Genomic DNA, 55,628 nt, shown 5'->3' on the forward strand with positions numbered 1-55,628 from the left:
TCGCCCGCGAGACGTGCCCGGCGTAGTCGCGCTTGACCAGCGCCGGGACCAGCACGTTGCCGACCGCGATCGCGCACCCGAGCACCGCGGTGCCGATCCACAGGCCCGCCCCGCCCACGAACGAGCGCATGGCGATGCCGCCGGCCAGGACCGCGAGCGCGACGAGGACGGTGGGCTCCATTCCCCAGCGCCGCGCGGGGAGGTGGACCAGGGGAGAGACTGCCGCGAACGCCAGCAGCGGCAGCGCGGTCAGCAGGCCCTGCGCTCCCTCGCCCAGCCCCAGGTCGTCGCCCAGCTGCGGCAGCAGCGGGCCCACGGACGTGAGCGCGGGGCGCAGGTTGAGCGCCACCAGGAAGATCAGCGCCGTCATGACCGATGCCGTCGTGAGGCCCGCACGGGGCGCTCGGCGAGCGGGGGCATCGGGCATGGGTGGTCCTTCCGTCAGGGGGTGGGGCACGCGCGAGGCGAGCTCCTCACCGTACCGCCGCGCGATAGGTTGACCGACGTGCCCGCCGAACCCGCCATCGTCCTCGCGCTCGCGGACGTCACGTACCGACGCGGCGCCACCGAGATCCTGCACGGCGTCGACCTCACGGTGCGCGCGGGCGAGCACTGGGCGCTGCTAGGCCCCAACGGCGCCGGTAAGTCGACCATCCTCGGCTTCTGCGGCGCCGAGACCCACCCGACCAGCGGTACCGTCGAGGTCCTCGGCAAGCGCCTGGGCCGCGTCGAACTGCAGGCGCTGCGCAGGCGCATCGGCCACGTGGACCCGCGCCATCGGCTCACCTCGGCACTGACGGTGACGGACGTGGTCCTCACCGGGCTGACGGGGACCATCGAGCGGCCGATGCGGTGGTCACCCTCGCCGGCACAGGTCGCCAGGGCGCGGGAGCTGGTGGAGTTGCTGGGCCTGGCAGGGCACGAGGACTCCCGCTGGCCCACGCTGTCGCAGGGCGAGCGGGGGAGGGCACTCATCGCCCGCGCCCTCATCTCCGAGCCCGACCTCCTGCTGCTCGACGAGCCCACGACGGGGCTCGATGTCGCGGCGCGCGAGCAGCTGCTCGACACGCTCGACCTGCTGTCGGAGACGCATCCGGGCCTCGCCAGCGTCCTCGTCACCCACCACCTCGAGGAGCTGCCCGCCAGCACCAGTCACGCACTGCTGCTGCGCGACGGCGCCGTCGTGGCCGCCGGAGACGTGGGGCGGGTCCTCACGACCGACCGTGTCAGCGCGTGCTTCGCGCACCCCATCGAGGTGGGCCACGCGGACGGACGCTGGTCCGCCAGGACCCACCGCGTGAGCCCCACGTCCCGGGTGGGCGAGCCCGGGCGCCCGTAGGCTCGAACCTCAGCGCTCGACACGTCCCCTTCGCCCACGAGCCCAGGAGGACTCATGCCCGCCCACCCCGCCTCAGCTTCCGCGCCGCGCCGCCGCGCCCCCATCCTGATCGCGCTCGGAGCGATCGTCGCCGTCATCCTCGGCGTCGGCATCTACGCGTTCGCGTCCACCGCCGACAGCGCCGTGCCCGAGGCCCAGGCGAGCACCCTTCCCGAGGGCGTCGACGCCGACGGCGGCATCACCCTGGGAGTCGACGGCGCGGTGGGGACCGAGGCCGCCACCGACGTGCCAACCGTCGAGCTGTACTTCGACTTTGCCTGCTCGCACTGCGCGACCTTCGAAGAGGAGGTGGTGCCCGAGCTCGAGGAACTGCTCTCCGCTGGCGAGATCGCCATCGTCCAGCACCCCGTCGCGATCCTCGACGGCTACTTCGAGAGCGCCTACTCGTCGCGCGCCGCGGCCGCCGCCATGGCCGTCGCCGAGAGCGACCCGCAGGCCTACACCGCCTTCGTTGCCGCGCTGATGGCCGCGCAGTCCGACATGGGTTCGGACGGGTTCACCGACGCGCAGATCGCCGACATCGCGGCCGATGCCGGGGTGTCGCAGGAGGGGCAGACCGCCATCGAGGGCACCGACTACGAAGACATCGCCGTCGCCGCGACCGAGGCTGCGGTGAGCGATGGGCTCACGGGGACGCCGTCCGTCGCGATCGACGGCGAGTTCCTCGACTACAACGAGATCAACTACATGGAGCCGGGAGTCCTCGTCGACTACCTCGCCACGCTCGGCTAGCCGCTGCGCGGGCGCGTGTCGGTGGCGAGCCCTACGGTGTGGTCATGGGACCACCACGGTGCGGTGTGTGCGGGGCCGGCGTGGGCGAGCGCGGGGCGCTCGTCGAGTTTGTGCCGCGCGAGGAGGATCTCGAGTGGCATGAGCGCGCCGCGCGCGGGCGCGACGGCGGCCATCCGCCCGATGCGCTGTGGCTGTGCGAACGCCACGCCGGGTGCGGCTGGATGCTTGCGCGGCGCCTCGACGCCCGTCGCGGCCTCGACCTGCTGCGCACTGCCGACGAGGGCATCGACGTGAGCGGGCAGGTTCCACCCGAACTGGCTGTCGACGACTGGGAACGGATTCTCCGGCGCGCGCTTCCCGACTTCGCTATGGAGCTCGGCGGCGAGGACCTCGAGGTCGAGGAGGACGAGCAGAGCTACTACGCGGAGGACGGCGAGATTCCGCCGGGGGCGGCGCACGGAGCCGACGCCTACACGTGGACGGTGGCAGGGGCACGCGGCGAGGCGTGGGTCACGAGGGCCACGCTGTACTGGCGTGGCGGGGGAGTGGCGCGCACCGATATTCATGTGGGCTCATCCTCGCGGGAGCCGTCGGGGTGGACGGTGTGGGTGGAGCCGGACGCGGGGGCGACGCGGTTCACGTCCGCGCACGTGACCATGTCGGGGGACCCGTCGCCGCTCATGGTCGAGCTCCTCGAGCGTTACGGGCTGGAGCCCGCGCGGGTGCGCCGGTGACGAGTCGGCGAACGCGCCGCGCCGCCCTATCGCGCGCGGCCCGCCCGCGATAGCCTGGCGCGACACGACGCAAGGAGGGGTACGCATGGGCTTTATCCAGGCAGCAATCGGGGCGATCGGGGGAACGCTCGCCGACCAGTGGATCGACTTCCTCACCCCTCCCGACAACGTCCCCCAGACCGCCGTCGTGTTCCCCGCGGTGCCGCAGGGGCAGAACGCTGGACGAGGCTCGAATGTGCGGGGCTCGGAGAACGTCATCACCAACGGCTCGAAGATCGTGGTCCCCGAGGGCTTCGGCCTGCTGACCTTCCAAGACGGCGGCATCACCAACTTCGTGGGCGAGGCAGGCGGCTACATCTTCTCCGACACCGACCAGCAGGCGAAGTCGTTCTTCACCGGCGGCGGGATCTTCTCCTCGACGCTGACCAGCTCGTGGGAGCGCTTCAAGTACGGCGGCCAGCCCGGCGTGCAGCACCTCGCGTTCTACGTGAACCTCAAGGAGATCCCCAACAACCGCTTTGGCACGCAGGGACCCATCTACTGGGACGACCGCTATCTGGGCACGCAGGCCGGCGCCGTCACGCGGGGCTCGTACACGCTGAAGGTCGTGGACCCCATCCTGTTCGCCAAGGCGATCGTCCCGGCCGCGTACCTGACGCAGAACGCCGGGATCTTCGACCTGTCGGCTGTCGACAACCCCGTCTCCGAGCAGCTCTTCAACGAGGTGGTGGGCTCGCTCGCCGCCGCCTTCTCCCGCTACACGAACGACGGCGAGCGCGGCAACCGCATCTCGGCCATCCAGGGCGATGCGCTCGGGTTCGCCAGGTCGCTGTCGAGCGTGGTGGAGGAGCACTACCGCTGGACCGACGAGCGCGGCATCACGATCCATGCCGCCGCGCTGCTCGCGATCGAATATGACGCCCCCACCGCGAAGCTGCTGGAAGACGTCCAGAAGGCCGATGCCCTCGCAGGTGGCCGCGGAGACTCGTTCCTGCGGCAGTCGGCGGCACGAGGCATCCAGGCCGCTGGCGAGACCGGCGGCGGCGACGGACTCGCGTTCATGGGGATGGGCATGAACGCTGCCGGGGGTGCGCTCGGAGGCCTGATGCAGAATCAGCCGGGCCAGCCCCAGGCGCCGCAGCAGGGAGCCGCGCAGCCGGCGGCGGCACCCGCGGCTCCCAGCGCCGCCGACCAGATCCGCGAGGCGAAGTCCATGCTGGACGAGGGGCTCATCACGCAAGAGGATTTCGACGCCCTCAAGCGCAAGGCGCTCGGCCTCTAACGTTTGGGAACCCTCGATGACTGAACCCGCGGGACGGGAGCCCGCCGAGGCATCGGCCGATGACAGCGTCATCAACACCTCGACGGGACGCGCGCACGGGCACGATGACTGCCCCAAGTGCGGTTCCACCGAGGTCTCGCGCAAGGGCGAGACGCTGAGCCTCATCTGCGGCTTTTGCCGCTACGAGTGGGTGGGCACGCGCCTCGAGGACGCGCACGGGCTGGGCGACGGCATCGGCGATCTCGCTGGACGCACGTTCATGTCCGGCGCGGCCGACATCACGAGCGCCGAGACGCTGATCACCCTGAAGTGCCAGGGCTGCGGCTCCGAGGTGGTGGTCGACACTGGCCGCACGCTCGAGGCGCGCTGCCACTGGTGCCGGTCCATCCTGTCGATCAACGACAAGATCCCCAACGGCGCCGTCCCCGACGGCATCGTGCCGTTCGCGATCTCCAAGGAGGACGCGATCGCGAGGATCGGCCAGTTCGCTGGCAAGCGCAAGTTCTTCGCGCTCAAGCGGTTCCGTGCGGAATTCAAGCCCGACAACGTCCTCGCGGTCTACCTGCCCTACATGACAGTCGACGGCAACGTGACAGCCCGTTTCCACGGCAAGGGCGAGGTGCAGACCCGGCGTTACACCGTTCAGCACGGCAAGACGTCGACCACCTACTACGACGCTGACGTGTACGACGTGGTGCGCGAGTTCGACCTCCACATCGACGACCTCATCATCGAGTCGTCGGCGACGCGGTCCAACATCGACAACCGCGCCAACACCAACAACATCATCAACTCGCTGTTGCCCTACGACGTGAAGAATATGGTGGCGTTCGACAGCAATTACCTCGGCGACGCGACCGCGGAAAAGCGCGACCTCAACATTGACGACGTCACCCGCAAGGCCCACGTGCAGTTCCTCACCATGGCCCGCGAGGGAATCCGCGACGACCTCATGCAGTACGACCGCGGCGTGCGGTGGACGCACGAGGACATGGACGTGCACGGAAGCCGGTGGGCGACGGTGTTCCTGCCCGTGTGGCTGTACAGCTATGCCGAGAAGTCGGACACCGGGCAGGTGATGGTGCACTACATCGCCGTCAACGGCCGCAACGGCAACGTGATGGGCTCGGTCCCCATCAACAAGGCCAGGCTGTGGGGCGTGACCTTCCTCGCGACGGTGTTGACGGCCGCCGTGGCGTGGCCGCTCGGCGCGGCGATCATGGTGGCGGGGTGAGCGCGATGGACGCGGTGATCCTCGGCTCGAGTTCAAGCTCGGGCGACATCGGCTTCTTCGGCCTTGTGCTGTTGGCGGTGCCGTTCGTCGTGGGCTGGTGGACGTATCGCAGCCTGTACCGCCGCTATCGCAACCAGGACCAGCGCTACCGGTACGAGTACACGACGGCCGCCGTGAGGTCGCGCCTGCAGCGCTGGGACACGTTCGACCGCAAGAACAACCGTCAGCGCAACCGTGACATCCACGGCCGCAACGACGACGACTCCCACGAGCGCGCGGACCACGCCACCGTGCGTGAGGCGCAGGCGCCGCGGGTGGCACAGGAGGAACGACTCGCGCAGGAGGCGCGCGAGGCGGAGCCTGCACGTGAGGCCCAGGAGCCTCGCGCGGCCGACACGCCCCGCGAACCCGGGGCCTGACACAGCGATGGCGGGACTCCCCAGGGGAGCCCCGCCATCGGCGTGAAGAGGGTGCGAGCGCTTAGGCGTCGTTCTCGTTGCGATCGGTCAGGTCGTTGTACTTCTCGGCGACCTTGTCCTTGACGTCCTCGACCTTGTCCTTGAAATCGGCCTTGGCCTGGTCCGTCTTGCCCTCCGCCTCGAGCTGCTCGTCGTCCGTCGCCTTGCCGAAGCCTTCCTTGACCTTGCCCTTCGCGTCCTCGGCGGCGTTGCTGAGTCGATCGGTGTTGCTCATGGTGACAGCTCCTCGGTAGTCGGTACTGCGGACGTGGGAAGGAACGTCACGAGGCGCCGTGACTATTCCGCGATCTCGCACCGATCCCATGTCGACGTGTCTCGCAGCAGTTGCCGATCATGCGTGGCGATCACCACCGCCGCAGTGGTGGCCGCGAGAGCTTCGGTGAGGTCGTCGACAAGCGCGATCGAGAGGTGGTTCGTGGGTTCGTCGAGCAGGAGGCACGCGGGCCTGTGCGCGAGCGCCACGGCGAGCGCGAGGCGGCGCTGAGCCCCCGTCGACAGCGCCCCCACTCGTTGCGCGGCGTCGGCCCTCGACAGGAGCCCGAGCGATGCCAGGCCTGGCGCGTTAGGCCTGCCGTCGGTAGCCGCACGAAACGCCGCTGTGGCGGAAAGGTGCGCTGGCAGCACGCTTTCCTGGGCGAGCAGCACCACGCCATCCTCCTGGGGGATGAAGACCTGACCTGCTGTGGGCGAGAGCCGTCCGGCGAGCATCGCGAGGAGCGTGGACTTTCCCGAACCGTTGCGCCCCGTCACGACGAGCTTGTCGCCGCCGCGGACCGTGACGGATAGCGCGGATGAGAGACGGCCCTCGTACATCACCTCGTCGGCGACAGTGACGACCGCGCCCTTCCGCGCCTCCACCACCGGGAACCGCAGGCGTGCCGGTGGCGGCGGCGTGGGGACGGCCGATGCATCGAGGCGCTCCTGGATGCGACGCACCTGGGCCACCTGAGACGAGGCCCTGGTCGCCCGCGCGTGTTTGCCCGTGCCCTTCTCGGGACGCCAACCTGAGACGAGTCGTCCCTGCGCGGCCGTCAGCGCGTCCGCTAGCTCTGCCCTACGGCCCGACTGTTCTGCATGCAGCTGCTCCCACCGCTCTCGGTCGGCGCGGCGGCGGTCGACATACGACTCGTATCCGCCGCCGTAGACGGCCGCGCGCCCGTCGGGATGGGGGTCGAGGTCGACGATCGTCGTGGCGACGTCCGCCAGCAGTGCGCGGTCGTGTGTCACGACCACCACGCCGCCTGTGCGGTCCCTGATAGCCGCGGTGAGGTGCGTCAGGCCTGCGGCATCGAGGTGGTTCGTGGGCTCGTCGAGCAGCAGGATATCGCTCGAAGACGCGAGCACGCAGGCGAGTCTCACCCGGTAGCGCTGCCCAACCGAGAGCGAGGCGAGCGCCCGGCCACGGTCCGATGGTGCGCCGAGCGCCGCGAGGGCCACATCGACCCTTCGCTGGGCGTCCCACGCTTCAAGCACTGTCGCGTGCTCGAGCGCTTCCGCGTAGCGCTCGTCGGCGCCTGGTGCGTCTGCGGCGACGTCGTCCGCGGCCTCGTCCAGGGCCACGAGTGCCGCCAGGGAGGGCGCGATCGTGGCCGCGACGGCGTCGGCGATCGTGCGGCCGTCGTCGGCCGGCATCTCCTGCTCTGCGACGGTGACGGTTCCGTGAACCGTCACCGTGCCCGAGTCCGGGTCGAGGCGCCCCGAGAGTAGGTGGAGCAGCGTGGACTTGCCGCGACCGTTCTCGCCCACGATCGCGAGCCTGGAAATGGTAGAGACCGTGAGGGTGAGATCTGTGAGGACGGCGCGTCCGCCGCGAGCGATGGAGACTCCGTCGAGTGCAATGTGGGCGCGCTGGCGCGCCCTGGGGTGGAGGGGCATAGGTCTTCCTAATACGAGGGCGCGCCCGCGGCGCGCAGGTGTAAGGGCGCGGTCGACGCAGCGAGCCACATCGTGGCGGCCGCGGACCGGTCGGCCCTTACAGGAAGTACAAATGCATGCGTCGAGGGTACGTCATCCGCAGGTGTGCGTGATTCAACGCAGGATGCTGCCGATCGCCTGAGGAATGGCCGTCGCGATGTCGAGCGCGACGAGGGGCCCGCCGGCGCTGGCGACCTCACCCGCGCGGGCGTGCAGCCACGAGGCGCAGGCGCCGGCATCGGCCGCCGACAGGCCGCTCGCGAGGGCGGCGCCAGCGATGCCGGCGAGGACGTCTCCCGCGCCCGCGGTCGCGAGCCACGCAGGTGCCTCGGGAAGCATTACCACGGTGCCTCCAGGCGAGGCGATGACGGTCCGCGACCCCTTGAGCAGCACCGTCGCGCGCGCGGTCTCGGCGAGCAGCCTGGCGTGGCCGGCGCGATCATCCATGACGTCGCCGAGCGACACGTCGTGACGCAGAGCGCGCAGGGTGCGAACGAGCTCCTCGGCGTGAGGCGTCAGCAGGACGCGATCGGCCGCGGCCTCGCGCGACCCCGTCGCCCGCGCCCGCGCGACCGCCTCGAGCGCGCCGGCGTCCACCACGAGCGGCGCTCCCGACGCCATCGCGGAGCCAATCGCCGCGTCCTGCTCGGGGTAATCGGCGACGCCAGAGCCCACCACCCACGCCTGGGCGCGCGGAAGCCTCTCGGCCGCGTCTCCAGGGTCGTGCACCACGGCCTCGGGGCGATGGTGGAGGACGAGGTCCTGCGCGCGCAGGGGGCCGACGTACCTCACCATCCCGGCGCCAGCGCGGGCCGCGCCGGAGACCACGAGCGCGGCGGCACCGGGGTAGGCCTCGGAGCCGGCGATGACGCCGACGACGCCCCGCGAGTACTTGTCGTCGCCGGCACCCGGCACTGCCCACCGCTCGCGGACCTGGTCCGCGCCCCACTCCTGCGCGTCACTCATGGGTTCCACCCTGGCACAGCGGCGCAGTTTTCCGGCGTAGCACCAGCGCCGATGCCGAGGCGGGCGGCTGCCGTGAGAGAATCCCCGTCATGGCCATGCGTGACATCCGAGTGACCGGCGACCCCGTGCTGCGCACGGTCTGCGACCCCATCACCGACATCGACGACCGCGTTCGCACCCTTGTCGAGGACCTGCTCGAGACGGTGGACTACGAGGGGCGTGCTGGGCTCGCCGCGAACCAGATTGGCGTATCGCTGCGCGCGTTCTCGTGGAACATCGATGGCGACATCGGCTACATCCTTAACCCGGAGATCGTCGAGAGGGCCACGGAGTACCAGGAGCTTGGCGAGGAGGGCTGCCTGTCGGTCCCCGGCCTCTGGTACCCGTGCGAGCGTCCCGCCTACACGAAGGCGGTGGGCACCGACCTCGACGGCAAGGAGGTCGTCATCGAGGGCGAGGAGATCTGGGCCCGCCTCATCAACCACGAGGTGGACCACCTCGACGGCCACCTCTACCTCGACCGCCTCGCGAAGGACGTGCGCAAGCGCGCCATGCGGGAGCTGCGGGAGTCGCTCGAGGCGAAGTAACGCGCTGGGGCGCCTCGGCGCCTCGGCGCCTATTGACGCGGGATTCCCACCTCGGCCACGATCACGCGTCCGGCCGATGCGCTGGCCGGCTCCTGGGCCAGGCACGCCTTGGGCGCGGTGAAGGTCACCGTGACGGTGGCGCTGACGTGCGCCGCATCCGCGGCGGCGGAGTCGGCATCGAGCCCGCTCGGAATGTCGACAGCCACGACTGCGGCGGAAGTGGGGATCGTGGCGACGAGCGCGTCCGCCGGTGCCCTGAGGTCCGGCGACGAGCCGATGCCCACGATCCCGTCGATCACCACGTGAGCCGTGGCGACCACGGCCGCTGCCGCCTCGGCATCGGCCGCCGCGTCGACGATGCTGACGCCCGCCGCACGGGCCTCGCCCAGGCTGGGGAGGTGGACGCCGCCGGCCACCAGCAGCGCGGTGACGTTCGCTCCGCGGTGGCGCAGCCGCGCGCCCGCCAGGAGTGCGTCACCGCCGTTGTGACCGGACCCGACGAGCACGGCGACGCGAGCATCGGCCATGCGGCCGGGGTCCGCGGCGAGGATCATCTCGCACTCGGCGGCGACGGCATCGGCAGCGCGGGCCATCAGGGTGGCCTCCGGCACGGTCTCCATCACCTGGGCCTCGGCGTCGCGGATCTGCTGGACGGTCATCACGGAAGCGGACATAGTGCCCAGATTGTCACATCGGGGCGTGGTGAGGCTGGCATTTCGGGACGCTGTCAGGCAGGATGGGAGCACACCGGGGCTCACGCCAGGCGCACCTTCGGATGAGGTCGTAGGGGAAGACGCACCTCAACAGGAAGGAAGGGTCATGGCTGCCATCACCCGCGGTGTGCTTTTTGTGCATTCGGCTACGCGCGCGATGTGCCCTCACATCGAGTGGGCGGCGCAGTCCGTGCTGGGTTCGCGCGCGTCCTTCGAGTGGACCGACCAGCCCGCCGGCACCTCGCTGTTCCGCGCCGAAGTGGCGTGGCAGGGCACCCCCGGAACGGGCGCGCGCCTCGCCTCGGCCCTGCGCGGCTGGGAGCACGTGCGCTACGAGGTGACCGAGGACCCGTCCTTCGGCTCCGACGGCGCCCGCTGGTCCCACACCCCCTCGCTAGGCATCTTCCACGCCGTCACCGACGTTCACGGCAACGTGGTGGTCCCCGAGGACCGCATCCGTGCGGCCCTGGAGAACGGCGGCACCGTGACCGACTTCAAGCGCGCGATGGACCTCGCGCTGGGTGCGGCCTGGGACGACGAGCTGGAGCCCTTCCGCTACGCCGGGGCGGGTGCCCCCGTGCGCTGGCTACACCGCGTGGGGTAATCTCGCGCCTCATGACCCCGAGCACGACCGCATGATGGAGCTTGCCCACGACGAGGCGCTCACGCTCCAGGCGATGGAAGAGGCGATGTGGCGCCCGGAGACGCGCTTCGACCGCCGCTACATGGAGGCGATCCTCGCCGAGAACTTCCACGAGGTGGGCCAGTCCGGCCGCACCTACTCGCGTGAGGACACGCTCGACCTGCGCCCCATCGAGATCGATATCCAGTTCCCGCTGCTCGGATTCTCCGCCGTCGCCATCTGCGAGGACGTCGCGCTCGTGAGCTACACCTCCATCCCCGCCCGCAGCCCGCGCGGGGCGGCCCACCGCACGTCGGTGTGGACCAACGACGGCCGCTGGAAGCTGCGCTTTCACCAGGCGACGCCCGCGGAGGTCTAAGCCCCGCCATCGGCCGTCCGACAATGCGAACCAGTCGGAAACGCAACACGCCGGGTGACGGTCCTCTGAGGGACCTTCACCCGGCGTGTCGCTGACCGGAACGGTTCGCTTGGGAGTGCTGCGACCTAGGTATCAGGCGGAGCCGAACACCAGGGCGACGTTGTGGCCGCCGAAGCCGAACGAGTTGTTGATCGCGGCGAGCTGACCCTCGGGGAGCGCGCGCGGGGTGTCGCGCACCAGGTCGACCTCGAGCTCGGGGTCGGGCGACGTGACGTTGATGGTCGGGGGAGCGACGCGATCCTGCAGCGCCTTGATGGTGAACACCGACTCGAGCGCGCCGGCACCGCCCAGGAGGTGGCCGGTCATCGACTTGGTGGCGCTCAGCAGCACCTGGTCGGCGTGCGAGCCGAGCAGGCCGCGGATGGCGCGCGCCTCGATCATGTCGCCCACGGGGGTGGAGGTGGCGTGCGCGTTGACGTGCGCCACGTCGGTCACCGCGAGGCCGGCGACCTCGAGCGCCTGCTGCATGGCGCGCGTCTGGCCGTGGCCCTCGGGCTCGGGGGCGGCGATGTGGTGGCCGTCGGCGGTACGGCCGATGCCGAGCAGACGCCCGTAGACCTTGGCGCCTCGTGCCTTGGCGTGAGCCTCGGACTCGAGGACCACGATGCCGGCGCCCTCACCGAGCACGAAGCCGTCGCGCTCGGTGTCGTAGGGACGCGAGGCGCCCTGCGGGTCGTCGTTGCGCTTCGACAGCGCGGCCATGGCGGCGAACGAGGAGATGGGAAGCGGGTGAATCGCCGCCTCCGTGCCGCCGCACACGACGACGTCGGCGCGGCCCTGCTGGATCATCTCGTAGCCCATGGCGATGGCCTCGGCACCGGAGGCGCAGGCGGACACGGGGGCGTGAGCGCCGGCGCGGGCGGTGAGCTCGAGCGACACGTACGCGGCGGGGGAGTTGGGCATGAGCATGGGCACGGTCATGGGAAGGACGCGCGAGGCGCCCTTCTCCTTCATCGTGTCCCAGGCGCTTAGCAGGGTCCACACGCCGCCGATGCCCGAGGAGACCACGGCGCCCAGGCGCTCGGGGTCCACCTCGGGCGATCCGGCGTCGGCCCAGGCCTCACGCGTGGCCACGACCGCCATCTGGGCGGACGGGTCCATGCGCTTGGTCTCGGGCCGGCTGAGGACCTCACTGGGCTGCACGGCGAGCTGGCCGGCGAAGTTGACGGCCATGCCGTACTTCTCGGCCCAGTCGTTGTCGAGGGTCGAGACGCCCGACCTTCCGGCCAGTGCGCCCTCCCAGGTCGAGGCGACGTCCCCGCCCAGGGGCGAGGTCGTTCCGAGTCCGGTGACGACGACTTCAGTCATGTGCAGCTCCAGTGATGGTCGAACAGGGGGACGGGGACGCTTAGTTCTGCGCGCCCTCGATGAACTTCACGGCGTCGCCGACGGTGGTCAGGTTCTTGACCTCCTCGTCGGGGATGCGCACGTCGAACTTCTCCTCGGCGAGGGTGACGATGGTCATCATCGACAGCGAGTCGATGTCGAGGTCGTCGGTGAAGGACTTCTCGGCGGTCACCTCGGCGGCGTCCAGACCGGTCTCCTCGGCGACGATCTCGGCCAGGCCGGCGAGGATCTCGTTGGTGTCAGCCATGCTGTGTCTCCTTGTGTAGGGGGTGATGCGGACGCATCGTGTTCGTGTGGAACGTCTGTGACTCTATGACGGCGGTCCCGCTCAGGGCAGGACCACCACCTGCGCGGCGTAGACCAGTCCGGCGCCGAAGCCGATCTGCAGGGCGAGGTCGCCGGCCTTCACCTGGCCGTCGCGGTAGAGGCGCTCGGTGGCGAGCGGGATCGACGCCGCGGACGTGTTGCCCGAGTCGACGATGTCCTTGCCTACCACGACAGTGTCGGGAAGGCCGATCTGCTTCACCATCTGGTCGATGATGCGCACGTTTGCCTGGTGGGGGATGAAGGCCTTGATGTCGGCGGGCGTGACGCCCGCCGCCTCGATGGCCTCGAGCGCGATGGGGGCCATCTTGAAGGACGCCCACTTGAACACGCTCGGGCCCTCCTGGAAGAGGGTGGGGAACGGCGTGTCGCGGTTGTCGCGCACGTCGAGCCAGGACGAGGTCTGGCGGATGAGCTGCGCGCCCGAGCCGTCGGAGCCCCAGACGGTGGGGCCGATGCCGGGGGTGTCGGAGGCGCCGATGACGACGGCGCCGGCGGCGTCGCCGAGCAGGTAGGAGATGGAGCGGTCGGCGGGGTCGACGTAGTCGCTCATCTTTTCCGCGCCGATCACGAGCACGTTGCGGGCGGTGCCAGCGCGCACGAAGGCGTCCGCCTGCGCGATGCCGTAGCAGTAGCCGGCGCAGGCGGCCGAGATGTCGTACGCCGCGGCGGTGATGCCAAGGCGGTCGGCCACGATGGGGGCGCCGCCGGGGGTCATGTGCGGGTAGGTGATGGTCGACAGGATGACGGCGTCAATCTCGTCGACGGCGATGCCTGCCTTCGCGATGGCGTCGCGCGCGGCGGCCTCACTGAGGTCGAGCACCGAGGTGTCCTTGTCCGCGCGCACGCGGGTCGCGATCCCGGTCATCTTGCGGATCCACTCGTCCGAGGAGTTGATCGGCTCGATGAGGTCCTCGTTGGGGACGGCGTTCTCGCCTCGGGACACGCCCAGGCCGAGGATGCGCGAGAACTCGGGCCCGCGCTTGATGTTGAGGGTGGTCACGCGTGCTCCTCCAGCAGCGCCTTCGCGGCGTCGAGGTCGTCGGGGGACTTGAGGGCGACGGCGGGGATGCCCTTGAGCGAGCGCTTCGCGAGCCCGGTGAGGACGCCGCCGGGTGCCACCTCGATGATGCCGGTGACGCCGAGGTCGAGCATACGGGCCTGGCACAGGTCCCAGCGGACCGGGCTCGCCACCTGGCGCACGATGCGCGTCAGCGCGTCGGCGCCATCCGTCACGACCTCGCCGTCGGCGTTCGACAGCAGGGTTGCGGTGGGGGCTGCGGGGGAGATGGCCGACGCCGCGGCCTCCAGCGCCGCGATGGCCGGCTCCATGTAGGCCGTGTGGAACGCGCCGGCCACCTGGAGCTCGATGACGCGGGCACGCGCGGGGGCATCGGCGATGAGCGCCTCGATGCCCGCCTTGGAGCCCGCTGCCACGATCTGCCCGCCGCCGTTCATGTTCGCGGGGGTGAGCCCGAGGGCCTCGAGGCGCTCGAGCACCTCGGCCTCGACGCCGCCGAGCACGGCGGCCATGGAGGTGGGCTCCGATGCTGCCGCGGCGGCCGCCATCGCGTCGCCTCGCACCGTCACTAGCCGCACGGCCTCGGCATCGGTGACGACGCCCGCGAGTGCCGCGGCGCCGAGTTCGCCGACGGAGTGGCCGGCGACGATGCCCGGGGTGGCGTCGCCGAGTACGGCGCGCCCGGTGGCGATGGCCGATGCGACGAGCAGCGGCTGGGCGATTGCGGTGTCGCGGATGGTGTCGGCATCGGACGTGGTGCCGTGGGCCAGGAGGTCGACCTTGGTGGCTTCCGACAATGCGCCGAGCGTCGCGGCGACCTCGTCGATCTCAAGCCAGGGGGTCAGCATCCCGGGGGTCTGGGCGCCCTGTCCGGGGCAGAGGACGGCAATCATGCTTCCAAGCATGGCCCACGGCGGGGCGGTCTCACCGCCATTGCCTCACGGATTCGGGCGGCCAGATTTGTGGGTGTCCTACAAACGCGGGCGTCGGGCGTCGCGGAGCCTGCCGAGCTTGAACGCGGTCTCGAGGACGTGGGCGTCGCGGTGAGCGAGAACGTCCCATCCGGTCAGTTCGGCGACCTTGCGCAGCCGATAGCGCACGGTGTTGGCGTGCACAAACATGGTGCGCGCGGCGACCTCGAGCGAGCGCCCGCAGTCGAGGTAGGTGGCGACGGTCTCCTGCAGGGATCCGCCCGCGCGGGTGATGGGGTCGTACGCGATGGCGATGAGGCGTTCGCGCGCTGCCGCGTCTCCCACGAGGACGCGCTCGGGGAGGAGCTCGTCCGCCCCGACGGGCCGCGGGGCCAGCGACCAGGCGGGTGCAGCGGCGACGCCGGCGACGGCCGCGCGGGTGGCGCGCGCCACCTCGACGAGGGTGATGGCGGAGGGGCCGAGGACCACGGGTCCGGGACCGAAGGACGTCAGCAGGCTTCGCGTGAGCTCGGCGTGGTCGCCGTCGGACCGTGCGATGACAATGAGGTCCTCTCCGTGGATGCCCACGAGCGCGCCCGGTGCCGCGCGCCTCAGCGTGCGCCGGAGCTCCGCCGACTGCACCTCGCCGAGGGCTCCGTCGGTGGTACCCACCATGACCAGCGTGGGGCCGGCGTTCCAGCCCAGCGCGGCGGCGCGGGAGGGAAGGTCGTCGTCGACCTCGCCGCGGACCAGCGCGTCGACGACGAGCGCCTCGAGCCGCGCATCCCACGCGCCGCGGGACTCGGCGGCACGGGCGTAGACCTCGGCTGCAGAGAACGCGATCTCGCGTGAGTAGAGAAGGATCGCCTGGCGGACCTCGACCTCGTTGCCGGGGGAGGCGAAGTCGTCCGAGTGGCTTTCGACCACCTCGACGACGGTGCGCACGATCGACAGGGTGTGCTGGAGGGACACGGAGCGCGTCAGTTCCGGGGGAGCGGCGGCGAAGACCTCGGTGGCACTGCGGTGGCTGTGCTGCGGGTCCGCGTACCAGGCGACGAAGGAGGAGATGCCGGCCTGGGCGACGATGCCGACCCACGAACGTTCCTCGGCGGGCAGCGCCTTGAACCACGGGTAGTCGGCGTCCAGGCGGCGCAGCGCCGCGGTCGAGAGGCGACCTGTCGCGGCCCTGAGGCGACGCAGCGTCTCTGCGCGCGCCGGTGTCTGAGCCATGGTGGAAGCATACGGCCGGATTGTGGATCATCGACAACGCCGACGGCGAGTGTGCGGGGTGCGACGCGCCGGTTGCGGGACTGCGCGCACCGCACGGGTTAGCGTGACGTCAGACGGAAGGAGCCGCCTGTGTCCCCTCGCCCGAAGCCTCTGGTGGGAGCCCTGCTGGGGCTCGCGCTCGGCGTGATCGTGTCGGCATTGCTGTGGATCCTGGGGGTGACGCCGCCCGACAGGCTCCCGCTGTTCGGGATCCTCGCCGTCTCGACCTTGGTGGGCTCGACCCTCACCACCCTCGCCTTCCGGCGCGCGGCCGGGCGGTATCTCGCCGTGGTGGTGCTGTGCGCGGTGGCGGCCGGGGTGGCGCTCACCGGCATCCCGGAGTTCACCGGCAACGGGGACCTCTCGGAGGGGTGTCACGTGTCCGCGACCTCCTCGCTCGAGACGGAACCGGTCACGCCTGAGGGCACGTCGCCGACCGATCCCTTCGACATGACTCAGACCGACACCGTGGCGTGGACCGCGACCACCGACGGCGAGCTCGTCGAGGCATCGCCCAGCGTGGCGCTCATGATCGGCGGTTTCGCGGTCCCCCTGTGGAACGGCCAGACGGCGTACGACGGGGTGCTCGACCTCGCGGGCGAGGACTCGGTCGCGGAGCGCGAGGATGTGGTGCGCGACGCCGTGGGCATCACGCTCACGGGCACGTATCACCTGGCGGGACAGCTCGACGGAGCCATGGGAGGCTGCACGGCCGATGCGTACCTGCGGGTGGCCAGCGACGGCGCCTTCGGCGGGCTGCTTCCCGTGCTGCTGTGGATCCTGCTCGCCGTCGTCGTGGTCGGTATCGCGGTCGTGTCCGGGGCGGTCGCGCGGTCGATCCGCCAGGCGCGTCGCGCGCAGCCGCTAACGGACACGCTCACCACGACGGGCGGGACCTCCCGCGTCGTCCCGACTTCGGGCTCCCTCGCGGCGGTACCCGAGCAGTCGACGGGCGAGCCTCCCGCCAGCCGCTCGCGGAGGGAGGCCGCAGCGGGTGTGGCCGATGCGCGCCGCGACTCGCCGCGCGAGGCCAGCTCGTCACGCGACAAGGGTGATGGTGGCGGCTCGTCGACGTCGGGCAGGGACACTGGCTCGGGCAAGGCGGGCCGACGGGACGGGGCCTCGCGCGACGCCGTGACCTCCCGCGGCGACGGGGGAGGCATCGAGAACAGAGCCGAGCAGAGCGACGCCGTGGCCGCCGACGAGGCCCCGGACGAGCGGCAGCACGACGACGTGGCGGAGCCTCCGGTGGCGGAGACGGTGCCCGTCTTCATCGACCGCGACGACGAGCCTCACGAGGTCCCCGAGGAGCCGTCAACCGAGGCGCCTGTCGACCCGGACGGCGAGCCGGACGACGACACGCGAGAGACGCGCCGCGTCGAGGGGGACAGGGACGCCTGACCCGGCGACCGCATCGGCCCCCGCACTGCACCGGAAACGACGAAGCCCGTCCTCGCCGAGGCGAGGACGGGCTTCGTGCTGTGCGGTGAGCGCTTACGCGTCGCCGCCCGCGTTGCCGGACGTGCCCTTGCGGACGTCGTGCAGCTCGTAGCGGTTGATCGCGTCTTGCACCAGGTGTCGGTCCACCTGGCCGGCGGCGGCGAGGCGCTGGAGCACCTTGACCGCCGTCGACGGGCCGTCGATCTTGAAGTAGCGGCGTGCGGCGGCACGAGTGTCGGAGAAGCCGAAGCCGTCCGCACCGAGCGTTGCGTAGTCGCCGGGGACCCAGGCGCGGATCTGGTCGGCGACCAGGTGGTCGTAGTCGCTCGTCGCGACGAACGGACCGGCCGCGCCGGACAGCTGCTGCGTGAGGAACGGCGTGCGGGGCTCCTCGCCCGGGTGGAGGAACGCGTGCTCCTCGCACTCGAGCGCCTCGCGACGCAGCTCGTTCCACGACGTCACCGACCACACCGCGGCGCGGACGCCGTAGTCGCGGGCCAGCAGCTCCTGGGCCTCGAGGGCCCACGGGACAGCCACGCCGGAGGCGAGGATCTGCGCCTCCGGACCGTCGCCCTGCGGCGCATCGGCGTACTTGTAGATGCCCTTGAGGATGCCGTTGACGTCGACGTTCTCGGGCTCGGCGGGCTGCTGGATGGGCTCGTTGTACACCGTGAGGTAGTACATGACGTTCGGGTCGCGACCGTCGTTGCCGTACATCCGCTGCAGGCCGTCGCGCACGATGTGGCGAATCTCGTAGCCGAAGGCGGGATCGTACTGCACCACCGACGTGTTGGTACCCGCGATGAGCGGCGAGTGGCCGTCGGCGTGCTGCAGGCCCTCACCCGTGAGGGTGGTGCGGCCGGCGGTGGCGCCGATGATGAAGCCACGCGTCATCTGGTCACCGGCTGCCCAGAACTGGTCGCCGGTGCGCTGGAAGCCGAACATCGAGTAGAAGATGTAGAACGGCACCAGGGGCTCGTCGTGCGTCGCGTACGCGGTGCCGACGGCCTGGAACGCTGCCGCGGAACCGGCCTCGTTGATGCCGGTGTGCATGATCTGCCCGGCCTCGGACTCCTTGTAGCTCAGCATGAGCTCGCGGTCCACCGGCAGGTAGTTCTGGCCGTTCGTATTGAAGATCTTCGCCGAGGGGAAGATCGCGTCGAGGCCGAAGGTGCGAGCCTCGTCGGGAATGATCGGCACCACACGGTGGCCGAACTCCTTGTCGCGCACCAGGTCCTTGAACAGGCGGACGAACGCCATGGTGGTGGCGACCTCCTGCTTGCCCGACCCCTTGGCGAGGAGCTCGTAGGCCTTGTCGCCGGGAAGCGCGATGTCCTTGCGGGAGTCGCGACGCTCGGGGACGAAGCCGCCCAGTGCCTGGCGACGGTCCAGCATGTACTTCACCGCAGGGTCCTCGAACCCGGGGTGGTAGTACGGCGGGTTGTACGGGTCGGCCTCGAGCTGCTCGTCCGTGAACGGGATGTCGAAGGTGTCGCGCAGGACCTTGAGGTCCGCCGCGGCGAGCTTCTTCATCTGGTGCGTCGAGTTGCGGGCCGCGAAGTTGGAACCGAGGCCGTAGCCCTTGATGGTCTTCGCGAGGATGACGGTGGGCTTGCCGTTGGCCTGCGTGGTCGCCTTGGCGTACGCGGCGTACAGCTTGCGGTAGTCGTGACCACCGCGCTTGAGGGCCCAGATCTCGTCGTCGGTCATGTCCTTGACGAGCTCCTTGGCGCGCGGGTCACCGCCGAAAAACTGGTCGCGGATGAAGGCGCCGGACTCGGCACGGTAGGTCTGGAAGTCGCCGTCGGGGACGGTGTTCATGAGGTTGACGAGGGCGCCATCCTCATCGCGCTCGAGCAGCGGGTCCCAGTTGCGGCCCCACACCACCTTGATGACGTTCCAGCCCGCGCCGCGGAAGAACGCCTCGAGCTCCTGGATGATCTTGCCGTTACCGCGCACCGGGCCGTCGAGGCGCTGCAGGTTGCAGTTGACCACGAACGTGAGGTTGTCGAGGCCCTGGTGAGCGGCGAGCTGCAGCATGCCGCGGCTCTCCGGCTCGTCCATCTCGCCGTCGCCGAGGAACGCCCACACGTGCTGCTGCGACGTGTCCTTGATGCCGCGCAGCTGCATGTAGCGGTTGGTCCACGCCTGGTAGATCGCCGACGCGGGGCCGAGGCCCATCGACACGGTGGGGAACTCCCACACGTCGGGCATGAGACGGGGGTGCGGGTAGGAGGACATGCCGCGGCCGGGGCCGGACTTCTCCTGGCGGAACGAGTCGAGGTCGTTCTCCGAGAACCGGCCCTCGACGTAGCCGCGGGCGTACACGCCGGGGGCCGCGTGGCCCTGGAAGTACACCTGGTCGCCGCCGCCGGGGTGGTCCTTGCCACGGAAGAAGTGGTTGAGGCCCACCTCGTACAGGGTCGCGACCGAGGCGTAGGAGGAGATGTGGCCGCCGACGCCCTTGCCGGCCGCCTGCGCGCGGGTCACCATGACGGCGGCGTTCCAGCGGATCCAGCCGCGGTAGCGGCGCTCGATCTCCTCGTTGCCCGGGAATTCGGGTTCGTCGTCAGCGTGAATCGTGTTGACGTACGGGGTGTTGAGGCTCAGGGGGACGGACAGCTGCTTGGTCGATGCGTGCTCGACCATGCGCTCCAGCACGTACTCCGCGCGCGACTCGCCCCCTTCCTCGATCAGTCCGTCGAGGGACTCGAGCCACTCATTGGTCTCGCTCGGGTCCTTGTCTACGTCGCCGTGTGAAGCCACCAGAGAACTTCCTCTCAGGCGCAGGGGTAGCAGCGCCCTATCAGTTGGAGGGTGGGGAGCGGTGTTCACCGCCTCATCCGACTCATTCTGTCGAGTCTCGAGTCTATTGTCACGCCAGGGCGGTTCGGGACCGCTGGCGCGCGGCGCCATTGCCACCGCATCGACGCGGGCTCTACGCTGGACCCCAGCGCGCGGTCCCGCGCGCGTTTGTCTACGAGAGGAGCGTCACCGCTGTGGCGACACAGGAAGGTGCGGACGTGGCCGATGCAGGCCTCACCGCCCGGTTTGACCTGACCAAGGGAATGGTCCTGCAGGAGTTCGGCTACGACAACGACGTGGACGAGGCCCTGCGCGCCGCTCTCGCGGAAGCCACGGGGGAGGAGCTCGTCGACGAGGACTACGGAGACGTCACTGACGGCGTCGTCCTGTGGTTCCGCGACGGCGACGACGATCTGGCCGATCTGCTGATGGACGTGCAGTCCCTCCTCGACGATGGCGGCAAGGTGTGGCTGTTCACGCCCAAGGCCGGCACCAAGGGCCACGTGCTCCCGGGCGACGTCCAGGAGGCGTCCTCGCTTGCCGGGCTTCACGGCACCTCGACCTTCGTGGTCGGCGAGGGCTGGTCCTGCACCCGCCTCGTCGACAAGGGTTGGCAGAAGTGACGGCGCCCGCGGTCGGTGAGGCCGCGCCGGCGATCAGCCTCATCGACCAGCACGGCCGCCACGTCACGCTTGCCGACTTCGCCGGTACCCCGCTGCTGCTCGTGTTCGTCCCGTTCGCGTTCTCGGACACCTGCACCAACGAGCTCATCGAGCTGCGTGACGCGGGCCCGTTGTCGGAGGACAAGGAAGTGGCCGTGGCGATCGTCTCGTGCGATTCGCTGTACACGATGAAGGCCTGGGGCGACGCTCACGCGTTCGACCAGTCTCTGCTGAGCGACTTCTGGCCTCACGGTGAGGCCGCTCGCGCCTACGGCGTCTTCAGCGAGGACAAGGGACTCGCGACGCGTGGCACCTTCCTCATCGACGGGGAAGGCACCGTGCGTTGGCGCGTGCTGAACCCGACCGGCGAGGCGCGCGCGATCGACGACTACCGCGAGGCCATCGCGCAGCTCGTCTGATTCAGACGCTCCACTCCCAGAGTGCGCGCGCGGCCTCGGTCGCGGTCCTGAACCGCTTCCACGCGCCGTCGCGCTCGACGACCCACCCGCCCGGCACACGGCGCACCTCATAGGCGCCGCCCGGGCGGGTGATGGTCGCCCACCGTCCGGGCATCGCCAGCCGCGACACGAGCGACGCCATCGCGGATTCCGTCGCGACCGCGCACGGCGCGGATCCAGGGTCCGACCAGCGGGGGGTGATTCCTGTGGTGGATGGTGCGATCAGGGTGGCGGTCATGACGTCTCCTTCCGTCTGATCACAGACTCGCAGGAGGGTCTGACATCGCGGCGGCATCGACGTGGTGGCCGATGCGCCACAATGGTTCCCCTGGGGCCCTTAGCTCAGTTGGTTAGAGCACTGCGTTTACACCGCAGGTGTCGTCGGTTCGAGTCCGGCAGGGCCCACCTCAACAGCAGCGGGGCACGGCCATGGTGGCCGTGCCCCGCTCGCTTGTCGCCCGGATGACTACCCGATCAGGCTGGGCTGCAGGTCCCGCAGCGTGCGCCGGTGCGTCATCCGCGTGACGCCGATCGCCGCCACCACGAGGGCTCCCACCATCCACAGCGCGAGGGCCGCGGCGTCGCCCCACGCGGCCGCCGACGAGCCGCCGTACATGAGCTGCCTCAGCCCGTCGACGGCGAAGCTCATGGGAAGGACGTGGTGGAGGCTCGCGAGCGGGCCCGGGAGCGTCTGCCAGGGGAACGTGCCACCGGCGGTGACGAGCTGCACCACCATGAGCACGAGCCCGAGGAACTGACCCACGGACCCCAACCACACGTTGAGCGCCAGGATGATGGCGGCGAACGTCAGCGATGCCAGGGCGAGGAGCGCGTAGGCGCCGACGGCGTTGTCGAAGGTGAAGCCCAGTGCCCAGGCGACGACGGTGAACAGGCCCACCATCTGCGCCGCGCCGAGGGCTCCCGGCGTCAGCCAGCCCGCGAGCGTCACGCGGACGGGGGAGTGGATGGCCGTGATGGCGCGCTTCGACACTGGCTTCACGATAAGGAAGAGGGCGTAGATCCCGATCCACGCCGCGAGCGACATGAAGAACGGGGCAAGCCCCGCGCCGTAGGTGCCCGCGTCCGCGATCGATGTGTTGTCGAGGTCCACGGGGTCGGCGATGGTGGCCGCCTGCTCGTCGCGGAGTTGTTCGTCGGCGACGGGAATCTCGTCGACGCCGTCCTGAAGGCCGTCGGTGAGGTCCTGGGCGCCGTCGTGCAGTTGGCCGATGCCGTCGGTCAGGTCCGATGCCCCGTCGGCCGCGGTGGTGAGGCCGTCGCCGAGGGTCGTGGCGCCGGCGTCGAGGTCGCTCGCGCCGGACGCGAGGGAGGTGGCGCCCTCGTCGACGGCGTCGGCACCGTCGCTGAGGTCGGAGGCTCCCGTCGCCGCGCTGCTCGCGCCCGTGGCGAGCGTGGACGCGCCCGTGGCGGCCGAGGCGGCGGCGTCGGCGAGGTCCGATGCCCCGTCGGCCACCTGTGTGGCACCCGCGGACAGGGTGTCGACGCTGTCGACCTGGTCCTGCAGCGTGTCGTTCGCGTCGACGAGCGCGTCACCCACCGGGTCGAGCGCCGCAAGCGCCTCCGTCACCTGCGCCTCGGTGAGCCCCAGTTCGGTGAGGCGTTGGGCGATGGTGTCGCGGGCGGCGGGGATCCCGTCGGCCGCTTCTTGTGCGGCGTCGCCCACGGAATCGGCCGTCTGTGCGAGCGCGGCGTTGCCGTCGGCAACCTGCTGCGCCCCCTCGGACAGCGTCTGCGCGCCGTCCTTCAGGGAGGACAGGCCGTCGCTGAGTTCGGAGGCGCCGTCGGCCACCTGCTGGGTGCCGTCCGCCAGGTCGCTCGCGCCGGCGGCGAGCGAACCCGTGCCGTCCGCCAGGGCGCTCGCGCCCTGCGCCAGCTGTCCCGTGCCGTCGGTGAGGTCGCCGGCGCCGGTGACCAGCTGGTCGAGGCCGCTGCCGAGGTCCTCCGAGCCGGCGAGAGCATCGGCCGCGCCGTCGGTGAGCTGCTGCGCGCCGTCGGCAGCATCGACAAGGCTGGAGCGGATGTCCGCCAGGCCCAGCAGGAAGCGGGAGGCGGCCTCCTCGTTGACGGTCTGGACGATGGACACGCGGATCGACTCGGCGGCCTGCTCGCCAATGGTGGAGGCGAGGTAGCTGTTGACGTCGTTGGTGGTCAGCGTGACGCGCGCCTGGTGAGGGTCGTCCGTGGACGTGGAGGCGAGTGCGTCGGAGAAGTCGGCGGGGAACGTGATGGCGAAGTCGTAGTCCTCGTCCTCGACGCCGTCCCTGGCCTCGGTGGAGTCGACGATCGTCCAATCGAACGTGCCGTCGTCGACCATCTGCTCGGCGACGTCCTCGCCGTAGCTCTTGGGCTCGCCGTCCACCGTGGTGCCCTGGTCCGCGACCACGATGGCGGCGGGGATGCGGTCGAGCGCCGCGTAGGGATCCTTGTTGGCCCACAGGTACATGCCGCCATAGAGGATCGGCACGCCCATGAGCGCGATGAGGGCAAGCACGGCCATGGGGGTCGAGGTGAGGCGGCGCAGCTCCGCCGAGACCATGGCGGGAACGCGCACGGCGAAGCGGCTCATCGCTCGTCCTCCTCGTCGTCGCGCTCCGTGTAGGCGACGAGCGTGTCGGGCATCTGCGCCACCGAGGTGCCGGCAAGGGTCGCGGCGGCCGCGTCCCCGGCGATCACGAGGACCGCGAGGCCCGCGCGCGCGAGCACCAGGCACTCCTCCCACCAGCCGGCGGGATCGCCGCCATGGCGGTCGGGAGCGACGAGCACCACTCCCTCGACGCCGGGACGCATGGCCGCCAGCGTGAGGAGCAGGCGGATCCTGTCGGTGGGGTCCACATTGCCGATGGGGGTGCGGGTCCAGCGCGACAGGCCCCACTCGTCGAGGGTGCGGCGCGCGGCGGCGATCGTCGCGAGGCGGCCGGCGAACATGAGCTCCTCCTCGACGATGCCGACGGTCGACACGTGCGCGGGAGGCTCGCTGACGGCAGGGGCGTCGATCAGGGCGACCCGCGCGCGCATCCCTGCACGGTCTTCGCGGCCGTCGAGCCGCACAGCCCCGGTGTCGGGGTCCATGCGGCCGGAGGCGAGCAGGCCCAGCACGGTGGGGCGCTGCTCGGTCTCGGCGCGCACCAGGGTGACGGCGCCGGACTCGAAGGTGACGCTCACGGGCTGGAGGGCGTCGTCGCCGCGACCCTTGGAAGCTTGGTCAAGCTGAATCTTCATCGCGCGTCCTCCACCTGCCGTGCCAGCCGCGCGGCGTCGGCAGCGCCCACGCCCGCGGCGCACAGGGGGTGCGTCATCGCGAGCATGCGGGCGTCGTCCGCCTCCGCCTGCGCGGCGACCTCGAGCACGTCGAGCGCGGCGCGCTCGACAAGAAGCGCCAACACCTCGGGCGAGACGTCGGTCCGCACGCGGTGGGCCGATGCGGCATCCACCAGGCAGGCCCTGACGCGCTCGCGGATGGGCGCCATGGCGCCGGCCACGGTGGCGCCGCGGCCGCTCGACAGCGCCATCCGCGCCACGGCGTGGACGTCGGCGACGGCGTCCCACAGGGCACCGCCCAGGCGTGCAAGCGCCACGAGAGGATCCTCGTCGGTGCGAGGGCCTACGGCCGCGGCAATGCGCGTGGCGCCGCGCTCCACGATGGCGTCGACCAGGGCGTCCCGGCCCGGGAAGTGGCCATACACGGCGCGCCTGCTGAGGCCCGCCTCGGTCGCGATGTCCTCGAGGGTGGCGTCGACGTCGCGTCGCAGCGCGCGGCCGCCGGCGTCGAGCAGTGCCTCGCGATTGCGCGCCGAATCGGCGCGAGGGGTCCGGGGGGTCATGGCTCCCAGCCTACGAAGTTGCACACGGCTGTGCAAGTTATGCGCGAGGGGGCGTCGCGCCGCCACGCCGGCAGCGGCATCGGCCCTGCGTACGATGGTGGCCAGCCACCCCACCGACACGCGACACGACGGGAGACGCGCGATGGCCGAGCCGATGGGCGAGAAGTACGACGCATACGCGAAGAAGACCGATGCGCCCATGGCGGCGCTCGCGCTGATCTTTCTGGTGGTGTGGTCCAGCCGCATCATCTTCTTCGCCTCGCTCCCCGGCGGAGTCCGCGCGACGATGCTCACCGTCCAGGGCGTGATCTGGGCGATCTTCCTGACGGACCTCATCATCCGCACGGTCATCTCGAAGAAGTCCTGGCGCTACCTGTGGACGCACCCGATCGACGTCGTCGCCGTCCTGGTGCCCGCCGCGCGTCCCCTGAAGGTGCTGACCGCCTTCACGCAGGCGACGGCCTTTGCGACCGCGGCCGGCCGCATGAAGACCATGCAGGCCGTGGTCCTGTCCGTGGTGCTGCTGCTGTGGATCGGGTCCGTGGCGGTCCTCGCGGCGGAACGTCCCCTCGCCGACTCGGCGATCAACACCTTCGGCGACGCGCTGTGGTGGGCCTTCGTGACCGTCACGACCGTCGGTTACGGCGACTTCGCGCCGATCTCGGTCGAGGGGCGCATCATCGCGGTGCTCATGATGCTCATCGGCATCGCCCTCATCGGTGTCGTCACCGCGTCGGTCGCGGCCTGGTTCGTCGCGCTGACCTCCGGAGGCGACGACGAGGAAGAGGAGGCGCGCGAGGTGACCCGCCACGACGAGCTCATGGCACGCGTGGCCGAGCTGGAGGCGAAGATCGACCGGCTCGCGGGCTCGCCCGAGGCTCCCGCGGAGCGCGCGGGCCCCGAACGCCAGTAGCGTTGTCCCCATGGCCACGGTCGCAGACATCGTCGAGATCCTCGACACTCGATTCCCGCCATCGCTCGCCGAGGGATGGGACGTCAACGGCCTCACTGTCGGTGACCCTGCCGCGAGCGTGTCCCGCGTGCTCTTCGCCGTGGACCCGACGCTCGCCGTGGTGCAGGAGGCGATCGACGTCGACGCCGACCTTGTCGTGACGCACCACCCCCTCTTGCTCCGCGGCGCGCAGCAGCTTGCCGTGACGTCATCCAAGGGCGCCGTGGTCCACCAGCTGATCGCCCACGGCATCGGCCTGTTCAACGCGCACACCAACGCCGACCATGCCTCGGGCGGCGTCGCCGAGGCCCTCGCCGAGGCGCTCGGCGTCGGCTCGACGGTACCGTTGCTTCCCCACAGCGGGGACGCCTCGCAGGGCACCGGGCGCATCGGCGTCCTCGACGGGCCGCTGAGCCTCGACGAGTTCGCTCGCCGTGTGGCCGAGCGCCTTCCCGCCACCGCGCACGGCGTGCGGGTAGCGGGGGACCTGGAGGCGCTCGTGACCTCCGTCGCCGTGTGCGGCGGATCGGGCGACGCCTTCCTGGCCGACGCGCGGGCCGCCGGCGCCGACGTGTACGTCACCGCCGACCTCCGTCACCACCCCGCCTCCGACGCTCGCGAGGTCGCCGACCTCGGCGATGGCCGTCCGTTCCTCGTCGACGTGGCACACTTCGCGTCCGAGTGGGCCTGGCTCGCCGCGGCCGCCGAGCACGTCGCCGACGCCGCCGGCGTCGACACCATCGTGTCCACCCTCAACACCGACCCCTGGACCGCGCACTACGCCTCGCCGGCGCGCGCGACCGACTGATCCCACAAGGAGACCCTCCGTGCCGAACGCCCCCGTCGCCGACCAGCTGCGACTGCTCGAGGTGCAGGACGCTGATTTGCGACTGCAGCAGGCCCGTCACCGCCGCGCCACCCTGCCGCTGACCGAGCAGATCGCCGAGCTGTCCGCCCGTGCCGCCGACCTCGAGGAGGACGCCGTCGCGCGTGGCACCGAGGTCTCTGACCTGCGCCGCGAGGTGACGAAGGCCGAGGACGACGTGCAGTCCGTGCGTCAGCGCGCCGACCGCGATCGCTCGCGGCTCGAGTCCGGCACCGGCTCCGCCAAGGACCTGCAGGCACTCCAGGGTGAGCTCGAGGTGCTCGCGCGCCGCCAGAGCGCCCTCGAGGACGTCGAACTCGAGGTCATGGAGCGCCTCGAGGCCGCGGAGGCGCTGCACACCGAGGCCCGCGCGCAGCGCGACGCGATCGCCGCTGACATCACGCGCTTCAGCGCCGAGCGCGACGAGCAGCTCGCCGAGATCGACTCCGAGATCGGCGACATCGAGGCCGAGCGTGTGCTGAAGGCCGAAGGAGTCGACGCGACGCTCATGGCGCTGTACGAGAAGCTGCGCGACCAGCACGGGGGAGTGGGCGCCGCCGCGCTGCGCGGCTCGCAGTGCCTGGGATGCCACATGACGCTCAACGCCGGCGACCTGCGCGCCATCGAATCGGCGGCGCCCGACGCCGTGGTGCGATGCGAGGAGTGCGGAAGGATCCTGGTGCGGAAGGCGGACGCCTGAGCATGACCTCCTCCGAGGCCCACGAGACCGGCTCCGACGTCGCGCCCGAGCCCGCGCGCGGCGCCTCGCTGTACGACCTGGGTCAGGAGGGCTTCGTCAGCCCGCTGACCCTCGTCCTGGTGCGCCACGGTGTCACCGACATGACCGTGACCCACGCCCTGTCGGGTTCGGGAGTGGCGGGCCCGCCGCTCAATGCGTCCGGCCGTATCCAGGCTGCCAAGGCGGCCGATGCCGTCTATCGCATCGGCCGCAAGGACTGGGACCGCGTTCCCCACGTGAGCCGCGTGCTCGCGTCGCCGATGACGCGCACCCAGGAGACGGGTGGCGCGATCGGTCGACGCGTGGGTGCGCACGTCGAGACCGAGGAGCGCGTGCGCGAGGTGCACTTTGGCGACTGGGAGGGCCTCACGGGGGCCGAGATCACGGCGCGTGAGCCCGAGAACATGCGCCAGTGGGGGCTGGGCGACTACCGCGCCCCCGGCGGCGAGTCGCTCCACGACGTGGGGCTGAGGATGGACGAGTTCATCGTCGACGCCGCGCGTCAGCACGCCGCCCTGTGTGACGAGGGACGTGACGAGTCACGCGCGTGGGCGGTGGCCTCGCACGCGGTGGCAATCAAGACCGCGGTGGCGGTGTCGATGGGCATGCCCGTGTCGGGCTGGTCGCGCATGTGGCCCCAGCCGGCGTCCCTCACGCTACTCCAGCTGCGCGTGCGCGAGGACGGCAGCGTCGCCGAGCGCCACCTGCTCGCGTTCGGCGTCCCCACGCACTAACGCATGGCCGCGGGCGTCAGCCCGCGATGACGATTGTCAGTTCCTTGTCGGTGGTCGCGATGTCGATGACGCCCGGCAGGGTGCGCGCGGCGTCGGCAAGGTCATCACGGGTGCCGGGGACATCGTCCGCGGTGGCGAGCGCACCCGCGAGAAGGCCGCGCGTGTGCTTCGCCATGTGGCTGACGACCGATCGCTTGCCGTTCAGCTCGCGCTCGACTCGCACCGACACGGTGGGGTGGCCGGTGGGTCGCCACGCTGCGACGTAGGACGACGAGCGGCAGTCGACGATCAGTCCTTCGCCGGCGAGGTGCGACAACTCCGCCGCGAGGTGCTGGCGCCAGAACGATGCAAGCGCGCCGATGCGCCCCAGGCTTGTCGACATCGATAGCCGGTAGGCGGGGATCGGGTCGGCGGGGGAGACGGCACCCCACAGCGCGGAGACGATGCGGATCCGGTCGGCCGCGCGGGCAAGGGTGGCTCCGTCCCACTCGGCGGCGCCCGCCGCCTCGTACAGCACGCCTGTGTACACGCGCGCCGCGACGTCGGCGGGGTTGTCCCACAGGGTGCGGTTGCGCTCCACCTCACCGCCGAGGCTGGGACCCACGTCGAGAACATCGAAGGCGTTGCGCTGGCCGCTGACCTTGGCGAGCGCCGTCCCCACCCGCTCGCGGGCGGGCGTCAGCGCGGGGTGGCTCAGCGCGGCGAGGTCCACGGGGGAGCCGGATGTGGGGGCGGTCTTCCCCTCGGACGGGGGCAGCAGGATCAGCACGCGTCCAGCGTAGAGGGGCGGGGGCGGGTGTCCGTCACGGCCGTGCGCACGACGCGAGCGCACTTGACGTCTGCCATATCGCGATATATCGTCAACGTATCGACATCACGACGGAAGGAGATATCGATGAGAGACAACGACTTCATATTTAAGGGCCACGACCCCCGCACGGAGGTGCTCCGCCGCCACGGTCGCGGCGGGTACGGCCCTGGCGTCGGTCCCGACTTCGAGGGCGCCGACGCCGGATTTGGCGGGCCGCGCGGACACCGCGGTCCCGGCGGACGCGGCCCCGGTGGCCGCGGCGGTCGTGGCCGGGCGCGCGGAGACATTCGCGCCGCGGTGCTCGTCCTGCTCGCGGAGCAGGAGCGTCACGGCTACGACCTCATTCGCGCCATCGAGGAGCGCACGCAGGGCGCGTGGGCCCCGAGCCCCGGCTCGATCTACCCCACCCTCCAGTCGCTGCAGGACGAGGGCCTGGTCACGATCGACGTGAGCGAGGGGCGCAAGGTCGCCTCGCTGACCGACGAGGGTCGTGCCTGGGTCGCGGACAACGTCCCCACCCCGGCGGCGCTGTTCGCGCAGCCCGAGGGCGGAGCGGGCATTGGCCAGGTACGCCACGAGATGGTGCAGCTGCGCGATGCCGCGATGCACGTCACCCGCCAGGTGGCGGCCGACGAGGACCAGGTCGCGAAGGTCGCCGCCGTGCTGGCCTCCGCGCGTAAGGACCTGTACCGGCTGCTCGCCGAGCAGGACTGACGCCAGCAGTACCGGCCGGGCGGCCGGCGCCGGGCTCGACGAGAGTCGCCCCCAGGATCGACGGGAGTCGAACCGCGGCGCCGGCCGCCTTGGCGTGTCCGATGCGCCACTCACCAGGCCCGTCGCGCTATCCTTGGCGTGCGGATGAGTTGGCCAGGCGGCCGCGTGATCGCAAGATCCCGAGGAACGTCCGGGCTCCGCAGGGCAGGGTGATGGCTAACGGCCACCCGGGGTGACCCGCGGGACAGTGCCACAGAGAGTAGACCGCCTCCGGCTTCGGCCGGGGGTAAGGGTGAAAGGGTGAGGTAAGAGCTCACCGCGCGACTGGTGACAGGAGCGGCACGGTAAACCCCACCCGGAGCAAGGCCAGACAGAGAGCGTTTGAGGGCTGCCCGCCCGATGCTCTCGGGTAGGTCGCTGGAGCCCTGGAGCAATCCAGGGCCTAGATGGATGGTCGCCCGGTGTGCAATGCGGCAACGCGCACACCCGACAGAACCCGGCGTATCGGCCAGCTCATCCGCCCACGCCCGTCCCGGGCGTGGGCGTCACGCATCACGCACCCTCGGCGATACGAGGAGAAGGAGAAGTCTTGGCAGCAGCGGGGCAGGGGCGTTCCGGTCGAGGACGCTCGCGCACGAACGGTCAGTCGGCGCGCCGGCGCGGGTCGTCGACGACCCCCAAGGGTCTGATCCCGCTGATGGCCGGCATCGCGCGCGATGTCGAGCGCGCCGCCCAACAGCCTCCCGCGCGTGGCGCCACCCGCACCAAGTTCCAGGTGGTGGCGCTGCTGGTGCGTGAGGAGCGCGCCCGCGTGAAGACCGATGCCTCCCTCAGCACCGCCAAGCGTGACGAGGAGTTGAAGCGACTCGACGGCCTGGCCACGATCCTCGCCAAGACGGCGGCGCGCGATACGTCCCTGTTGTCGCTGCTCGCGGAGGACGCACGCGTGTCGCCTGCCGCGCGCGAGTACAAGGACACGGTGTTGAAGGCCGCCGGCCGCGAGGTCGAGGAGGCGCCGGAGCCCGCAGCGCCCTCGGCGGCCACCCCCGCCACCCCCAAGGCCGTGGTCCCGCAGTCGGCGATCTCGTACCAGATGGCCAATCCGTTCCTTGCCCCCGACTTCTCCGCGGCGCGCGCCTCGCAGCCTCGCGCGGGACGCCTGTCGACGTGGGAACTCCTGGACCCGCTGTTCCGCTCGTTCGAGCGCGACGCTCCGGGCGCCACGGCCTGCATGACGCTGCCCGATGCCGCTGCAGCCCAAGCCTCCGCGCCGTCGCCCGTGGGGCGTGAACTCATGCCCCACCAGGCGCAGCTGGTGGCGGCGGCCGACCGCGGTCACCGCACCTTCCTGCTCGCCGACGAGCCCGGCCTTGGCAAGACGGCCCAGGCGCTCCTTGCCGCGCAGGCCGCCGACGCGTACCCGCTCCTGGTGATCGCCCCCAACGTCGTCAAGATGAACTGGGCCCGCGAGGTTGAGCTGTGGACCCCTCACCGCCGGGTGAGCGTGGTTCACGGTGACGGCGACGACGTGGACGCCTTTGCCGATGTGGTGGTGGTCAACTACGCGATCCTCGACCGCCACGTCGGCTGGTTCGGCGGGATGGGCTTTCGCGGCATGGTCGTGGACGAGGCCCACCTCATCAAGAACAAGCAGTCCCAGCGCTCGCAGCACGTGCTGGCGCTCGCCGACCGGATCCGCGAGCGCACCCCGCGCCCGCTCATGATGGCGCTCACGGGCACGCCGCTCATCAACGACATCGAGGACTTCCGCGCGATCTGGCAGTTCCTGGGGTGGATCGACGACGAACGCCCCGTGGGCGCGCTCATGGACGCCCTCGAGGACGCCGGCCTCACCCCCACGGACAGGGGCTTCTACGACGCCGCCCGCGCCGCGGTCGTGGAACAGGGCATCGTGCGTCGCCGCAAGGCCGACGTGGCCGCCGACATCCCCGCTCGCCGCGTCGCCGACCTGCCGGTGGAGCTGTCGGGCAAGGAGGGCCGCTCCATCCGCGACGCGGAGGCGGCGCTCACGGCGCGCCTGGTTGAGCAGTACCGCCACGCGGTGGCTCAGCGTCCGGAGCCGCCCGAGGGAATCGACCTCGACCTCGTGCGCCGCATCGCCGCCGCGGAACTCAAGGACTCTGCGTCCAAGAAGACCGGCGACAACGTCTTCACGATGGTGCGCCGCATCGGTCAGGCCAAGGCCGCCCTCGCCGCCGACTACGCCGCGCAGCTCGCCCGCAACGTCGGCAAGGTGGTGTTCTTCGCCAAGCACATCGACGTCATGGATGAGGCGGAGCAGCTCTTCGCTGACCGCGGCCTGAAGTCGGTGTCGTTGCGAGGTGACCAGACGTCGAAGGCACGCGAGGAGAGCATCAGGGCGTTCACCGAGGACCCCGACGTGCATGTCATCGTGTGTTCGCTGTCCGCCGCGGGTGTCGGAGTGAACCTCCAGGTCGCGTCGAACCTGGTGCTCGCCGAGCTGTCCTGGACGGATGCCGAGCAGACCCAGGCGATCGACCGCATCCACCGCATCGGCCAGTCGGAGCCGGTGACCGCGTGGCGCATCATCGCGGCGCAGACCATTGACTCGACGATCGCCGCGCTCATCGACAGCAAGTCGGGCCTCGCGGCACGCGCTCTCGACGGGGTCGCCATCGACGGCGCCGACGAGGTGACGGACGTGCGCCTCGACGCGCTCGTCGCTCTCGTCACCGCCGCGCTCGGCGACGCTCCCGCCACCAGCGACGGGGACGTGTCCGCGCCCTTCGTGTGACTCTCAGCAATCTCCTAGGTTCCTCCAGGTTTCCTCCAGGGTCGGTTCGGTTGACTCATCAGTAGGAACCCGCCATTGGAGGAGGAGACCATGACCGAGCAGCACCCCCCGCAGAACTCCGGCTTCGCCGCTCCCGACCCGCTTCCCGAGGTTGCGGCCACGGACGGCGCGACCGCCGCGGCGTACACGGGCACCGGCGGCGCGGCGGCCCCGGAGGTCGAGGTCGCACCCCGCAAGCAGCGCAGCCCCCGAGCGCGCAAGTTGGTCGCCTTCGGCGCGGTCTCCGCGCTGGCGGTGGGGGCCGTCGCGACGGGCCTCATCGTCACCACCGACCGCGGGGACACGGCCGACGCTGCCTCCGCGTACGTCGAGGACGGCACGGGTGCCGACTCCACGAGCCCCGACTGGGAACAGCTCTACCGTGACCTCTACGAGTCGCTGCAGGAGCAGGGCCAGCAGGGCACCCAGGAGACCCCCGATCAGGGAGACACGTGGTCGGGCAACTCCGTGCCCGGCGGTAACGGGTATTCGGGCGGCACCGACGGCTACGGCACTGACGGCGGCCTCGGGAGCCAGTACGGAGGCACCGGGACCCTGCAGGAGGACGCGACGACCGCGAGCGACGCGGAGTCCACGGGAATCGTCCTCATCGACACCGTGCTGGGCTACCAGAGCGCGGAGGCAGCCGGATCGGGCATGGTCCTGACGGACGACGGCCTGATCCTGACCAACAACCACGTGGTCGAGGGAGCGACGGACATCACCGTCACCATCGGCTCGACGGGGGAGACCTACACCGCCAACGTGATCGGCACGGACGCCACCGAGGACGTCGCGCTGCTCCAGCTCCAGGGCGCCTCCGGCCTCACGACCGTCACGATCGATGACGACGAGGTGGCGGTCGGTGACACCGTGACGGCGGTCGGCAACGCCGAGGGCGGCGGCGTGCTGATGGCAGCCGACGGCTCGGTCACCGAGCTCGACTCCTCGGTGACCACCTCATCGGAGTACGGCGTGGAGGGCGAGACCCTCGACGGCATGATCGAGTTCGCGGCCGACGTGGTGGGCGGCGACTCCGGCGGCGCCCTCATCGACGACGAGGGCGAGGTGGTCGGCATGACCACCGCCGCCTCGAGCGGCACCGCCACGACCATCGCCTACGCCGTGCCCATCGACGAGGCGCTCGAGATCGCGCAGCAGATCCAGGACGGCGACGAGTCCGGCACCGTCAGCATCGGCTACCCGGCAATGCTCGGCGTCGCCATCGCCAGCGACTCCGCCGGCGTGCAGGGTCAGTGGGGAAGCCAGGGTCAGACCGCCACCGAGGGCGCCACCGTTCAGGGCGTGTACGACGACACCCCCGCCGCCAAGGCCGGGCTCGAGGCGGGCGACATCATCACCGCCGTCGACGGCACTGCCGTCGCCAGCGCGAGCGCGCTGTCCGAGGCCATCTCCGCCTACGAGCCCGGCGACTCCGTCACCCTCACCTGGACCGACTCGACCGGCGCCGAGCAGCAAGCCACGGTCACCCTCACCGAGGGTCCCGTCGCCTAACGCGACACGACGCAACCACGCCGCCAGGCCGCCACCCGCATGGGTGGCGGCCTCGCGGCATGTCCGCGCCGGCATCGGCGGTACTACCCTTGCCGCATGGCGCGCAACATCGGAGACCTCCTCTTTTCCGCGGTGTACCCGCTCTACATTCAGAAGGTGGAGCGCAAGGGACGCAGCCAGGCAGAACTCGACGAGGTCATCACGTGGCTCACGGGCTTCGATAAGCGGGCCATCGACGGCTACGCGGCCGACGAGTCCACGTTCCGCGACTTCTTCGACGCCGCGACCCTCAACCCGAACGCCGGCCTCATCACGGGAGTGATCTGCGGCTACCGCGTCGAGGAGATCGAGGACCCGCTCACGCAGAAAGCCCGCTACCTCGACAAGCTGGTCGACGAGCTCGCCAGGGGCAAGGCCATGGAGAAGATCAAGCGCGCGTAGGCGGTTATCCGGGACCTTGGTCATGGGCACCCCGCGACCAGGAGTAGGGTCGAAAGTGCCCGGCCCAGCGTGGTGCTGAACATCCGCCCACGCCCTTACCCGGAGGCCCTTGTGCAATCCCAGGTCGACCCGACCTCGCCCGTGACCATTCGTCCCGCCCAGGAACGCCTGACGTTCCGCTCGCGCCGGTGGGTGCGTCCCGAGGACCTCAACGCTCACGGTGCGCTGTTCGGGGGATCGCTGCTGAGGTGGATCGACGAGGAGGCCGCGATCCACGCGATCCTCCAGCTGGGTAACCGCAAGGCCGTCACCAAGTACATCTCCGAGATCGACTTCGTCTCGAGCGCCAAGCAGGGCGACATGATCGAGATGGGCATCTCCGTGCTGTCGTTCGGCCGCACCTCGCTCGCCATGCGCGCTGAGGTGCGCAACATGATCACGCGTAGCCCCATCCTCACCATCGACAAGATGGTGTTTGTCAGCGTCGACGATGAGGGACGGCCGGTGCCTCACGGCCGCACGTCGCCCATCGACATCGCGGCGGAGGGCTCGGTCGCGCCCCTCTAGGCGGCCGATGCCGGGGCTAGGCCCCGATGCTCGTCGCGCGCTTGCGGAGGTGGCGGCTCGAGTCGTTGGCGTACGCGTAGTACCAGCCGATGAGGAGGCCGCCGCCCACGAGGTTGCCGGCGAGGACGATGGCGAGGTTGCCGAGCGCGAGGCCCCAGTCGAGGCCGCCCTGGAACGCCTCGATGGTGAACAGGACGGTGTTCGCGACGGAGTGCTCGAAGCCCACGAAGGCGAAGACGAACACGGTCGAGATCATCGCGAGCGCCTTCATCACCTCGTTCTTGATCATGCCGTTGTAGATCATCAGCATGCCGAGGTTGATCATGAAGTTACACAGCATCGCGCGAATGAACAGGTCGAGGCAGCCAGCGAAGCCGCCCGCGACGTACGCCAACTTGGTGTCGACTGAGCCCGCCATCTGGATGCCGATCTCGCCGGAGGCGAGGGTGGATCCCCACACCATGAGCGCGATGACGAGCCCGCCGATGATGTTGCCGAGGTAGCACAGCACCAGGACGCGCGCGCCGCGGAAGGCGGAGATGGCCCGGTGGTAGCGGCCGATCGAGACGATCATCATGTTCGACGTCAGCAGCTCTGACTTGCTGTAGTAGATGAACACCAGGGCGAAGCCGAAGAAGAGCGCGCCCACCAGGTGTCCCACGCCCTCGAGGCCCGATTCGCCGAACGCGGCGAAGACGGCGAACTCGGTGAGGTACATGATGCCGATGATGGCTCCCGCCATCACGGCCCTCATCACGAAGACGCGGGCGAGGCCGCCCGTCATCCTCGTCTTCGTCTCGAGCGCATCGAGCACGGTGGAGATGAACTGCTTGCCGGGGAACAGTCGCGCCTCATCCGTCATGGGATCCACGCTAGTCATCTGAGACGCATCGTGCCTGGGACGGGCGTCCTGGAGGGCCCGCCTCCCACGTCTGAGTCCAGGGCAGGGCTACCCTCAGGGCGTGACCTCGGACAACCACGAGCGCGAAACCCCTCGGAGCGCGAACCGGCCCATGCCCCCCTCGGTGCCGCCGCGCCCCAAGCGCGTCTCGACCCATCAGCCCGCCCCGCGGCCCTCGGCCCGCCCGGGCGGCGAGCCTGTCGTCGACCCCACGCGTGCCATGCCGGCGCAGCCGCGCTCGCCGCGGCCCCAGCGCCAGCAGCAGCGCAGCCAGCAGCCTCCCAGCTACGCGCCGCAGGGGCGCCCCGCGGCGCCTCAGCGTGGCGCGGCGCCCGGGCAGGAGCGCTACGAGGCGGCGGCGCCCGCCGCGCCTCGTCCTCGCCGACGCAAGCACCGGTGCTGCACCGTCGCGCTTGTGGTGCTTGCCATCCTGGTGGCGCTCGGCCTGTGGTTCATGGTGTGGGTCAACGGGCAGATCAACCACGTCGACGCGCTGTCGGGAGCGGCCGATACTCCCGGCGAGACGACCCTCATCGTCGGATCCGACTCGCGCGAGGGCTGGGACAACGACGACGGCACCGAGGGCGCGCGGACCGACACGATCATGGTGCTGCACAAGCCCGAGTCGGGGCCTGTCGCGCTGATTTCGATTCCGCGTGACTCCTACGTGGCGATCCCGGATCACGGCAAGAACAAGATCAATGCCGCGTTCTCGTTCGGCGGCCCGCAACTGCTCGTCGAGACCGTCGAGGGCCTGACCGGCCTCACCATGGACCACTACATGGAGATCGGTCTCACGGGCGTCGAGGACATGGTCGACGCGGTCGGCGGGGTGGAGCTCTGCTACGACCAGGACGTCTCCGACAAGAAGTCCGAACTCGAGTGGGAGGCGGGGTGCCACATGGCCGACGGCGAGACCGCCCTCGCGTTCGCGCGCATGCGCTACTCGGACCCGCTCGGTGACATCGGCCGTGCCGAGCGTCAGCGTCAGGTGGTCGCGGCGGTGTCCGAGGAGATCCTCAGCCCGTCGACGCTGCTCAATCCGGCGAAGATGATCCCGGTCACCTCGGCGACGCTCGGCGCGTTCCGTGTGGACGAAGGCACGGGCGTCATGGGTCTGGCCAGCATCGCGCTGGACCTGCGCGCGGGGCTCGGCGGCCAGGCGGTCACGGGAACGCCCCCGATCACCTCGCTGGGTTATGGGGTGTCGGGAGTGGGTTCGACGGTCCTGCTCACCGAGGAGGAGCTGCCGCAGTTCTGGGAGGACATCGCCGAGGGTAACTTCGACCCCGGCGAGGAGGTGGGTGGCGTCAACTGACGCCGCCGCTCACCGGCCGCCGTCGAGCCGCGCGGTGAGGCTTGCGCGCACCGTGGGCCACTCGGTCGCGATGATCGAGAACACCACGGTGTCGCGCAGCGTGCCGTCCTTCCACACCATGTGAGAGCGCAGCACGCCGTCCTGCTTTGCTCCCAGGCGGGCGATGGCCGCTCGCGACTGGTGATTGTGCCAGTGGGTACGGAACTCCACGGCGTGGCAGCCAAGGTCCTCAAACGCTCGGGTGAGGAGGAGTAGCTTCGCCGCAGTGTTGATTCCCGTGCCCTGGGCCTCCCGGCCGAGCCACGTCGACCCGATCTCAAGGCGCCGGTGCTGAGCGGTGAGGTGGAGGTAGGTCGTCATCCCCACGGGCGCGTCGGTGGCGCGGTCAATCACTGCCCACGAGGCGATCTCTCCGGAGCGCTGTCGTGCGATGCGACGCGCGATCTCCGCCTCCATCTCGTCCGGCGAGGGGACCGTGGTCACCCACGTGCGCCAGAGGTCGTCGACGGCGACGGCGCGGGCGAGGCCGTCGCGATGTGCGAGGCTCAGCGGCTCGAGGCGGGTGTGGGAGTTCTCGAGGACCGGGGAGTCGCTGAATGCCATGGCCGCACTCTAGGGCGCGCTACGCGGGTGGCGCGGTGACGGCGCGCAGCATGGGCACCAGAGCGCCGTCGACCACGGCGGCGAACTGAGGTTCGGTGCCGCTGGTGCGGCTGAAGATCAGCTCGTGACGCAGGACGGCGACGATGACCCTGAGCGCCGCGGCAGGCACGGGCGTCGGGCCGAGCTCGCCCGCGGCGGCGGCAGCATCGGTGACGTCGCGCAGCCACTCCTCGAGGTGGGTGAAGGTCAGCGCGCCCACGCGCTCGATGTGTGCCTCGTCGACCTCGCCGATGAGGCCGCGCATGGTGGCGACGTCGGCGGGGGAGATGCGCGCGGCCATGCCATTGAGCAGTGCCAACAGGTCGGTGCGGAGGTCGCCGGTGACCGCCGCGGGAGGGGTGGCGAAGCGGTGAGGAATAAACGCGTCAATGACCATGTCGGCTCGCGACGAGAACCGGCGGTACAGCACGGGCTTCGACGTCTGGGCGCGGCGCGCGACGCCCTCAAACGTCACCCCGGCGAACCCGAACTCGGCGAGCTCGGCGCGCACGGACTCGCGGATCGCCTCGAGCAGCTCGGCGTCGCGTCGGCGACGGGGGGTCGCGTCGGTCATCGGCTCTCCTTCATCTTGGGGATCACCCTATCGAGCGTCATAAGATACGATACGTATCGTATCTAACCGAGTCCTTTGGAGGGGAATCATGTCCACCACCGCCACCGCAAGCAGCGGGCGCACCATCGCCGGCCTCGCCGTCGGCCTGTCGCTGCTGCTGTCGATCATGCTGCTGTGCTTCGGCCTGCCCGCCATCAACTCGTCGCCTCAGGACGTGCCGCTCGGCATCGTCGGGGATGAGCAGACCGCGGGCGCGCTGGGCTCCGCCCTCGAGGCCGCGCAGCCGGGCGCGTTCGAGGTGACCGTCTACGCCGACGCCGCCGCGGCCGAGGACGCCATCCTGAACCGCGAGGTCTACGGCGCGCTCATCCCCGGGGCCGACGGCCTCACCCTGGACATCGCCACGGCGGCGTCCCCGACCGTGGCATCGGCCCTCACCGCCATGGGCGAGGCCGTGGGTGCACAGTCGGGCACCGAGGTGACCGTCAACGACCTCGTGCCGACCTCGGAAGACGACCCCAAGGGCATCGGCCTGTCCGCCGGCGCGCTCCCCATCGCGCTCGGTGGCTTCATGGCTGGTGTGGCGACCACGCTGCTCATTCGCGGCACCCGTGAACGCCTCATCACCATGGGCGTCTTCGGCGTCGTCGCCGGTCTGGCGATGACCGCGATCCTCGAGTTCGTGTTCGGCACGCTGACGGGCAACTTCCTCGCTACCTCGGGCGCCGCGATTCTCGGCATCATCGCCACGGGCATGACCGTGTTGGGGCTCGAGAGCCTGCTCGGCCGGCCAGGCATCGCCGTGGGTGCGCTCTTCGTGGTGCTGCTCGGCAACCCGCTGTCCGGCCTCACCAGCGCGCCCGAGCTGCTGCCCCAACCCTGGGGTGCCATCGGCCAGCTGCTGCCCCCTGGCGCCACCGGCACGCTGCTGCGCAACGTGGCCTTCTTCGACGGGGCGGCCATCGCGCAGCCCATCATCGTGCTGTGCTGCTGGCTCGCGTTCGGGGCCGCGCTGCTGTGGCTGAGCGCACGGCGCCGGCCAGCCGAGCAGGTGGCCGAGGCTGCCTAAGCCGCCTCCCGCATCGGCCGTCCGGGCTCCCCACGGTGGGAGTGCGGGCGGCCGATGTGCATCCGGGCCCGGACATGAGACGACCCCGGCGTCGCAAGGGGGGCTAGCGACACCGGGGTCGGATGCCATCGAGGCGCAGCTCGCATCGGGGGGGAAGCGGCGCGCCATTCACGCATCGGGTTCATCATGTCACGGTTGCGTCGAAAAAGTCACGCCACGCCGGGCATTCGCAGCAAACTCTGAGAGTCATGGCGGCGGCCCCCGGCGGCCTCCGCCGACAGCGAGCCGCGGTCGCTCGGCGCGGATAGACTTCGACGGACAACCCCCCCTAATTGCCCTCGACGGGCCGCGGCTCGCGTGGGCGCCCGTGCGCCCCGGGCTGCGCGATGAGCACAGGAGAACTACGTGACGAGCATGGCGTCGAGGACGGCCCCCACACGAGGGTGGATCACGTCGACCCGAGCCCATGAACTCTTGACGATCTGGGCGGTCGTCTTCCTCACCTCGGGCCAGGGCTTCCGCTACCTCCTGGGGATCCCGCTGTACGCGGTGGTGGCCATCGCGACCGTGGTGCTGGTCGTGGTCAGCTTTCGTCCCACATGGCGCGATCTGGCGCCGCCGCTGCTCATCGGCGCGTTCGTTGCCCTGGTCACCGCGTCCATCCTGTGGTCGGCGACCCGCGGGGTCACGGCGCTCGCCGCCGTCGTCACGATCGCGACAACGCTCGTGGCGATCATTACCGTGCGCGGCTCCACCAACGTGCGCTTCATGGTGCTCCTGCTGCGCGGGCTGCAGGTGAGCCTCGCGCTCGGGATCGCCTTCGAGCTCTTTGTCGCCGTCGTCATTCGCGGACCGCTCGAGCCGTTCGCCACGGGGCTGAGCGACCTGGCGGGCCACGGCTCGACCGTCGTCTGGTCGGACGGACAACTCTTCTCGGGCGGACCCATCGAAGGCTTCGTCGGCAACCGCAACCCGTTCGGTGCGATCGCGCTGCTGACCGCGATCGTCGCGCTCGTGCTGGTCCTCGAGCGCCGCATCAGCAAGATCGACTTCCTCGTCACCATGGCGGCGGCCCTCTTCGTTCACGTGATGACGATGTCGGCCACCGTGACCGCGGCGGGCGCGCTGGTGGTGGTGCTGATCGCCGCCGCGTTCGTCCTGCGCCGTGCGCGCGGCGTCGTCAAGCGCTACCTGTCTTTCACGATGCTCGCCGGGCTCGCGATCGGCTCCGTGCTGGTGCTGAAGTATCGGGACCTGCTGTTCGCGGCGCTCGACCGCCGTGGCGACCTCACCAACCGCACCTTCATCTGGGATGAGGTCGTGCACTACGCCTGGCAGCGTCCCGAGGGTTGGGGATTCGTGGGGTACTGGCCCGTGTGGGACGAGCCGTACTCGAGCATCGTCGACTCGGTGCAGGAGCAGGCGGGGTGGCCCGTGGTCCCCACGCACGCCCACAACGCCTTCCTGGACGCCTGGCTGCAGCTGGGCCTCATCGGGCTCGCGCTGCTGCTGGTGATCGTGGTGCTCATGTTCGGCTCCGCGTGGCGACTCGTGGAGCGCGCCGAGCGAGGCGACAGTTACATCCCGCTGGGGTGGGCGCTGCTTGCCGCCGTGCTCGCCGTGCAGTCGCTCACCGAGTCGCGCATGCTCGTCGAGAGCGGCTGGTTCCTGGTGGTGGCGCTGTATTGCATGGGCCCGCAGGTGTTCACGCTGACGGTGGTCGACCCCGACCTGGTGCATTACGGCACGCGTCTCGAGCAGCGTCCTCCGCGCGAGCCGGGGACGCGCTGGTGGCGCAGGCGTGACGGCGGCGGGGCGGTCACGACGACGGACGAGCCGCAGTCGCCCGCGGCGCCCTAGGAGGCGCGGATACGGGAACGCCGCCGCCCTGCGCTAGCGAGGGCGGCGGCGTTCATCCGACGTCAGTGGCGCTCGTGCGCCTTCTTCTCGGCCTTCGCCGCCTTCTTCTTTTCGGCCTTGCGCTTGGCTTCGTCGCGCTCGAAGGCCTCGTGAGCGAAGGCCGCGGCACCCACGATGCCGGCGCCGTTGCGCAGCTCGGCGGGGACGATGGGCGCGCGAAGCGTGAGGTGCGGCAGGAACATGTGGTGCGACTTGGACACGCCGCCGCCCACGATGATGAGGTCCGGCCACAGCAGCCGCTCCATCTCGGAGTAATACTTCTGGAGGTTGGCGGTCCAGCCCTCCCAGTCGAGGCCAAGGCGGTCGCGGGCGGACTCCGCGGCCATGTGCTCCGCGTCCTCGCCGTCGATGAGGATGTGGCCCATCTCGAGGTTGGGCACCAGCTCGCCGTTGACGATCAAGGCCGTGCCGATGCCGGTGCCAAGCGTCGTCATCAGTACCGAGCCGTCGCGCCCGTGGGCTGCGCCGAAGTGGTGCTCGCCGAACCCTGCCGCGTCGGCATCGTTCAGCACGTACACGTCGTGCCCCGAATAGTCGCGGATGATGGTGCGCAGGTTGGTGCCGATCCACGACTCGTCGACGTTGGCGGCCGTCTTGACCACGCCGTCCTGGATCACGCCGGGGAAGGCGACACCCACCGCGGTCTTGCGCCCCGGCTCGAAGCGCGCGATGCACTTGGCGACGGTCTTGGCGACCGCCTCGGGGGTCGCCGGATCCGGGGTGGGGATCCGGTAGCGCTCCTCGGTGAACTCTCCGGTCTTGAGGTCGACGGGAGCGGCCTTGATGCCCGTCCCGCCGATGTCGACTCCCAGTGCGATGCGCTTGCTCATGGCAGTGTCAGAACCTCCGGGCCTTCCTCGGTGATCACGATCGTGTGCTCAAACTGCGCCACCCACGAGCTGTCGTTGGTGACGACGGTCCAGCCGTCGTCCCACTCGTCGGACTCCTCGGAACCCATGCACAGCATCGGCTCCACGGTGAAGACCATCCCCGGCTCGATGACGTCGTCGTGGTAGGGCGCGGCGTCGTAGTGGGGGATGACGAGGCCCGTGTGGAAGGCCGGGCCCACGCCGTGGCCGGTGTAGTTGCGCACAGACTCGTAGCCAAAGCGGGCGGCGTACTTCTCGATCACGCGGCCGATGACGTTGACCTCGCGGCCCACGCGCGCGGCCTTGACGCCGCGCATCATCGCCTCGTGGGTGACCTCGACGAGCTGGCGTGCATCGGCCGAGCCCTCGCCCGCGATGAACGACCCGCAGTTGTCGCCGTGGACGCCGTTCTTGAAGGCGGTGATGTCGACCTTCACGATGTCACCCTCCTGGATGACCGTGGAGTCGGGGATGCCGTGACAGATGACCTCGTTGACGGACGTGCACAGCGCCTTGGGGAACGGCGGGCGGCCCGCCGAGCCGGGGTATCCCAGCGTGGACGGGTAAGCCTGGTGGTCGAGGACAAACTCGTGGCCGATGCGGTCGAGCTCGTCCGTGGTGACGCCCGGCTCGACGTGGCGGCCCACCTCGGCAAGCGCCTGCGCCGCGATGCGGGCGGAGATGCGAATCTTCTCGATGGTTTCGGGGGAGTGGACGTCCCCGCCCTTCCAGGTCGCGGCCTTCTTGCGGCCCACATACTCCGGACGGGGGATGTCCTTGGGGACGTCCCTCCACGGCGACACGACGCCCTTGCTGATGTTCTCGCGCACGGGGCTCATGCCTGGCAGTCTATTCATGGAGGCGATGACAATGACAAGCGAGACCGAGTTCTGGTTCAACACCAAGACCCGTGAGGTCGAGGAGGGCAAGCGCAGCTCCTGGGAGAACCTGATGGGTCCCTACGGCACGCGCGCCGAGGCGGAGAGTGCCCTCGCGACCGCGGCCCAGCGCACCAAGGACTGGGACGAGGACGACAAGGAGTGGCGCGAGGGCTCGTGACGCGATCTGCGGTCGTCACGCGCGCCGGGTTCTGGTCGCGCTGGGCGCTTCTAGTGTTGCTCGTGGCGGGCGTGGCCGATGCCGCCTGGTGGATGTGGTCGGTCGGAAGCCTCGCATTCGCTGACGTGACGGGCACTGACTGGCTCGGATTCGGACTCGGCCTGGTCACGGGAGCGGCGCTCGCTGGCACCCTGTGGCCCATGGGCACCTGGGTGGTGCGGACGATCCGCGGCCGGCCCGGAGGGCCTCGGGCGGGCGACGCGCGCGCCCTCTGGGGTGCCAGGTCCGTCGAGCGCAGGATCGCATACGCGGTATGCGCGGTGAACGGGGTTGCGTGCGTGATGCTGGCGGTGTGCGCCCTCAGCGCGGCTCTCGACCACCAGGTGCGCATCCACGCTGGCGTCCTCGCGGTGACGTGCGCGGCGGGCGTGTGGGCAGCGCTGGTCTTCGCGCGGGGGAAGGCGTGGGGCGGTGCGTCTGCGCGCCCTGTGTCCGTGACTGCGCGCTAGCGGGACATGAGAGTCGCTTGAGGCGATTCCGTGACACTTATGTCCCGCCAGGGCACACCCGTGGCCTACTCCCGACCGTCCTCGAGCGGGATGAGCATGTCGCGGAACTCGCCCGGCTCCGCGTGCAGGCGCCAGATGCGTTCGGCGACATCCTCGATGCCGTTGTCGAGTTGCAACTTGGGGATCGCCCCGGGAATCACGAGCTGGCGCACGCGGATGCCCTCGTCGCTCAACTGCTCGTGGAGCATCTCGCCGTACGCGGTCTCGGCGGGGAAGGCGATGGAGGTGCCGGCGAAGCCCGCACGCGACTTCACCGAGGTGCCGCCGTTGATGAGGATGATCGAGCCGTCGCCGGCCTCACGCATGGAGGGCAGGACGGCGCGGGCGGCGTGCATGAGGCCGAGCGCGGAGAACCGCAGCGCCTCGAGGGCGAGCGCGGGGTCGGTGTCGAGCACCGGCTTCAGGTAGTCGCGTGAGGGCAGGGGGCTGTACTGCAGCGCGGTGATGGGGCCAAGCTCGCCGGCCGCATCGGCCAGCGCGGCCTCGAGCTGGCGGCCGTTGCGCACGTCGGCGAGGTACGGCTTGGCCGTCACGCCGTCGGCGGCGAGCTCCTCGACGAGGTCGTCAAGCTTTGCCTCGTCACGCGCGATCAGCGCGACGGAGAAACCCTCGCGTCCAAAGCGACGGGCGACGGCAGCGCCCAGTCCCGGGCCGGCTCCAACGATGGCGAGCGTGGGCATGGTGAATCCTCCTGTGTCGCGAGCGGTCGTTAGGAGTCGAACGTGTGCTCGGCGGCCGGGAATTCCCCACCCTTGACCGCGGCCACGTAGGCCGCGGCGCCATCGGTCATCGCCTGGCCCACCGCGGCGAACTGACGCGAGAAGCGCGGGTGCCAGTCGCCCACGCCCATGGCGTCGAGCCACACCAGCACCTGACCGTCGGTGTGCGCGCCGGCGCCGATGCCGATGGTGGGGATGTCGAGCGCCGCGCTGATCTTCTCGGCGATCGGGGCCACCACCATCTCCAGCACCACGGCGAACGCGCCCGCCTCCTGGAGCGCCACGGCATCGGCCAGGAGCGCGTCGTAGCCGCCGTCGCCGCGCCCCTGGACGCGGTGACCGCCGAGGGCGTTGGCCGACTGCGGCGTGAAGCCCAGGTGGCCGCAGAACGGGATGCCGGCATCGGTCACGGCCTTGACCTGGGCGGCGACGCGGCGCCCGCCCTCAAACTTGATGGCCTCGGCGCCCGAGAGCTTCATCATGCGGATCGCGGAGGTCACGGCCTGCTCGGGGGAGACCTCGTACGTGCCGAACGGGAGGTCGGCGACCACGAAGGCGCGCTCGGCGCCGCGCGCGACGGCACGGGCGAACGGGATCATCTCGTCGAGCTCGAGCGGGACCGTCGAGTCCATGCCCAGCATGTTGTCGCCCATCGAGTCGCCCACGAGGAGCATGTCCACGCCGGCGGCGTCGAATGCGCGTGCGCTGGGGTAGTCGTAGGCGGTGAGCATGGTGATCTTCTCGCCACGCGCCTTCATCTCGGCGAAGTGGTGGATCCTGACCTTCTTCATGCCCACCACTCTAGGCCGCGCCCCGCCGGTGCAAATGTCCCCATTTGCGGCACGAGACGGCCGCTGGAGCCGCAAATGTCCCCATTTGCGGCATGAGAGGCGGCCGATGCCGTGGCGCGGCTGGTTAGACCTCGCGCCACCGGCTGGTGATAGGCAGGCGGCGGTCGCGGCCGAAAGCGAGGGCGGTCACCTTGGGGCCCGGCGGGTACTGGCGGCGCTTCCACTCGGCGCGGTCCACGAGGGACAGGACGCGGTCCACCACCGCCTCGTCGTAGCCGCGCGCGAGGAGTTCCTCGCGGCCCTCGGCGTGCTCCACGTAGGCATCCAGGACCTCGTCGAGAAGGTCGTACGGCGGCAGCGAGTCCTGATCCACCTGGCCGGGTCGCAGCTCGGCGCTCGGGGGCTTCTCGATCGAGTTGACCGGGATCGGCTCGACCTCGCCGCGGCGCGCGGCGTCGGCATTGCGCCACCGGGCGAGGTCCCACACCCGCGTCTTGTCAACGTCCTTGAGCGGGGCGAAGCCGCCGATCGAGCCCGCGTCGTAGATGGTCGCGTAGCCCGTGGCGAGCTCGGACTTGTTGCCCGGCGCGATCACCAGGTGGCCCTCGCGGTTCGAGATCCCCATGAGGATGACGCCGCGCACTCGCGCCTGCAGGTTCTCCTCCGCCACGCCCTCGAGAGCCAGCTGGCCCTGGAACGCGTCGACGACCGCGGCGATGGGCTCCACCCGGTAGTCCGCGCCCAGGCGCTTCGCGAGGTCGGCGGCATCGTCCTTCGAGTGATCGGAGGAGAACGACGAGGGCATCGAGACACCCACGACGTTCTGACCGCCGATGGCGTCCGCCGCGATGGCTGCGGTGAGCGCGGAGTCGATGCCCCCCGACATTCCCAGGATGACCGAGCGGAAGCCGTTCTTGACGACGTAGTCCCTCAACCCGGTGACACAGGCCCGGTACACCTGCTCGGTGTCCGAGGCGAAGTCGACCACGGAGGCCTGGGCCGCCGGGGCATCGGCCGCCGGAAGGTCCCACACCAGTAGCGCGTCCTCGAAGCCGGGAGCGTTAGCGAGCCAGGACCCGTCCGCGCCCACGATGAACGAGTGGCCGTCGAAGACCAGGTCATCCTGGCCGCCCCACAGGTTGACGTAGGCCAGGGGAGCGCCCACCTCGGCGGCGCGGCGGCGCGCGAGGTCGGTGCGGACGCGTCCCTTGCCCTCCTCGAACGGCGAGCCGTTGAGCACCGCGAGAAGGTCGACGCCGGCATCGGCCACCTGGGCCACGGTGCCGCCGTCCACCCAAATGTCCTCGCAGATGGCGACGCCGACGCGTCGACCGTCGACCTCCACGACGCAGGCGTCCTCGCCCGAGGCGAAGATGCGGCGCTCGTCGAACACTCCGTAGTTGGGAAGGTGGTGCTTGTTGTAGCGGGCGATCACCTCGCCGCCGCGCAGCACGGCGGCCTGGTTGAACGGACGACCGGAGGCGGCCACGCCGAGCGTGCCGACGATGACCGTGAGGTGGCCGAGCCCGTCGTCGGCAAGGCCGGAGGCGAGGGAGTCGACGGCGGCCGCCGCTGCCCGCTGGAAGCTCTCGCGCAGCGCCAGGTCCTCGATCGGGTAGCCCGTCATCACCATCTCGGGGAACACCACGAGCCGCGCGCCGGCGGCATCGGCCTCCTGGCATCGCGAGCGGACAAGTGTGCTGTTACCAGCGATATCTCCCACGCAGGGGTTGACCTGGGCGAGCGCGACGCGAAGCTCCGACATGCGGTCAGCCTATCCGCCGCCACGCGGGCGCCAGGCGTTACGCGGTTGTCACATGGATAGGGCAGGATGGGCGCATGGACAAGCAGCAGGAATACGTGCTCCGCAGCGTCGAGGAGCGGGACATCCGGTTTATCCGCCTGTGGTTCACCGACGTGCTCGGCGTGCTGAAGTCGGTGGCGATCGCCCCGGCGGAACTCGAGAACGCCTTCAGCGAGGGCATCGGCTTCGACGGCTCGGCCGTCGAGGGCCTGACGCGTGTGTACGAGGCGGACATGCTCGCGCTTCCCGACCCGTCGACGTTCCAGATCCTGCCGTGGCGTGGCGCACGCCAGGGTGCTGCCCGCATGTTCTGCGACATCGCGACGCCCGACGGCGAGCCCGCGCTGTCCGACCCGCGCCAGGTGCTGAAGCGGACCCTCGACAAGGCCTCCGCGCAGGGCTTCACGTTCTACACGCACCCCGAGATCGAGTTTTACCTGCTCGAGAAGCCCGAGCCCGGCCAGGCCCCCAAGCCCGTCGACCGCGCCGGCTACTTCGACAACGTGCCGCGCGGCACTGCCCACAACTTCCGCCGCGAGGCGATCACGATGCTCGAGTCCATGGGCATCTCGGTCGAGTTCAGCCACCACGAGGCGGGCCCCGGCCAGAACGAGATCGACCTGCGCTACGCGGACGCGCTGTCGATGGCCGACAACATCATGACGTTCCGCACCGTCGTGAAGGAGGTGGCGCTCGAACAGGGCGTCTTCGCCTCCTTCATGCCCAAGCCGCTGTTCGACGCACCCGGCTCCGGCATGCACACGCACATGAGCCTGTTCGAGGGCGACCGCAACGCCTTCTACGAGGCCGGCGCCGACCACAACTTGTCGCCGGTGGCGCGCCAGTTCATCGCGGGCCTCCTGAAGTACGCCCCCGAGATCACGGCGATCACCAACCAGTACGTCAACTCGTACAAGCGCCTGTGGGGAGGCGCCGAGGCGCCGTCCTACGTCTGCTGGGGCTCGAACAACCGCTCGGCGCTGGTGCGCATCCCGGTGCACAAGCCGGGCAAGGGCCAGTCGACCCGCGTGGAGTACCGCGCGATGGACTCGGCCGCCAACCCGTACCTGGCCTTCTCCGTGCTGCTCGCCGCGGGCCTCAAGGGCATCGAGGACGGCCTCGAGCTGCCCGAAGGCGCCGAGGACGACGTGTGGGAGCTGAGCGACGCCGAGCGCAAGGCCATGGGCTACGAGCCGCTTCCCGCGTCCCTCTCGGACGCCATCCAGGCGATGGAGCGGTCCGAGCTGGTGGCGGAGACGCTCGGGGAGCGGGTCTTCGACTTCGTGCTGCGCAACAAGCGCGCGGAGTGGGAGGCGTACCGCGCCCAGGTGACGCCCTACGAGCTCGAGCAGTACCTGCCCGTCCTCTAGGCCGCCGTGGCGAGTTCGCGAGAGGCATCCCCGGCCGCGCTGCTGAGACGGGCGGGGGTGGCGGACACCACGCGCGCCCTCGACCTCATCGGCCAGATTGAGGCGGTCACCGGCGCCACGCTGGATGACCCCGCCAACGCGCTGTCGTACCTGGCAGACCCCGACGCGGGCCTGCTGCAGCTGCTCCGGGTCGCGGAGGCGGCGCGCGATGCAGGGCTGCTTGCGGACCTCGTGGCGCTGCGCGACAGCGAGGCGGGGGCAAGGCTCGGAGTCGTGCTGGGCGGCTCCCTGGCGCTCGGCGACTTCCTGGTCCGTCACCCCGAGTACATCGCCGACTTCGCGGCCTGGCCGCGGGGACAGTCGTTCACCGCGGTCGACGCACGCGCTGTGCTCCTCGAAGCGGTGGGCGCCGATCCCGCGTCCGATGCCCCCGTCGCCACGGTCACCGGTGAGGCCGGCATTGCGGCGCTGAGGATCGCGTACCGTCGCCAGCTCATGCGCGTCGCGGCCGAGGACCTCTTCCACGCCACCCCGCCGGCCATCTTCCCCGAGGTGGGCGCCGCGCTCGCCGACCTCGCCGGCGCCGCCCTCGAGGCTGGCCTTGCCGTGGCCCGCGCGGACCTTCCCACCCACACTCACACGCGACTGGCCATCATGGGCATGGGCAAGTGCGGCGGCCGTGAACTGAACTACGTGTCCGACGTCGACGTCATCTTCGCCGCGGAGCCGGCGGGGGATGCCACGGAGGAGCAGTCGCTCAAGGCCGCGACGCGTCTCGCCGCTGCCGCCTCGCGCGCCTGTGACCGCCCGGGCGCCGAGCCGCCGCTGTGGCAGGTCGACGCCAACCTCAGGCCCGAGGGCAAGGACGGCGCGCTGGTCCGCAATCTCGCCTCGCACCAGGCCTATTACGAACGCTGGGCGGAGTCCTGGGAGTTCCAGGCGCTGCTCAAGGCCCGGCCCATCGCCGGGGACCGCGAGATCGGCGAGCGGTACGTCGAGGCGATGCAGCCGATGGTGTGGACAGCCGTCGAACGCGACGGCTTCGTGGAGGGCGCGCAGGCAATGCGCAGGCGCGTCGAGGAGCACGTGCCTGCCGAGGTGGCCGACCGCCAGATCAAGCTCGGAGCCGGCGGGCTGCGCGACGTCGAGTTCACCGTGCAGCTGCTGCAGCTGGTGCACGGCCGCCACGACGAGTCGCTGCGCTCGCGCACCACGCTCACCGCCCTCAAGGCCCTGCGCGACGGCGGGTACGTCGGCAGGCCCGATGCCGCCAAGATGGACCGCTCGTACCGCCAGTTGCGCGTCTGGGAGCATCGCCTCCAGCTGCGCAAGCTGCAGCGCACGCACCTCATGCCGGAGGACGAGGACGGCAGGCGCGCCCTCGCGCGGGCCTCGGGCTTCGCCACGCTCGAGTACATGGACGAGGTGTGGCACGACATCCGCCGCGACGTGCGCGCCATGCACCTCGAGATGTTCTACCGCCCCATCCTGCCGATGGTGGCGTCCCTCAGCGCCGACGAGGCAAGCCTCGACGACGCCGCCGCGCGCGCCAGGCTCGCCGCGGTCGGCTTCGACGACGCGCAGGCAGCGCAGCGTCACATCGCCGCGCTCACCGAGGGCGTCTCACGCCGCGCTGCCATTCAGCGTCAGCTCCTTCCCGCGATGATCGGCTGGTTCGCGCAGGGCGCCGAGCCCGACGCGGGCCTGCTCGCCTTCCGCACGCTGTCGGAGAAGCTCGCCGATGCCCAGTGGTACCTCAAGCTCCTGCGCGACTCCTCTGCCGCCGCGCAGCGTCTCGCGCGGCTCCTGTCGACGTCCGCCTACGTCACGGATGCGCTGCTCGCCTCCGCCGAGTCCATCCCGTGGCTGGACAACGACGCCGACCTCGCGCCCCGCTCGAAGGAGCGGATGTGGGCGGAGGCCGATGCGATCCTGCGCCGCAGCGACGACGCCGAGCAGTGCATCACCGCGCTGCGTGGACTGCGTCGCCGCGAGCTCGCGCGGGTCGCGTCTGCCGACGTGCTCGGCCTCATCACGCCCGTCGAGGCCGCGGCCTCGGTGAGCGATAGTGCCGACGTCCTCATCGAGGGGGCCCTGCGGATCGCCGCTGCCGAGGTGGCCGCCGAGGCCGGGCTCGACGCGCTTCCCGTGCGCTTCCTGGTGGTGGCGATGGGTCGCTACGGCGGCTCCGAGATGGGATACACGTCCGATGCCGACGTGCAGTTCGTGTGGGACGGGTCCCATCCGGAGGGCCAGAAGCTCGCGGTCAAGGTCGCCCAGCGCGTGCGCAAGCTGCTGCAGTCGGTCTCCAGCCAGCCCGGTCTCGAGATCGACGCCGACCTGCGCCCCGAGGGCCGCAACGGGCCCCTCGCACGGTCGCTCGCGAGCTGCGCCGAGTACTACGGCAGGTGGTCCGACCCGTGGGAGGCGCAGGCGCTGCTGCGCGCGCGACCGTGCGCGGGCGACCAGGAGCTCGCCGCTGCCTTCGTCGCCATGATCGACGGCGTGCGCTACCCGCCCTCGCTGCCCGACGGGGCGCTGCGCCAGATGCGGACCCTTAAGGCGCGCATGGAGTCGGAGCGGTTGCCGCGCGGCGTGGACCCTCGCCGCCACCTCAAGCTCGGGCCCGGCGGGCTCAGCGACGTCGAGTGGTCCGTCCAGCGCCTTCAGCTGGAGCATGGCCACGAGTACCCAGCGCTGCGCACCACGCGCACGCTCGAGGGCCTCGATGCCGCGACGCGGGAGGGACTGATCGACGCCGCCGATGCCGCCGTGCTCGCCGAGGCGTGGCGCCTCGCGACCGACCTGCGCGGCGCCATCGCCCTGCGCGGGCGTACCCGCGACAGGGACGTGCTTCCCGGCGACTCGCGGGAGCTGGGTGTGCTCGCGGAGATCCTGTCGCTGCGCCTGTCGGGCGCGCAGCTGTCCGACCTTTACGGGCGCGTCACGCGGCGCTCTCGGGCCGTCACCGAGCGGGTGTTCTTCGGGTGGGAGAGCGATCAGTGAGGGCCCTGCGCACGCTGTTCTCCGCGGCGTGCATCCTCGCGGGAGCGCTCCTCATCGTGGCGTGGGGCGTGTCCACGGTGGCCGTGCGGACGGTCGAGGACGGCACCGCGCTGTCGGGCGCCGCGCGCGCGGCCTTCAGCGTGCCCTCGGTGGTCGACGCGATCTCGTCGCAGGTCCAGGACGACGCCGTCGGGGCGCTCGAGGACCGCGGCGTGAGCCTCGGCGGGCTCGGTCTCGAGGACGACGTGCGCGGCATCGTGGACTCCGCCGTGCGGTCGCCGGCGTTCGAGGACGCGGTGGTCGTCGCTGCCGACGACGCGCAGGCGCAGTTTTCCGCGGCGCTTACGGAAGCCGACCGCGCCTCCGCACCGCTGGTGTTGAGCGTGGATGTGTCCGACGTCGTCAATGCGCGCGTGGACGACCTCCCCGTGGCGGGCACCGCGGTGCCCGACCTGAGCCTGCCGCCGGTGCAGATCGAGGCCATCGGCGCCGAGACCATGGACGACGTGCGCACCACCTACGGATGGATGGAGTGCGCCGCCCAGTGGGGCCTGTGGGCGGGCATCGCGTTGCTGGTCACCGGCATCCTGGTCTCGCACCGCCGTCGGTGGTTCGTCGGCAAGGCGCTCCTGGCGGTGGGGGTGCTGTCGCTTGGCTTCGGGCTGGTGGTGCGGTTCGTCGAGCCCGACGCGATCCTGGCGTTCCTGCCGGGCGGAGCCGACGGGGCGCTCGGCACCCTGTGGGCCGACGTGCTCACCGACGAGGCCGGGCCACGGATCGCGAGCCGCGCCATCTGGCTGGGGGCGATCGCCCTCGCCGCCGCATGTGTTGCGATCCTGATCGGCCGCGCGGCACGTCGCCGCTAGCCTGGGGCCACCACACGACAAGGGGAGACACGTGAAGTTCCTGAGGATCATCGGCTCGGCATTCCTCGTCTTGCTGGGCTCGATGCTCATCGTGGCCTGGGCGCTGTCGCTCCAGGCCGTGCGGAGCATCGAGGACGGCACCGCGGCCGAGAAGCTCGTGACGACCACGCTCGAGGCGCCCGAGACGGCCAACCTCGTCGCCGACAAGGTCGAGGACCTCCTCGCCGAGCAGATCGACAGCACCGTGGGCGACATCGCGCTGGGCCTGCTCGACGATCAGATTCACGATGCGGTGGTCGCCTTCCTCCAGTCGGACGCCTTCCTTTCCACGGTCAAGACGGCGGGCAACGCCGCGCAGGACCGCCTCCTCGAGGCCATCTCCGACCCCGACCGGGAGCCCGGCCCTCTCGCGATCGACATCGCGCTCGGGGACCGCGTCAACGACGCGATCGACGAGATCCCCGTGGTCGGGGCGTTCATCCCTTCGCTCGACCTCCCCGAGTACTCCGTCGAGATCGTCGACGCCGCGACCTTCGAGGACGTCCGCAGCGCCTACTCGGCGATGACGTGGGTCTCGACCTGGTTCGTGTGGATTGGCATCGCCTTCATCGCCGCGGGAATCGCCCTGGCCCCGCGGTGGCGCCACTTCCTCCCGCGTGCGCTGCTGGCCGCCGGCATCTTCGGCATCGCGGTCGCCTTCGTGCTGGGCACCATGGGCCCGCGCACGATCGCCAGCTTCATGCCCGGCGGCCGCGAGGGCGGCCTGGGCACGCTGATCGAGGATGTCATCGGTGACACGGCGCTTTCTCCCGTGACGAACGTGCTGCTAACGCTCGGGCTCATCGCCCTCGCCCTCGCGGCCGTGTGGGCGCTGCTGCTGCGGTTCGTCCCCGCGCTCGGGGAGCGTCGCGACGCCGACGAGGCGGCGGCCGAGGCCGTGGAGGCCGACGCGGCGCACGACGGCGAGGTGACCGACACGACGGAACTGGCACAGGTGCCCTCCGCGGAGGCGCTCGCGCCCGATGCCCCCGGCGATCAGCCGCCGTCGGTCCCTCCCGCCGAGGAGCGCCGCCCCGACTGACGCGGGGCCGTCAGCATCAGCCCAGCAGGGGGCTGAGATGGCGGCTGGTGAGCGCACGCACCGCCTGGTGCGCTCCCGCCGTCAACTGACCGCGTACCGATTCGCCCGCGAGTTGTGCCATCAGGGCGCCCGCCGCAAACGCGTCGCCGGCACCGTTGGTGTCGACCACCTCGCACGCGGTGGCCGGCACCGTCGTGATGGCGCCGTCGCGTGTGAGGGCCTCGGCGCCGTCCGCCCCGAGCGTACGGATGGCGAGCGTCGCGTGGCCCGCCACGGCATCGGCCATGATGGCGCGGGTGTCGCCGGGGCCATCGTCGTTGAGCAGCACTGTCGAGCCGGCCTGGGCGAAGGGAAGGTGATACGACTCGCGACCGTCCCAGTCGTGCACGTCGGTCCACAGGGGCAGGCCGATGGCGCGGGCGGCAGGCAGCACGGCGAGGCCCACGGGGGACATGTCGATCACGAGCGCGTCTGCGTCGGCGAAGCGGGCGATGGCCGCCGCGATGTCGCTGGCGGTGGGTGGGCCCGGCGCGGCGGTGTACAGGGAGACGCGACCGCCCTCCGGCGTCATCAGGTTGGTGTGGGACTCGGTCACGTCGGCATCGAGGACCACGGTGTCGAGCCCGGTGTCGACGAGGGCGGTGCGCAGCCGCCTGCCGTTGTCGTCCCTCGCGAGGGGCGTCACGAGCGTCACGTCCGCGCCGAGGTCGAGGAGGTGCAGCGCCTTGCCGGCGCTGGTGCCGCCGACCGTCCACGAGGCGTGGCGGGCAAACCGCATGTGGGGACGCGGCTCCGGCAGAGCGTCGAGCTCGATGAGGTGATTCCAGGAGGCCGGCCCGCAGACGACGATGCGAGGCCGCGCCCGCATGCTCAGGCCTCGCGCAGACGCGACGTGGAGCGGCGGACCACCAGTTCGTAGGGGAGGTCCTCGTCGACGGCGTCCTGGCCCTGACCGGCGAGCTCGTCGACCACCAGTTGGGCCACCTGCTGGCCCTGGACCTCGGGGAACTGGTCGATGGTGGTGAGCCCGAAGAAGTCAGCGAGGTCGTGGCCGTCGATGCCCACGATCGAGAGGTCGCCCGGCACCGAACGGCCGAGGTCGCGCGCCGCGAGCATGGCGCCGATCGCCATCTCGTCCGAGGCGGCGAAGATGGCGGTGGGGTGCACGCGGGGGTCGCCGAGCAGCTGGAGCGTGGCCTCGTAGCCGCCCTCGATGGTGAAGTTCGCGTGCCGCACCAGCAGGGGATCGGGCTCGATGCCCGCGGCGGCGAGGGAGGCGTCGTAGCCCGCCCGTCGCGTGGCGGGCATCTGGAAGTCGCGCTCGAAGTCGGGGTCGCCAGTGATGTGCGCGATGTGCCGGTGTCCCAGGGCCAGCAGGTGGTCCGTGGCCAGGCGCGCGACGCCCATGTCGTCCAGGCTCAGCGTGTGCAGGCCGGGCAGCGGTCCGCCCAGGCCCACGACGGGGCGCGACAGGTCGCCCAGCGCGGTGCGCTCGTGATCGTCGAGCTCGAGGTTGACCGCGATGAGGGCGTCGACGCGCTGGCGGCGGAGGAACTCGTCGAACAGGCGCGAGCGGCGCTGCGCGCTCTCGGAGTCGATCTCCAGCCCGTCGGCGGGGGCCAGGTGGTACAGGGTGACGTCGTAGCCCGCATCGGCAAGGGTCCGCTGGGCGCCCTTGAGGACGGCCATGAAGAACCAGCTGTCGAGGTAGGGGAGCACCACGCCTACGTTGCGGGT

General features: G+C 70.7%; 56 protein-coding genes, 1 tRNA gene and 1 other RNA gene (2 of these 58 only partly in view). 32 read left to right on the forward strand and 26 right to left on the reverse strand.

The features are described 5' to 3' along the window. Positions 1-427: the 5' portion of an MFS transporter gene (locus B7K26_RS06220; protein ID WP_084078042.1), read on the reverse strand. The gene continues 767 nt to the left of window position 1, outside the view; 427 of the gene's 1,194 nt are visible here — the first part of the coding sequence; the start codon lies at positions 425-427; the stop codon falls past the left edge of the window. A 78-nt stretch (positions 428-505) separates the two neighbouring features. Here B7K26_RS06220 and B7K26_RS06225 point away from each other — a divergent pair, with 78 nt between their 5' ends. The 6 genes from B7K26_RS06225 to B7K26_RS06250 all read left to right on the forward strand — a co-directional run bounded on the left by B7K26_RS06225 (position 506) and on the right by B7K26_RS06250 (position 5,800). Beyond that, positions 506-1,339: an ABC transporter ATP-binding protein gene (locus B7K26_RS06225; protein ID WP_200811002.1), complete on the forward strand. Its 834-nt coding sequence runs from the start codon at positions 506-508 to the stop codon at positions 1,337-1,339. Between the two features lie 54 nt (positions 1,340-1,393). Continuing rightward, a complete protein-coding gene (locus B7K26_RS06230) occupies positions 1,394-2,131 on the forward strand; it encodes a thioredoxin domain-containing protein (RefSeq protein ID WP_084078046.1) in 738 nt (245 codons plus the stop codon). Positions 2,132-2,175: 44 nt separating this feature from the next. After that, positions 2,176-2,865: a hypothetical protein gene (locus tag B7K26_RS06235; protein ID WP_143340528.1), complete on the forward strand. Its 690-nt coding sequence runs from the start codon at positions 2,176-2,178 to the stop codon at positions 2,863-2,865. Between the two features lie 85 nt (positions 2,866-2,950). Then, positions 2,951-4,147: an SHOCT domain-containing protein gene (locus tag B7K26_RS06240; RefSeq protein WP_084078049.1), complete on the forward strand. Its 1,197-nt coding sequence runs from the start codon at positions 2,951-2,953 to the stop codon at positions 4,145-4,147. A gap of 16 nt (positions 4,148-4,163) precedes the next feature. Further along, positions 4,164-5,381: a hypothetical protein gene (locus B7K26_RS06245; RefSeq protein ID WP_084078050.1), complete on the forward strand. Its 1,218-nt coding sequence runs from the start codon at positions 4,164-4,166 to the stop codon at positions 5,379-5,381. After that, positions 5,378-5,800: a hypothetical protein gene (locus B7K26_RS06250; RefSeq protein WP_084078052.1), complete on the forward strand. Its 423-nt coding sequence runs from the start codon at positions 5,378-5,380 to the stop codon at positions 5,798-5,800. The genes B7K26_RS06245 and B7K26_RS06250 overlap by 4 nt, the downstream gene beginning before the upstream one ends. Before the next feature lie 61 nt (positions 5,801-5,861). On the opposite strand, the gene B7K26_RS06255 is transcribed toward B7K26_RS06250, so the two are convergent. The 3 genes from B7K26_RS06255 to B7K26_RS06265 form a co-directional block, all read right to left on the reverse strand. Further along, positions 5,862-6,074 carry a CsbD family protein gene (locus B7K26_RS06255; RefSeq protein WP_084078054.1) on the reverse strand — a complete coding sequence of 71 codons (213 nt, stop codon included), beginning with the start codon at positions 6,072-6,074 and terminating at the stop codon, positions 5,862-5,864. A gap of 62 nt (positions 6,075-6,136) precedes the next feature. After that, complete coding sequence (locus B7K26_RS06260) at positions 6,137-7,735, reverse strand: ABC-F family ATP-binding cassette domain-containing protein (protein WP_084078056.1); 1,599 nt, start codon at positions 7,733-7,735, stop codon at positions 6,137-6,139. A 153-nt stretch (positions 7,736-7,888) separates the two neighbouring features. Beyond that, complete coding sequence (locus B7K26_RS06265) at positions 7,889-8,740, reverse strand: NAD(P)H-hydrate dehydratase (RefSeq protein WP_084078058.1); 852 nt, start codon at positions 8,738-8,740, stop codon at positions 7,889-7,891. A gap of 89 nt (positions 8,741-8,829) precedes the next feature. Here B7K26_RS06265 and def point away from each other — a divergent pair, with 89 nt between their 5' ends. Beyond that, a complete protein-coding gene (gene def, locus B7K26_RS06270; protein ID WP_084078059.1) occupies positions 8,830-9,327 on the forward strand; it encodes a peptide deformylase in 498 nt (165 codons plus the stop codon). Positions 9,328-9,356: 29 nt separating this feature from the next. On the opposite strand, the gene B7K26_RS06275 is transcribed toward def, so the two are convergent. Next, a complete protein-coding gene (locus tag B7K26_RS06275) occupies positions 9,357-10,001 on the reverse strand; it encodes an NAD(P)H-hydrate epimerase (RefSeq protein ID WP_084078061.1) in 645 nt (214 codons plus the stop codon). Between the two features lie 145 nt (positions 10,002-10,146). On the opposite strand from B7K26_RS06275, the gene B7K26_RS06280 reads away from it, so the two are divergent. Together B7K26_RS06280 and B7K26_RS06285 are read left to right on the forward strand one after the other, a co-directional pair. Continuing rightward, complete coding sequence (locus tag B7K26_RS06280; protein WP_084078062.1) at positions 10,147-10,644, forward strand: DUF3145 domain-containing protein; 498 nt, start codon at positions 10,147-10,149, stop codon at positions 10,642-10,644. A 31-nt stretch (positions 10,645-10,675) separates the two neighbouring features. Further along, positions 10,676-11,041: a DUF4440 domain-containing protein gene (locus tag B7K26_RS06285; RefSeq protein ID WP_084078064.1), complete on the forward strand. Its 366-nt coding sequence runs from the start codon at positions 10,676-10,678 to the stop codon at positions 11,039-11,041. Positions 11,042-11,173: 132 nt separating this feature from the next. Here B7K26_RS06285 and fabF read toward each other — a convergent pair whose 3' ends face one another. The 5 genes from fabF to B7K26_RS06310 all read right to left on the reverse strand — a co-directional run bounded on the left by fabF (position 11,174) and on the right by B7K26_RS06310 (position 15,934). After that, positions 11,174-12,409 (reverse strand): beta-ketoacyl-ACP synthase II, encoded by a 1,236-nt coding sequence (fabF, locus tag B7K26_RS06290; protein WP_084078066.1) that lies wholly within the window; start codon positions 12,407-12,409, stop codon positions 11,174-11,176. 40 nt (positions 12,410-12,449) lie between these two features. After that, positions 12,450-12,695, reverse strand: coding sequence for an acyl carrier protein (locus B7K26_RS06295; RefSeq protein WP_084078068.1), 246 nt, complete (start codon positions 12,693-12,695; stop codon positions 12,450-12,452). Positions 12,696-12,776: 81 nt separating this feature from the next. Then, complete coding sequence (locus B7K26_RS06300) at positions 12,777-13,775, reverse strand: beta-ketoacyl-ACP synthase III (protein ID WP_084078070.1); 999 nt, start codon at positions 13,773-13,775, stop codon at positions 12,777-12,779. Next, the gene (locus B7K26_RS06305; RefSeq protein WP_084078072.1) at positions 13,772-14,686 is read right to left on the reverse strand and encodes an ACP S-malonyltransferase; all 915 of its coding nucleotides are present in this window, start codon (positions 14,684-14,686) and stop codon (positions 13,772-13,774) included. Before B7K26_RS06305 ends, B7K26_RS06300 begins: the two co-directional genes overlap by 4 nt. A gap of 78 nt (positions 14,687-14,764) precedes the next feature. Continuing rightward, positions 14,765-15,934, reverse strand: coding sequence for a CdaR family transcriptional regulator (locus tag B7K26_RS06310; RefSeq protein WP_084078074.1), 1,170 nt, complete (start codon positions 15,932-15,934; stop codon positions 14,765-14,767). 129 nt (positions 15,935-16,063) lie between these two features. On the opposite strand from B7K26_RS06310, the gene B7K26_RS06315 reads away from it, so the two are divergent. Then, entirely contained in the window at positions 16,064-17,374 is a 1,311-nt protein-coding gene (locus B7K26_RS06315) for a hypothetical protein (protein ID WP_143340530.1), read from the forward strand. A 93-nt stretch (positions 17,375-17,467) separates the two neighbouring features. On the opposite strand, the gene aceE is transcribed toward B7K26_RS06315, so the two are convergent. Then, positions 17,468-20,179, reverse strand: a complete 2,712-nt coding sequence (gene aceE / locus B7K26_RS06320; RefSeq protein WP_234998720.1) for a pyruvate dehydrogenase (acetyl-transferring), homodimeric type — start codon at positions 20,177-20,179, stop codon at positions 17,468-17,470. 257 nt (positions 20,180-20,436) lie between these two features. Here aceE and B7K26_RS13025 point away from each other — a divergent pair, with 257 nt between their 5' ends. Both B7K26_RS13025 and B7K26_RS06330 read left to right on the forward strand, forming a co-directional pair. Then, positions 20,437-20,841 carry a DUF3052 family protein gene (locus tag B7K26_RS13025; protein ID WP_255376061.1) on the forward strand — a complete coding sequence of 135 codons (405 nt, stop codon included), beginning with the start codon at positions 20,437-20,439 and terminating at the stop codon, positions 20,839-20,841. Then, positions 20,838-21,299 carry a redoxin domain-containing protein gene (locus B7K26_RS06330; protein ID WP_234998721.1) on the forward strand — a complete coding sequence of 154 codons (462 nt, stop codon included), beginning with the start codon at positions 20,838-20,840 and terminating at the stop codon, positions 21,297-21,299. The genes B7K26_RS13025 and B7K26_RS06330 overlap by 4 nt, the downstream gene beginning before the upstream one ends. A gap of 1 nt (position 21,300) precedes the next feature. Here the strand turns inward: B7K26_RS06330 and B7K26_RS06335 are convergent, their stop codons facing one another. Further along, the gene (locus tag B7K26_RS06335) at positions 21,301-21,576 is read right to left on the reverse strand and encodes a hypothetical protein (protein ID WP_084078082.1); all 276 of its coding nucleotides are present in this window, start codon (positions 21,574-21,576) and stop codon (positions 21,301-21,303) included. Between the two features lie 93 nt (positions 21,577-21,669). Here B7K26_RS06335 and B7K26_RS06340 point away from each other — a divergent pair. Further along, positions 21,670-21,743 (forward strand) — tRNA-Val (locus B7K26_RS06340). 61 nt (positions 21,744-21,804) lie between these two features. Here B7K26_RS06340 and B7K26_RS06345 read toward each other — a convergent pair. The 3 genes from B7K26_RS06345 to B7K26_RS12935 are packed head-to-tail and all read right to left on the reverse strand — an operon-like array spanning position 21,805 to position 25,180. Then, positions 21,805-23,925, reverse strand: a complete 2,121-nt coding sequence (locus B7K26_RS06345; RefSeq protein ID WP_375537573.1) for a YhgE/Pip family protein — start codon at positions 23,923-23,925, stop codon at positions 21,805-21,807. Further along, on the reverse strand, positions 23,922-24,578 hold the full coding sequence (locus tag B7K26_RS06350; RefSeq protein WP_084078083.1) for a hypothetical protein: 657 nt from the start codon (positions 24,576-24,578) through the stop codon (positions 23,922-23,924). Before B7K26_RS06350 ends, B7K26_RS06345 begins: the two co-directional genes overlap by 4 nt. Beyond that, positions 24,575-25,180 carry a TetR/AcrR family transcriptional regulator gene (locus B7K26_RS12935; RefSeq protein WP_159449626.1) on the reverse strand — a complete coding sequence of 202 codons (606 nt, stop codon included), beginning with the start codon at positions 25,178-25,180 and terminating at the stop codon, positions 24,575-24,577. The genes B7K26_RS06350 and B7K26_RS12935 overlap by 4 nt, the downstream gene beginning before the upstream one ends. A gap of 142 nt (positions 25,181-25,322) precedes the next feature. On the opposite strand from B7K26_RS12935, the gene B7K26_RS06355 reads away from it, so the two are divergent. From B7K26_RS06355 to B7K26_RS06370, 4 genes are read left to right on the forward strand one after another with little or no spacing between them, the layout of a single operon-like run. Further along, the gene (locus B7K26_RS06355) at positions 25,323-26,093 is read left to right on the forward strand and encodes a potassium channel family protein (protein WP_159449627.1); all 771 of its coding nucleotides are present in this window, start codon (positions 25,323-25,325) and stop codon (positions 26,091-26,093) included. A 10-nt stretch (positions 26,094-26,103) separates the two neighbouring features. Next, the gene (locus B7K26_RS06360) at positions 26,104-26,940 is read left to right on the forward strand and encodes a Nif3-like dinuclear metal center hexameric protein (RefSeq protein ID WP_084078087.1); all 837 of its coding nucleotides are present in this window, start codon (positions 26,104-26,106) and stop codon (positions 26,938-26,940) included. Positions 26,941-26,959: 19 nt separating this feature from the next. Next, entirely contained in the window at positions 26,960-27,697 is a 738-nt protein-coding gene (locus B7K26_RS06365) for a zinc ribbon domain-containing protein (RefSeq protein WP_084078088.1), read from the forward strand. A 2-nt stretch (positions 27,698-27,699) separates the two neighbouring features. After that, complete coding sequence (locus tag B7K26_RS06370; RefSeq protein ID WP_159449628.1) at positions 27,700-28,470, forward strand: histidine phosphatase family protein; 771 nt, start codon at positions 27,700-27,702, stop codon at positions 28,468-28,470. A gap of 16 nt (positions 28,471-28,486) precedes the next feature. On the opposite strand, the gene B7K26_RS06375 is transcribed toward B7K26_RS06370, so the two are convergent. Further along, on the reverse strand, positions 28,487-29,239 hold the full coding sequence (locus tag B7K26_RS06375; RefSeq protein ID WP_084078091.1) for a YaaA family protein: 753 nt from the start codon (positions 29,237-29,239) through the stop codon (positions 28,487-28,489). A gap of 126 nt (positions 29,240-29,365) precedes the next feature. Between B7K26_RS06375 and B7K26_RS06380 the strand changes: the two genes are divergently transcribed. The 6 genes from B7K26_RS06380 (at position 29,366) to B7K26_RS06405 (ending at position 35,333) form a co-directional block, all read left to right on the forward strand. Beyond that, positions 29,366-29,995, forward strand: a complete 630-nt coding sequence (locus B7K26_RS06380) for a PadR family transcriptional regulator (RefSeq protein WP_143340536.1) — start codon at positions 29,366-29,368, stop codon at positions 29,993-29,995. A 145-nt stretch (positions 29,996-30,140) separates the two neighbouring features. Beyond that, positions 30,141-30,515: RNase P RNA component class A (rnpB, locus tag B7K26_RS06385), an RNA gene on the forward strand. 69 nt (positions 30,516-30,584) lie between these two features. Next, positions 30,585-32,771, forward strand: a complete 2,187-nt coding sequence (locus B7K26_RS06390; RefSeq protein WP_375537574.1) for a DEAD/DEAH box helicase — start codon at positions 30,585-30,587, stop codon at positions 32,769-32,771. A gap of 90 nt (positions 32,772-32,861) precedes the next feature. Next, on the forward strand, positions 32,862-34,325 hold the full coding sequence (locus tag B7K26_RS06395) for a S1C family serine protease (RefSeq protein ID WP_143340538.1): 1,464 nt from the start codon (positions 32,862-32,864) through the stop codon (positions 34,323-34,325). A gap of 96 nt (positions 34,326-34,421) precedes the next feature. After that, positions 34,422-34,766, forward strand: a complete 345-nt coding sequence (locus B7K26_RS06400) for a DUF2200 domain-containing protein (RefSeq protein ID WP_084078094.1) — start codon at positions 34,422-34,424, stop codon at positions 34,764-34,766. A 141-nt stretch (positions 34,767-34,907) separates the two neighbouring features. Next, entirely contained in the window at positions 34,908-35,333 is a 426-nt protein-coding gene (locus B7K26_RS06405) for an acyl-CoA thioesterase (RefSeq protein WP_375537575.1), read from the forward strand. Positions 35,334-35,349: 16 nt separating this feature from the next. On the opposite strand, the gene B7K26_RS06410 is transcribed toward B7K26_RS06405, so the two are convergent. Further along, positions 35,350-36,195: a formate/nitrite transporter family protein gene (locus B7K26_RS06410; RefSeq protein WP_084078602.1), complete on the reverse strand. Its 846-nt coding sequence runs from the start codon at positions 36,193-36,195 to the stop codon at positions 35,350-35,352. Positions 36,196-36,295: 100 nt separating this feature from the next. Here B7K26_RS06410 and B7K26_RS06415 point away from each other — a divergent pair, with 100 nt between their 5' ends. Next, positions 36,296-37,552, forward strand: a complete 1,257-nt coding sequence (locus tag B7K26_RS06415) for an LCP family protein (RefSeq protein ID WP_234998722.1) — start codon at positions 36,296-36,298, stop codon at positions 37,550-37,552. Between the two features lie 9 nt (positions 37,553-37,561). Here B7K26_RS06415 and B7K26_RS06420 read toward each other — a convergent pair whose 3' ends face one another. Both B7K26_RS06420 and B7K26_RS06425 read right to left on the reverse strand, forming a co-directional pair. Further along, positions 37,562-38,155, reverse strand: a complete 594-nt coding sequence (locus B7K26_RS06420) for a GNAT family N-acetyltransferase (protein WP_084078095.1) — start codon at positions 38,153-38,155, stop codon at positions 37,562-37,564. A gap of 19 nt (positions 38,156-38,174) precedes the next feature. Further along, entirely contained in the window at positions 38,175-38,768 is a 594-nt protein-coding gene (locus B7K26_RS06425; protein ID WP_084078096.1) for a TetR/AcrR family transcriptional regulator, read from the reverse strand. 88 nt (positions 38,769-38,856) lie between these two features. Here B7K26_RS06425 and B7K26_RS06430 point away from each other — a divergent pair, with 88 nt between their 5' ends. Next, a complete protein-coding gene (locus tag B7K26_RS06430) occupies positions 38,857-39,837 on the forward strand; it encodes a hypothetical protein (protein ID WP_084078097.1) in 981 nt (326 codons plus the stop codon). Between the two features lie 474 nt (positions 39,838-40,311). Then, positions 40,312-41,697 carry an O-antigen ligase gene (locus B7K26_RS06435; RefSeq protein WP_159449629.1) on the forward strand — a complete coding sequence of 462 codons (1,386 nt, stop codon included), beginning with the start codon at positions 40,312-40,314 and terminating at the stop codon, positions 41,695-41,697. Positions 41,698-41,759: 62 nt separating this feature from the next. Here the strand turns inward: B7K26_RS06435 and ppgK are convergent, their stop codons facing one another. Together ppgK and map are read right to left on the reverse strand one after the other, a co-directional pair. Beyond that, positions 41,760-42,587 carry a polyphosphate--glucose phosphotransferase gene (ppgK, locus tag B7K26_RS06440; protein ID WP_143340541.1) on the reverse strand — a complete coding sequence of 276 codons (828 nt, stop codon included), beginning with the start codon at positions 42,585-42,587 and terminating at the stop codon, positions 41,760-41,762. Continuing rightward, the gene (gene map / locus B7K26_RS06445) at positions 42,584-43,465 is read right to left on the reverse strand and encodes a type I methionyl aminopeptidase (RefSeq protein ID WP_143340543.1); all 882 of its coding nucleotides are present in this window, start codon (positions 43,463-43,465) and stop codon (positions 42,584-42,586) included. Before map ends, ppgK begins: the two co-directional genes overlap by 4 nt. Positions 43,466-43,496: 31 nt before the next feature. Here map and B7K26_RS06450 point away from each other — a divergent pair, with 31 nt between their 5' ends. Both B7K26_RS06450 and B7K26_RS06455 read left to right on the forward strand, forming a co-directional pair. Further along, positions 43,497-43,685 (forward strand): SPOR domain-containing protein, encoded by a 189-nt coding sequence (locus B7K26_RS06450; RefSeq protein WP_143340545.1) that lies wholly within the window; start codon positions 43,497-43,499, stop codon positions 43,683-43,685. Continuing rightward, positions 43,682-44,194, forward strand: coding sequence for a hypothetical protein (locus tag B7K26_RS06455; RefSeq protein WP_084078101.1), 513 nt, complete (start codon positions 43,682-43,684; stop codon positions 44,192-44,194). The genes B7K26_RS06450 and B7K26_RS06455 overlap by 4 nt, the downstream gene beginning before the upstream one ends. A 65-nt stretch (positions 44,195-44,259) precedes the next feature. Here the strand turns inward: B7K26_RS06455 and B7K26_RS06460 are convergent, their stop codons facing one another. The 3 genes from B7K26_RS06460 to B7K26_RS06470 all read right to left on the reverse strand — a co-directional run bounded on the left by B7K26_RS06460 (position 44,260) and on the right by B7K26_RS06470 (position 47,529). Then, on the reverse strand, positions 44,260-44,934 hold the full coding sequence (locus B7K26_RS06460) for an SDR family NAD(P)-dependent oxidoreductase (protein ID WP_084078102.1): 675 nt from the start codon (positions 44,932-44,934) through the stop codon (positions 44,260-44,262). A 29-nt stretch (positions 44,935-44,963) separates the two neighbouring features. Next, positions 44,964-45,764, reverse strand: coding sequence for a 3-methyl-2-oxobutanoate hydroxymethyltransferase (gene panB, locus B7K26_RS06465; RefSeq protein WP_084078103.1), 801 nt, complete (start codon positions 45,762-45,764; stop codon positions 44,964-44,966). A gap of 124 nt (positions 45,765-45,888) precedes the next feature. Next, positions 45,889-47,529, reverse strand: a complete 1,641-nt coding sequence (locus tag B7K26_RS06470) for an NAD+ synthase (RefSeq protein WP_084078104.1) — start codon at positions 47,527-47,529, stop codon at positions 45,889-45,891. Positions 47,530-47,603: 74 nt separating this feature from the next. Between B7K26_RS06470 and B7K26_RS06475 the strand changes: the two genes are divergently transcribed. From B7K26_RS06475 to B7K26_RS06490, 4 genes are read left to right on the forward strand one after another with little or no spacing between them, the layout of a single operon-like run. Next, entirely contained in the window at positions 47,604-48,938 is a 1,335-nt protein-coding gene (locus B7K26_RS06475; RefSeq protein ID WP_084078105.1) for a glutamine synthetase family protein, read from the forward strand. A gap of 6 nt (positions 48,939-48,944) precedes the next feature. Next, positions 48,945-51,944: a bifunctional [glutamine synthetase] adenylyltransferase/[glutamine synthetase]-adenylyl-L-tyrosine phosphorylase gene (locus tag B7K26_RS06480; RefSeq protein WP_084078106.1), complete on the forward strand. Its 3,000-nt coding sequence runs from the start codon at positions 48,945-48,947 to the stop codon at positions 51,942-51,944. Then, the gene (locus B7K26_RS06485; RefSeq protein WP_084078107.1) at positions 51,941-52,810 is read left to right on the forward strand and encodes a hypothetical protein; all 870 of its coding nucleotides are present in this window, start codon (positions 51,941-51,943) and stop codon (positions 52,808-52,810) included. The genes B7K26_RS06480 and B7K26_RS06485 overlap by 4 nt, the downstream gene beginning before the upstream one ends. Before the next feature lie 31 nt (positions 52,811-52,841). Continuing rightward, a complete protein-coding gene (locus B7K26_RS06490; protein WP_084078108.1) occupies positions 52,842-53,891 on the forward strand; it encodes a hypothetical protein in 1,050 nt (349 codons plus the stop codon). A gap of 16 nt (positions 53,892-53,907) precedes the next feature. Here B7K26_RS06490 and B7K26_RS06495 read toward each other — a convergent pair whose 3' ends face one another. Further along, positions 53,908-54,759: a carbohydrate kinase family protein gene (locus B7K26_RS06495; protein WP_084078109.1), complete on the reverse strand. Its 852-nt coding sequence runs from the start codon at positions 54,757-54,759 to the stop codon at positions 53,908-53,910. A gap of 2 nt (positions 54,760-54,761) precedes the next feature. After that, positions 54,762-55,628, reverse strand: the 3' portion of a protein-coding gene (locus tag B7K26_RS06500; protein ID WP_084078110.1) for a LacI family DNA-binding transcriptional regulator. The gene runs 174 nt beyond the window's last position; 867 of the gene's 1,041 nt are visible here — the last part of the coding sequence; its start codon lies off the right edge, out of view; its stop codon occupies positions 54,762-54,764.

Source organism: Demequina sp. NBRC 110057, assembly GCF_002090175.1.
Taxonomy (GTDB): domain Bacteria; phylum Actinomycetota; class Actinomycetes; order Actinomycetales; family Demequinaceae; genus Demequina.

Excerpts from the sequence above, each read along its gene's own strand:
- B7K26_RS06475 (WP_084078105.1), top strand. The coding sequence starts at position 47,604 with ATGGACAAGCAGCAGGAATACGTGCTCCGCAGCGTCGAGGAGCGGGAC.
- B7K26_RS06345 (WP_375537573.1), bottom strand. The coding sequence starts at position 23,925 with ATGAGCCGCTTCGCCGTGCGCGTTCCCGCCATGGTCTCGGCGGAGCTG.
- B7K26_RS06355 (WP_159449627.1), top strand. The coding sequence starts at position 25,323 with ATGGCCGAGCCGATGGGCGAGAAGTACGACGCATACGCGAAGAAGACC.
- B7K26_RS06255 (WP_084078054.1), bottom strand. The coding sequence starts at position 6,074 with ATGAGCAACACCGATCGACTCAGCAACGCCGCCGAGGACGCGAAGGGC.
- B7K26_RS06245 (WP_084078050.1), top strand. The coding sequence starts at position 4,164 with ATGACTGAACCCGCGGGACGGGAGCCCGCCGAGGCATCGGCCGATGAC.
- B7K26_RS06335 (WP_084078082.1), bottom strand. The coding sequence starts at position 21,576 with ATGACCGCCACCCTGATCGCACCATCCACCACAGGAATCACCCCCCGC.
- B7K26_RS06370 (WP_159449628.1), top strand. The coding sequence starts at position 27,700 with ATGACCTCCTCCGAGGCCCACGAGACCGGCTCCGACGTCGCGCCCGAG.
- B7K26_RS06350 (WP_084078083.1), bottom strand. The coding sequence starts at position 24,578 with ATGAAGATTCAGCTTGACCAAGCTTCCAAGGGTCGCGGCGACGACGCC.
- B7K26_RS06460 (WP_084078102.1), bottom strand. The coding sequence starts at position 44,934 with ATGCCCACGCTCGCCATCGTTGGAGCCGGCCCGGGACTGGGCGCTGCC.
- B7K26_RS06495 (WP_084078109.1), bottom strand. The coding sequence starts at position 54,759 with ATGCGGGCGCGGCCTCGCATCGTCGTCTGCGGGCCGGCCTCCTGGAAT.
- B7K26_RS06360 (WP_084078087.1), top strand. The coding sequence starts at position 26,104 with ATGGCCACGGTCGCAGACATCGTCGAGATCCTCGACACTCGATTCCCG.
- ppgK (WP_143340541.1), bottom strand. The coding sequence starts at position 42,587 with ATGAGCAAGCGCATCGCACTGGGAGTCGACATCGGCGGGACGGGCATC.
- B7K26_RS06295 (WP_084078068.1), bottom strand. The coding sequence starts at position 12,695 with ATGGCTGACACCAACGAGATCCTCGCCGGCCTGGCCGAGATCGTCGCC.
- map (WP_143340543.1), bottom strand. The coding sequence starts at position 43,465 with ATGAGCCCCGTGCGCGAGAACATCAGCAAGGGCGTCGTGTCGCCGTGG.
- B7K26_RS06275 (WP_084078061.1), bottom strand. The coding sequence starts at position 10,001 with ATGTCCGCTTCCGTGATGACCGTCCAGCAGATCCGCGACGCCGAGGCC.
- B7K26_RS06470 (WP_084078104.1), bottom strand. The coding sequence starts at position 47,529 with ATGTCGGAGCTTCGCGTCGCGCTCGCCCAGGTCAACCCCTGCGTGGGA.
- panB (WP_084078103.1), bottom strand. The coding sequence starts at position 45,764 with ATGAAGAAGGTCAGGATCCACCACTTCGCCGAGATGAAGGCGCGTGGC.
- B7K26_RS06395 (WP_143340538.1), top strand. The coding sequence starts at position 32,862 with ATGACCGAGCAGCACCCCCCGCAGAACTCCGGCTTCGCCGCTCCCGAC.
- def (WP_084078059.1), top strand. The coding sequence starts at position 8,830 with ATGGCCATGCGTGACATCCGAGTGACCGGCGACCCCGTGCTGCGCACG.
- B7K26_RS06420 (WP_084078095.1), bottom strand. The coding sequence starts at position 38,155 with ATGGCATTCAGCGACTCCCCGGTCCTCGAGAACTCCCACACCCGCCTC.
- B7K26_RS06285 (WP_084078064.1), top strand. The coding sequence starts at position 10,676 with ATGATGGAGCTTGCCCACGACGAGGCGCTCACGCTCCAGGCGATGGAA.
- B7K26_RS06260 (WP_084078056.1), bottom strand. The coding sequence starts at position 7,735 with ATGCCCCTCCACCCCAGGGCGCGCCAGCGCGCCCACATTGCACTCGAC.
- B7K26_RS06425 (WP_084078096.1), bottom strand. The coding sequence starts at position 38,768 with ATGACCGACGCGACCCCCCGTCGCCGACGCGACGCCGAGCTGCTCGAG.
- fabF (WP_084078066.1), bottom strand. The coding sequence starts at position 12,409 with ATGACTGAAGTCGTCGTCACCGGACTCGGAACGACCTCGCCCCTGGGC.
- B7K26_RS06305 (WP_084078072.1), bottom strand. The coding sequence starts at position 14,686 with ATGATTGCCGTCCTCTGCCCCGGACAGGGCGCCCAGACCCCCGGGATG.
- B7K26_RS06230 (WP_084078046.1), top strand. The coding sequence starts at position 1,394 with ATGCCCGCCCACCCCGCCTCAGCTTCCGCGCCGCGCCGCCGCGCCCCC.
- B7K26_RS06450 (WP_143340545.1), top strand. The coding sequence starts at position 43,497 with ATGACAAGCGAGACCGAGTTCTGGTTCAACACCAAGACCCGTGAGGTC.
- B7K26_RS06265 (WP_084078058.1), bottom strand. The coding sequence starts at position 8,740 with ATGAGTGACGCGCAGGAGTGGGGCGCGGACCAGGTCCGCGAGCGGTGG.
- B7K26_RS06240 (WP_084078049.1), top strand. The coding sequence starts at position 2,951 with ATGGGCTTTATCCAGGCAGCAATCGGGGCGATCGGGGGAACGCTCGCC.
- B7K26_RS06280 (WP_084078062.1), top strand. The coding sequence starts at position 10,147 with ATGGCTGCCATCACCCGCGGTGTGCTTTTTGTGCATTCGGCTACGCGC.
- B7K26_RS06235 (WP_143340528.1), top strand. The coding sequence starts at position 2,176 with ATGGGACCACCACGGTGCGGTGTGTGCGGGGCCGGCGTGGGCGAGCGC.
- B7K26_RS12935 (WP_159449626.1), bottom strand. The coding sequence starts at position 25,180 with ATGACCCCCCGGACCCCTCGCGCCGATTCGGCGCGCAATCGCGAGGCA.
- B7K26_RS06400 (WP_084078094.1), top strand. The coding sequence starts at position 34,422 with ATGGCGCGCAACATCGGAGACCTCCTCTTTTCCGCGGTGTACCCGCTC.
- B7K26_RS06380 (WP_143340536.1), top strand. The coding sequence starts at position 29,366 with ATGAGAGACAACGACTTCATATTTAAGGGCCACGACCCCCGCACGGAG.
- B7K26_RS06310 (WP_084078074.1), bottom strand. The coding sequence starts at position 15,934 with ATGGCTCAGACACCGGCGCGCGCAGAGACGCTGCGTCGCCTCAGGGCC.
- B7K26_RS06430 (WP_084078097.1), top strand. The coding sequence starts at position 38,857 with ATGTCCACCACCGCCACCGCAAGCAGCGGGCGCACCATCGCCGGCCTC.
- B7K26_RS06410 (WP_084078602.1), bottom strand. The coding sequence starts at position 36,195 with ATGACGGATGAGGCGCGACTGTTCCCCGGCAAGCAGTTCATCTCCACC.